The sequence below is a fragment of the Novosphingobium sp. KN65.2 genome, from assembly GCF_001368935.1.
Classification (GTDB): Bacteria; Pseudomonadota; Alphaproteobacteria; order Sphingomonadales; family Sphingomonadaceae; genus Novosphingobium; species Novosphingobium mathurense.
The window spans coordinates 1-57,671 of sequence record NZ_CCBH010000153.1 but is presented as its reverse complement, the minus strand read 5'-3'; the positions used below and the strand labels follow the sequence as shown (position 1 = coordinate 57,671).

The 57,671-nt window shown below is 60.8% G+C and carries 41 protein-coding genes and 1 pseudogene (1 of these 42 running past the window's edge); 20 read left to right on the top strand and 22 right to left on the bottom strand.

Translation table 11 applies throughout. From position 1 onward, the window contains the following. A protein-coding gene (locus SPHV1_RS12420; RefSeq protein ID WP_054946354.1) for a sugar MFS transporter crosses the window boundary here: on the bottom strand, window positions 1-989 show its 5' portion. Its footprint begins 334 nt before the window's first position; the window shows 989 of its 1,323 coding nt (coding positions 1-989); its start codon is at window positions 987-989; its stop codon lies beyond the left edge, outside the window. A 182-nt stretch (window positions 990-1,171) separates the two neighbouring features. Between SPHV1_RS12420 and SPHV1_RS12415 the strand changes: the two genes are divergently transcribed. After that, window positions 1,172-2,275 carry an aldose epimerase family protein gene (locus SPHV1_RS12415; protein WP_369817906.1) on the top strand — a complete coding sequence of 368 codons (1,104 nt, stop codon included), beginning with the start codon at window positions 1,172-1,174 and terminating at the stop codon, window positions 2,273-2,275. A 15-nt stretch (window positions 2,276-2,290) separates the two neighbouring features. Further along, the gene (locus tag SPHV1_RS12410; protein WP_054946352.1) at window positions 2,291-4,102 is read left to right on the top strand and encodes an IlvD/Edd family dehydratase; all 1,812 of its coding nucleotides are present in this window, start codon (window positions 2,291-2,293) and stop codon (window positions 4,100-4,102) included. Window positions 4,103-4,258: 156 nt separating this feature from the next. Here SPHV1_RS12410 and SPHV1_RS12405 read toward each other — a convergent pair whose 3' ends face one another. Continuing rightward, window positions 4,259-5,347, bottom strand: coding sequence for a glycoside hydrolase family 43 protein (locus tag SPHV1_RS12405; RefSeq protein ID WP_054946351.1), 1,089 nt, complete (start codon window positions 5,345-5,347; stop codon window positions 4,259-4,261). Between the two features lie 187 nt (window positions 5,348-5,534). On the opposite strand from SPHV1_RS12405, the gene SPHV1_RS12400 reads away from it, so the two are divergent. The 6 genes from SPHV1_RS12400 (at window position 5,535) to SPHV1_RS12375 (ending at window position 14,216) form a co-directional block, all read left to right on the top strand. Beyond that, a complete protein-coding gene (locus SPHV1_RS12400) occupies window positions 5,535-7,625 on the top strand; it encodes an alpha-glucuronidase family glycosyl hydrolase (protein WP_054946350.1) in 2,091 nt (696 codons plus the stop codon). A 31-nt stretch (window positions 7,626-7,656) separates the two neighbouring features. Continuing rightward, window positions 7,657-9,321 (top strand): glycoside hydrolase family 43 protein, encoded by a 1,665-nt coding sequence (locus tag SPHV1_RS12395; RefSeq protein ID WP_231634657.1) that lies wholly within the window; start codon window positions 7,657-7,659, stop codon window positions 9,319-9,321. 92 nt (window positions 9,322-9,413) lie between these two features. After that, a complete protein-coding gene (locus SPHV1_RS12390) occupies window positions 9,414-10,538 on the top strand; it encodes a fumarylacetoacetate hydrolase family protein (RefSeq protein WP_054946349.1) in 1,125 nt (374 codons plus the stop codon). A 128-nt stretch (window positions 10,539-10,666) separates the two neighbouring features. After that, window positions 10,667-11,449: an SDR family NAD(P)-dependent oxidoreductase gene (locus tag SPHV1_RS12385; protein WP_054946348.1), complete on the top strand. Its 783-nt coding sequence runs from the start codon at window positions 10,667-10,669 to the stop codon at window positions 11,447-11,449. Then, window positions 11,440-12,327 (top strand): SMP-30/gluconolactonase/LRE family protein, encoded by an 888-nt coding sequence (locus tag SPHV1_RS12380; RefSeq protein ID WP_054946347.1) that lies wholly within the window; start codon window positions 11,440-11,442, stop codon window positions 12,325-12,327. Before SPHV1_RS12385 ends, SPHV1_RS12380 begins: the two co-directional genes overlap by 10 nt. Beyond that, complete coding sequence (locus SPHV1_RS12375) at window positions 12,324-14,216, top strand: sialate O-acetylesterase (protein ID WP_054946346.1); 1,893 nt, start codon at window positions 12,324-12,326, stop codon at window positions 14,214-14,216. The genes SPHV1_RS12380 and SPHV1_RS12375 overlap by 4 nt, the downstream gene beginning before the upstream one ends. A 21-nt stretch (window positions 14,217-14,237) precedes the next feature. On the opposite strand, the gene SPHV1_RS12370 is transcribed toward SPHV1_RS12375, so the two are convergent. Both SPHV1_RS12370 and SPHV1_RS12365 read right to left on the bottom strand, forming a co-directional pair. Further along, window positions 14,238-15,347 (bottom strand): LacI family DNA-binding transcriptional regulator, encoded by a 1,110-nt coding sequence (locus tag SPHV1_RS12370; RefSeq protein ID WP_082430990.1) that lies wholly within the window; start codon window positions 15,345-15,347, stop codon window positions 14,238-14,240. Window positions 15,348-15,623: 276 nt separating this feature from the next. Continuing rightward, the gene (locus SPHV1_RS12365) at window positions 15,624-17,039 is read right to left on the bottom strand and encodes a sugar porter family MFS transporter (RefSeq protein WP_054946344.1); all 1,416 of its coding nucleotides are present in this window, start codon (window positions 17,037-17,039) and stop codon (window positions 15,624-15,626) included. A 227-nt stretch (window positions 17,040-17,266) separates the two neighbouring features. Between SPHV1_RS12365 and SPHV1_RS12360 the strand changes: the two genes are divergently transcribed. After that, window positions 17,267-18,859, top strand: coding sequence for an alpha-N-arabinofuranosidase (locus tag SPHV1_RS12360; protein ID WP_231634656.1), 1,593 nt, complete (start codon window positions 17,267-17,269; stop codon window positions 18,857-18,859). A 50-nt stretch (window positions 18,860-18,909) separates the two neighbouring features. Here SPHV1_RS12360 and SPHV1_RS12355 read toward each other — a convergent pair whose 3' ends face one another. The 3 genes from SPHV1_RS12355 to SPHV1_RS12345 are packed head-to-tail and all read right to left on the bottom strand — an operon-like array spanning window position 18,910 to window position 23,432. Then, complete coding sequence (locus tag SPHV1_RS12355; RefSeq protein ID WP_054946342.1) at window positions 18,910-20,802, bottom strand: NPCBM/NEW2 domain-containing protein; 1,893 nt, start codon at window positions 20,800-20,802, stop codon at window positions 18,910-18,912. Further along, on the bottom strand, window positions 20,799-22,364 hold the full coding sequence (locus tag SPHV1_RS12350; protein WP_054946341.1) for a glycoside hydrolase 43 family protein: 1,566 nt from the start codon (window positions 22,362-22,364) through the stop codon (window positions 20,799-20,801). The genes SPHV1_RS12355 and SPHV1_RS12350 overlap by 4 nt, the downstream gene beginning before the upstream one ends. 27 nt (window positions 22,365-22,391) lie before the next feature. Next, the gene (locus SPHV1_RS12345) at window positions 22,392-23,432 is read right to left on the bottom strand and encodes an alpha/beta hydrolase family protein (RefSeq protein WP_082430994.1); all 1,041 of its coding nucleotides are present in this window, start codon (window positions 23,430-23,432) and stop codon (window positions 22,392-22,394) included. 373 nt (window positions 23,433-23,805) lie between these two features. Here SPHV1_RS12345 and SPHV1_RS12340 point away from each other — a divergent pair, with 373 nt between their 5' ends. After that, window positions 23,806-25,896, top strand: a complete 2,091-nt coding sequence (locus tag SPHV1_RS12340; RefSeq protein ID WP_054946340.1) for an alpha-L-arabinofuranosidase C-terminal domain-containing protein — start codon at window positions 23,806-23,808, stop codon at window positions 25,894-25,896. Window positions 25,897-25,973: 77 nt separating this feature from the next. Here the strand turns inward: SPHV1_RS12340 and SPHV1_RS12335 are convergent, their stop codons facing one another. Together SPHV1_RS12335 and SPHV1_RS12330 are read right to left on the bottom strand one after the other, a co-directional pair. Further along, the gene (locus tag SPHV1_RS12335) at window positions 25,974-26,993 is read right to left on the bottom strand and encodes a cupin-like domain-containing protein (protein ID WP_054946389.1); all 1,020 of its coding nucleotides are present in this window, start codon (window positions 26,991-26,993) and stop codon (window positions 25,974-25,976) included. A 5-nt stretch (window positions 26,994-26,998) separates the two neighbouring features. Then, entirely contained in the window at window positions 26,999-27,691 is a 693-nt protein-coding gene (locus SPHV1_RS12330; protein ID WP_082430989.1) for a SapC family protein, read from the bottom strand. A 334-nt stretch (window positions 27,692-28,025) separates the two neighbouring features. On the opposite strand from SPHV1_RS12330, the gene SPHV1_RS12325 reads away from it, so the two are divergent. The 3 genes from SPHV1_RS12325 to SPHV1_RS12315 all read left to right on the top strand — a co-directional run bounded on the left by SPHV1_RS12325 (window position 28,026) and on the right by SPHV1_RS12315 (window position 35,317). Then, on the top strand, window positions 28,026-30,950 hold the full coding sequence (locus tag SPHV1_RS12325) for a TonB-dependent receptor (protein ID WP_054946387.1): 2,925 nt from the start codon (window positions 28,026-28,028) through the stop codon (window positions 30,948-30,950). Window positions 30,951-31,013: 63 nt separating this feature from the next. Then, complete coding sequence (locus tag SPHV1_RS12320; RefSeq protein WP_054946339.1) at window positions 31,014-32,555, top strand: tryptophan halogenase family protein; 1,542 nt, start codon at window positions 31,014-31,016, stop codon at window positions 32,553-32,555. Between the two features lie 92 nt (window positions 32,556-32,647). Further along, window positions 32,648-35,317 carry a glycoside hydrolase family 3 C-terminal domain-containing protein gene (locus SPHV1_RS12315; RefSeq protein ID WP_054946386.1) on the top strand — a complete coding sequence of 890 codons (2,670 nt, stop codon included), beginning with the start codon at window positions 32,648-32,650 and terminating at the stop codon, window positions 35,315-35,317. On the opposite strand, the gene SPHV1_RS12310 is transcribed toward SPHV1_RS12315, so the two are convergent. The 7 genes from SPHV1_RS12310 to SPHV1_RS12280 all read right to left on the bottom strand — a co-directional run bounded on the left by SPHV1_RS12310 (window position 35,301) and on the right by SPHV1_RS12280 (window position 44,923). After that, on the bottom strand, window positions 35,301-37,745 hold the full coding sequence (locus tag SPHV1_RS12310; RefSeq protein ID WP_082430988.1) for a glycoside hydrolase N-terminal domain-containing protein: 2,445 nt from the start codon (window positions 37,743-37,745) through the stop codon (window positions 35,301-35,303). The genes SPHV1_RS12315 and SPHV1_RS12310 overlap by 17 nt on opposite strands. A 168-nt stretch (window positions 37,746-37,913) precedes the next feature. Continuing rightward, window positions 37,914-39,701, bottom strand: coding sequence for a methyl-accepting chemotaxis protein (locus SPHV1_RS12305; RefSeq protein WP_197277718.1), 1,788 nt, complete (start codon window positions 39,699-39,701; stop codon window positions 37,914-37,916). 52 nt (window positions 39,702-39,753) lie between these two features. Next, entirely contained in the window at window positions 39,754-40,626 is an 873-nt protein-coding gene (locus tag SPHV1_RS12300) for a protein-glutamate O-methyltransferase CheR (RefSeq protein ID WP_082430987.1), read from the bottom strand. Further along, the gene (gene cheB / locus SPHV1_RS12295; protein WP_054946336.1) at window positions 40,617-41,639 is read right to left on the bottom strand and encodes a chemotaxis-specific protein-glutamate methyltransferase CheB; all 1,023 of its coding nucleotides are present in this window, start codon (window positions 41,637-41,639) and stop codon (window positions 40,617-40,619) included. The genes SPHV1_RS12300 and cheB overlap by 10 nt, the downstream gene beginning before the upstream one ends. 74 nt (window positions 41,640-41,713) lie before the next feature. After that, window positions 41,714-42,079 carry a PleD family two-component system response regulator gene (locus SPHV1_RS12290; RefSeq protein ID WP_054946335.1) on the bottom strand — a complete coding sequence of 122 codons (366 nt, stop codon included), beginning with the start codon at window positions 42,077-42,079 and terminating at the stop codon, window positions 41,714-41,716. 58 nt (window positions 42,080-42,137) lie between these two features. After that, window positions 42,138-42,578, bottom strand: coding sequence for a chemotaxis protein CheW (locus tag SPHV1_RS25470; RefSeq protein WP_054946334.1), 441 nt, complete (start codon window positions 42,576-42,578; stop codon window positions 42,138-42,140). Beyond that, window positions 42,575-44,923, bottom strand: a complete 2,349-nt coding sequence (locus SPHV1_RS12280) for a chemotaxis protein CheA (RefSeq protein WP_054946333.1) — start codon at window positions 44,921-44,923, stop codon at window positions 42,575-42,577. Before SPHV1_RS12280 ends, SPHV1_RS25470 begins: the two co-directional genes overlap by 4 nt. 176 nt (window positions 44,924-45,099) lie before the next feature. Here SPHV1_RS12280 and SPHV1_RS25790 point away from each other — a divergent pair, with 176 nt between their 5' ends. Then, the gene (locus SPHV1_RS25790) at window positions 45,100-45,417 is read left to right on the top strand and encodes a hypothetical protein (protein WP_231634655.1); all 318 of its coding nucleotides are present in this window, start codon (window positions 45,100-45,102) and stop codon (window positions 45,415-45,417) included. Window positions 45,418-45,498: 81 nt separating this feature from the next. Then, window positions 45,499-45,882: a response regulator gene (locus SPHV1_RS12270; protein WP_054946385.1), complete on the top strand. Its 384-nt coding sequence runs from the start codon at window positions 45,499-45,501 to the stop codon at window positions 45,880-45,882. Between the two features lie 10 nt (window positions 45,883-45,892). Here the strand turns inward: SPHV1_RS12270 and SPHV1_RS12265 are convergent, their stop codons facing one another. After that, window positions 45,893-47,065, bottom strand: a complete 1,173-nt coding sequence (locus SPHV1_RS12265; protein ID WP_231634660.1) for an MFS transporter — start codon at window positions 47,063-47,065, stop codon at window positions 45,893-45,895. Between the two features lie 185 nt (window positions 47,066-47,250). On the opposite strand from SPHV1_RS12265, the gene SPHV1_RS12260 reads away from it, so the two are divergent. Next, a complete protein-coding gene (locus SPHV1_RS12260; RefSeq protein WP_054946331.1) occupies window positions 47,251-47,844 on the top strand; it encodes a TetR/AcrR family transcriptional regulator in 594 nt (197 codons plus the stop codon). Window positions 47,845-47,871: 27 nt separating this feature from the next. Here the strand turns inward: SPHV1_RS12260 and SPHV1_RS12255 are convergent, their stop codons facing one another. The 3 genes from SPHV1_RS12255 to SPHV1_RS12245 form a co-directional block, all read right to left on the bottom strand. Next, the gene (locus SPHV1_RS12255) at window positions 47,872-49,443 is read right to left on the bottom strand and encodes a PLP-dependent aminotransferase family protein (protein ID WP_231634654.1); all 1,572 of its coding nucleotides are present in this window, start codon (window positions 49,441-49,443) and stop codon (window positions 47,872-47,874) included. Between the two features lie 67 nt (window positions 49,444-49,510). Beyond that, window positions 49,511-49,828: a hypothetical protein gene (locus SPHV1_RS12250; protein WP_054946329.1), complete on the bottom strand. Its 318-nt coding sequence runs from the start codon at window positions 49,826-49,828 to the stop codon at window positions 49,511-49,513. After that, window positions 49,815-50,276 (bottom strand): DUF983 domain-containing protein, encoded by a 462-nt coding sequence (locus SPHV1_RS12245; protein ID WP_054946328.1) that lies wholly within the window; start codon window positions 50,274-50,276, stop codon window positions 49,815-49,817. The genes SPHV1_RS12250 and SPHV1_RS12245 overlap by 14 nt, the downstream gene beginning before the upstream one ends. Window positions 50,277-50,447: 171 nt before the next feature. Here SPHV1_RS12245 and SPHV1_RS24455 point away from each other — a divergent pair. Then, window positions 50,448-50,660: pseudogene (locus SPHV1_RS24455) on the top strand (amidohydrolase family protein); the annotation flags it as partial. Window positions 50,661-50,828: 168 nt separating this feature from the next. On the opposite strand, the gene SPHV1_RS12240 reads toward SPHV1_RS24455, so the two are convergent. Continuing rightward, the gene (locus SPHV1_RS12240) at window positions 50,829-51,746 is read right to left on the bottom strand and encodes a LysR family transcriptional regulator (RefSeq protein WP_054946327.1); all 918 of its coding nucleotides are present in this window, start codon (window positions 51,744-51,746) and stop codon (window positions 50,829-50,831) included. Window positions 51,747-51,871: 125 nt separating this feature from the next. Here SPHV1_RS12240 and SPHV1_RS12235 point away from each other — a divergent pair, with 125 nt between their 5' ends. The 3 genes from SPHV1_RS12235 (at window position 51,872) to SPHV1_RS25465 (ending at window position 55,680) form a co-directional block, all read left to right on the top strand. Beyond that, window positions 51,872-54,271 carry a TonB-dependent receptor gene (locus SPHV1_RS12235; RefSeq protein WP_054946326.1) on the top strand — a complete coding sequence of 800 codons (2,400 nt, stop codon included), beginning with the start codon at window positions 51,872-51,874 and terminating at the stop codon, window positions 54,269-54,271. 1 nt (window position 54,272) lies between these two features. After that, the gene (locus SPHV1_RS12230) at window positions 54,273-55,271 is read left to right on the top strand and encodes an MBL fold metallo-hydrolase (protein WP_054946325.1); all 999 of its coding nucleotides are present in this window, start codon (window positions 54,273-54,275) and stop codon (window positions 55,269-55,271) included. Between the two features lie 265 nt (window positions 55,272-55,536). After that, complete coding sequence (locus SPHV1_RS25465) at window positions 55,537-55,680, top strand: hypothetical protein (protein ID WP_176168069.1); 144 nt, start codon at window positions 55,537-55,539, stop codon at window positions 55,678-55,680. Window positions 55,681-55,683: 3 nt separating this feature from the next. On the opposite strand, the gene SPHV1_RS12225 is transcribed toward SPHV1_RS25465, so the two are convergent. Further along, window positions 55,684-57,246, bottom strand: a complete 1,563-nt coding sequence (locus SPHV1_RS12225; RefSeq protein ID WP_079730977.1) for an ISL3 family transposase — start codon at window positions 57,244-57,246, stop codon at window positions 55,684-55,686. Window positions 57,247-57,671 lie beyond the last annotated feature (425 nt).

Below are 57,671 nucleotides of genomic sequence, written 5' to 3'. Positions count from 1 at the left end.
ACCACGAAAGCGCCGATGGAAAATGCGGCCAGCACCCGCGCGGGATCGAAACGCTGCATGATCGCGGAGCCGGCGAAGCGGCCGACCATCATGCCGCCCCACAGGAAAGTGAGGTAGCGTCCGGCCTGCTCATGGGTCAGGTTGGCGATATCGGGCTGGCTGACGAAATTCACGAAGAGGTTCGCTACGCCGATTTCCGCGATCAGGTAGATGAAGATCGCCGGGATCCCGAAGACCAGGTTGCGGTGGCTCCACAAGGACAGGTGCTTGCGTTCCTCCTTCGCCACGCGGGCATTCGAAGTTCCCATGGTGGGCAGCGGGAAGCGCGCGATCACGATGGCCAGAACGACCAGCACCACCGCCACCAAGCCATAAGGCAGGATCACCGACTGGGCGTCGGCCATGCGTTCCGCTTCGCTGAGCACCGTACCGACTGCCGAAGTGCCGCTCTTGGAGCGGCCCAGGATCAGGTACGCGCCGAAAAGCGGTGCCAGCATGGTCCCGGCCGAATTCAGCGCCTGCACGAGGTTCAGCCGCGAGGAGGCCGTCTCCGGCTTGCCGACAATGGCGACATAGGGATTGGCGGCGACCTGAAGGAGAGTGATCCCGCTGGCGATCACGAACAGCATTGTCAGGGTGACGCCGTAGGATGGAATGCTGGCCGCCAGCATCATGCCCAACGCGCCGACTGCCATGATCAGTAACCCGACAACCAGGGACATCTTGTAACCGATCCGCTCGATCAGTTTTGCCGAAGGAATCGAGGCGACGAAGTAGGCGATGAACCAGACCGACTCGATCAGCGTTGTCTGCGTGTAATTGAGCTCGAACACGCTGCGCAGGTGCGGCAGCAGCGTGTTGTTGATGACGGTGATGAAGCCCCACATGAAGAAGAGGCTCGCAAGCAAGGTAAGCGCCGGGCCATAGCGAATTGCGGTTTCCTGCGCGGTTTCGGCGGAAGTGCCGGACGACGAGACAACTGTAGGCATGTCTATCCTCTCGAACGGGGTCCGCACGACTTCATTTGCGAACCGGCTTGCGCTTTTTCTATTTGTCGGACTATATCCCGGGGCAAGCTCCGTCAATGGGGCGCGAAATTTCCACGCTGGGTCTGGAGCAATCGGGAATGAGGAATCTGAAAAAGGCACTGGCCGGCGCGGCGGTCGCAGTCATGGCGGCAGCGCTGTGCTCGGGCGCACAGGCAGCCGAGGCGAAGCGCGAGATCGCCGGCACTCTTGCCGATGGAAGCGAAATAAGTTCTATCACCCTGAAGGCCGACAACGGCATTTCAGCAACGATCCTTTCCTATGGCGCGACCTTGCAGAGGCTGCTTGCGCCGGATAGCCAGGGCAATATCGCCGACGTCATCCTCGGCTACGACAAATTGTCGGACTATGTCGAACATCCCAATTATTTTGGCGTGACGGTTGGCCGCTATGCCAATCGCATTGCCGGTGGCCGCTTCACGCTCGACGGAAAAACCTTCCAGCTTCCCCTCAACGACGACCGGAACAGCCTCCACGGTGGCGATCGTGGCTTCGACAAGGTGGCCTGGCAGGTCGTCTCCGTGAAATCCGGCCCGACAGCCAGTGTCGTGTTGAGCCATATCAGCCCAGACGGCGACTCAGGCTATCCGGGCAAGGTTGACGCCACGGTCACCTACACCCTGGACGAAGCCGGAAATCTCGGCATCGCCTTCGAAGCCAAGACCGACAAGCCGACGGTCATCAACATGACCAATCACGCGATCTTCGACATGAGCGGTGAAGGATCGAGCAACGGAGCGATGGGCCAGATGCTGACGATTCCGGCCAGCACGTTTACGCCCGTCAATGCCAACCTGATCCCTACCGGTGAACTGCGCCCGGTCGCGGGCACCGTGTTCGACTTTCGCCAGTCGCGCCGCGTTGCGGACGGACTGCGTGATGGCACCGACCGGCAGATCGTTTTCGGTCGGGGCTATGACCACAACTTCGCGCTCGACAAGGGCGTGACGGCCAAGCCGGAGCTTGCGGCACGGCTCGAGGACCCGGCTTCCGGTCGCGTACTCGAAGTGCTCACCACCGAGCCGGGCGTGCAATTTTACTCCGGCAATTTTCTCGACGGAACTTTGGTTGGCAAAAAGGGACACCTCTATCGGATGGGCGACGGCATCGCGCTCGAACCGCAGAAGTTTCCCGATGCGCCCAATCATCCTGACTTCGTCTCCGCCCGTGTCGATCCCGGCAAGCCCTACCGGCATGTCATGATCTATCGCCTTTCCACTTCGCGCTGATCGAAACGAACCGCCATGACAAACCAGAATTCGTCCAAAACGCCATCCACGAAGCTGAGATCGCGCGCCTGGTTCGATAATCCCGACAATATCGACATGACCTCGCTCTACCTTGAGCGATACCTGAACTTCGGCCTCAGCCTCGAGGAGCTGCGTTCGGGCAAGCCGATCATCGGCATCGCCCAGACCGGCAGCGACCTGTCGCCCTGCAACCGGCACCACATCGTGCTGGCCGAACGCATCCGCGAAGGCATCCGCGAAGCCGGTGGTATCGCCATCGAGTTCCCGGTTCATCCGATCCAGGAGACCGGCAAGCGCCCGACTGCAGGTCTCGATCGCAACCTGACCTATCTCGGTCTCGTAGAAGCGCTCTACGGCTATCCCATCGACGGCGTGGTTCTGACCACCGGGTGCGACAAGACGACCCCGGCACTGCTCATGGCGGCGGCAACGGTGGACATCCCGGCGATCGCGCTTTCTGTCGGCCCGATGCTCAATGGCTGGCACAAGGGCGAGCGGACCGGTTCGGGCACCATTGTCTGGAAGGGTCGCCAGATGCTTGCTGCCGGAGAACTGGACGATGAGGGCTTCATCAAGCTCGTCGCCTCGTCTGCGCCTTCGACCGGTTACTGCAACACGATGGGCACGGCCACGACGATGAACTCGCTGGCCGAGGCATTGGGAATGATGCTGCCGGGATCGGCGGCGATCCCCGCGCCGTATCGCGACCGTCAGGAATGCGCCTATCACACCGGCAAGCGTGTGGTCGAAATGGTGCATGAGGATCTCAAGCCCTCCGACATCATGACGCTCGAGGCGTTCCACAACGCCATCGCCGTCAACGCCGCCATCGGCGGATCGACGAATGCCCCGATCCATCTTGCCGCCATTGCCCGCCATATTGGTGTGGACCTGCCGCTCAAGGACTGGGAACGCGTCGGCCACAAGATCCCGCTGCTGGTCAACCTCCAGCCTGCCGGTGAATACCTTGGCGAGGACTACTACCGCGCCGGTGGCGTTCCCGCCGTGGTCGCCCAGCTCATCAAGCAGGGCCTGATCAATGAAGGGGCCATGACCGTCAACGGCAGGACCATGGGCGATAACTGCCGCGATGCCACCATCGAGGACGAGCGCGTCATCAAGACCTTCGACCAGCCTCTGGTGGAGGAAGCCGGCTTCCTGGTCCTGACGGGTAACCTGTTCGACGCCGCAATCATGAAGACCAGCGTGATCTCCAGGGAGTTCCGCGATCGCTACCTTTCCAACCCGACAGACCCGGATGCCTTCGAAGGCCCCGCCGTGGTGTTCGACGGACCGGAAGACTATCACCACCGCATCGACGATCCGGCGACCGGCATTACGTCCGATACCCTGATGTTCATGCGTGGCGCGGGTCCGATCGGTTATCCCGGCGCGGCAGAAGTCGTGAACATGCGCCCACCGGCATACCTCATCACAGAGGGCATCTCGGCCCTCCCGTGCATCGGTGACGGTCGCCAGTCAGGCACGAGCGGCAGCCCCTCGATCCTCAACGCCAGCCCTGAAGCAGCGGCAATGGGCGGGCTCGCCCTCCTGCGCACTGGCGACCGCGTGCGGATCGATCTGCGCAAGGGCACCGTCAACGTGCTGATATCCGGAGAGGAACTGGCAGAACGGCGTGCCGCGCTGGAAGCCGAAGGCGGCTATCCCTATCCGGCCTCGCAAACACCGTGGCAGGAAATCCAGCGCAGTGTCGTCGGCCAGTTGAATACGGGTGCGATCCTCGAAGGATCGGAGAAGTACCAACGCATTGCCCAGACCATGGGGCTGCCCCGCGACAACCACTGAGGGTAGGATAGACGAGGACGGGGTTCCTGCTGGACCCCGTCCGCCGAATGGCACGGCTGCTTGATCCGGCAAGTGAATATCGGATCCGATACCAGGATGCGAAAGGCCCGGTTCCAGCCCAAAGAGGGCAGGAACCGGGCCTTGTTGCATGGAGCATCAGTGCTTGAATGGATCGATCGTTTGGATCGTACCATCGGCATTGAAATGCAGTTCGGTCATCTTGACGTTGCGCAAATGGTTCTTCCCGCTCAGCTGCGTATCGTGGAAGAGAAGCCAGGTCTTGCCGTCCCAGTCGACGATCGAATGATGCGAAGTCCAGCCCTGCACGGGCAACAGGATGTGCCCCGTATAGGTGAACGGTCCATAAGGATTGTCGCCGATCGCGTAGTTGAGAAAATGCGTGTCACCGGTCGAGTAGGTGAAGTAATATTTGCCACCGCGCCTGTACATCCACGAGGCTTCGAAGAAACGTTTGTCGTGGTCACCGCCGAGCACGGGTTTGCCGTTCGTATCGAGTATCATGGCATCGCGCGGCGCTTCTGCGAATTCCTTCATGTCCGGCGCCATTTTCGCGACCTTAGGCATCAGCGCCGGCTTGTCGTCCTGCTTCAGGTCGACATCGCCGATCGAGGGATCGTATTTCCCGCTTGCCCATTTCTGGAGCTGGCCACCCCAGATGCCGCCGAAATACATGTAGCTGGTCCCATCGTCGTCGGTGAATACCGCCGGATCCATCGAGAAGCTGGACTTGATCGGCTCCGGTTCCGCCTTGAACGGTCCCATCGGCTTGTCGCTGGTCGCGACCCCGATACGGAAGATCCCGTCCTTGTCCTTGGCCGGGAAGTAGAGGAAATAGGTGCCGTCCTTGTAGGCTGCATCCGGCGCCCACATGCTCTTGCTGGCCCAGGGGACATCGTCCACGTCCAGCGCAACCGGCCCGATGGCGACTTTCCCGCCAGGCTTGTCCAACTCCAACACACGGTAGTCGCGCATGGCATATTGGTTGCCCAGGTCGTCATCGGGAATGCCGGTGTCGATGTCGTGGCTGGGATAGATGTAGAGCTTTCCGTCGAAAACGTGGGCTGAAGGGTCGGCCGTAAAGATCTCGGTAACCAGAGGCTGCGCGATGTACTTGTCGGTTTCCTGTGCCTTGGGCGCTTCCTCCGGCTTCGAACAACCGGCAATCGTTGCCACAGCCACCGCGAGAATCGCGGTTCTTACAAGCAAAACATTGGATTTGCGCATCTATTCCTCTCCGCGATGTGGGGTCATTTCCCACCTCATTACGCGATAGATAGCGCTACCATACGCACATTGGCAAGCTGAACTATCAAGGCTTGACTGTGCGCGCTCGTATGATAGCGCTACCAACATGATTGGGAGAGGTCTTGCTTCAGGCGCCGGACAGGTGCCGGTCGTTGCACGCATTTGCATGGTGCTGATCGCATCGCTGTGCGCGATCTGTGCAGGGGACGCTCGCGCCGAGGACGGCCATGCGCTGTGGCTGCGTTACGCCCCCTTGGATGAGGCTACTGCAATCGCGGTGAACGCCCGCCTCGGACCGCCCGAACTCTTCGGCAATTCTTCCCCGATGACGCAGGCTGCGCAATCGGAGCTGTCGCGCGGTTTCGACGCCATGCTCGGTCAGTCGGGGAGGGGGGTAATCCTCGCTCGGGCCGGTCAGCTTCCCGGTGGAGATAGCGGCCTGGCAGAGCCGCTGGCAGGACTGCCAAGCGGGGCCTATCGCATCGCACAGCGCCATGATGGCCGTGTCGCCGTCGTCGCCAATGACGATATCGGTCTCCTCTACGGCAGCTTTGCGCTGCTGCGTCATGTGGCAAGCGGTGCGAATCTGGACGCTATCGATGTGACGTCAGCTCCTGCCCTTCCGCTGCGCATGCTGGACCACTGGGATAACCCTGATGGTTTCGTGGAACGCGGTTATGCCGGGCGTTCGATCTTCAACTGGTGGCTGCTTCCCGATCATCTCGATCCGCGCCTTATCGATTACGCCCGGGCCAATGCATCGATCGGTATCAATGCGGTCGTTGTGAACAACGTCAACGCGTCTGCCTTGATGCTGACCCCCCGCTACATCGAGAAACTTGCGCGACTGGCGGACGCCTGGCGTCCCTTCGGCATCCGCGTTTGGCTGTCTGCGCGCTTTTCCGCCCCGCGTGACTTGGGTGGATTGAGCACGGCCGACCCGCTCGATCCGCAGGTTCGACGCTGGTGGACGGACAAGGCCGACGAAATCTACAGGGCCATTCCCGACTTCGGCGGCTTCCTGGTCAAGGCCAATTCGGAAGGCCAGCCGGGCCCGCAGGACTATGGCCGTACCCACGCCGATGGCGCGAACATGCTGGCGCAGGCGCTGGGGGGTCGGGGCACGGTGATCTGGCGCGCCTTCGTTTATGCCAGCGGTTCGGAGACCGACCGCGTCAAGCTCGCCTATGAGGAATTCACGCCTCTCGATGGGAAATTCGCCAGCAACGTGATCCTTCAGGTCAAGAATGGCCCGCTGGATTTCCAGCCGCGCGAACCGTTCCACCCGCTGTTCGGCGCCATGCCGCATACCCGATTGATGTTGGAAGCGCAGATCACCAAGGAATATCTGGGCTTTGCCACCCATCTGGCTTTCCTTGCGCCACTTTGGGCCGAAGCGCTGGGGGCAGATACCGGGCATGGCGAGGCTGGCCGCGCCCTTACCGTAGCGCAGACCCTTGCTCAGGGCGGCATGGCTGGCGTCGCCAATACGGGATCGGACCGGAACTGGACCGGTGGACATTTCGATCAGGCCAATTGGTATGCATTTGGCCGGCTCGCCTGGAACCCGGATCTGTCTGCCGATGAGATCGCCCGCGAATGGGCAGCGCAGACATTCAGTCGCGATCCCGCCTTTACCGTGCCCGTAGCGAAGACGATGGTCGGCAGCCGGCAGGCCGTGGTCGACTACATGACCCCGCTCGGCCTCGCTCACCAGATGGGGACCGGCCACCATTATGGACCGGCGCCGTGGGTATCCGATCTATCGAGACCGGAATGGAACCCAACCTATTACAACCGCGCAGACAAATCCGGCATCGGCTTTGACCGCACAGTGACGGGAAGCGATGCCTTGGCCCAATATGCGCCGAGTGTCGCGGCGCACTGGGCAGATGCCGCGACTATGGATGAGGATTACCTGTTGTGGTTCCATCATCTGCCATGGGACTTTCAGACACAGTCCGGACAAACCTTGTGGCGCGAATTGGTGGCACGGTACGATCGCGGCGTTGCCGGCGTGGACGCAATGGCTGCGCAGTGGTCCGATCTGGCGCCATACGTCGATGCGCGGCGACATCGCGATGTTGCGGACTTCCTGGCAATCCAGAAGCGTGAAGCGCATTGGTGGCGCGATGCATCGATCGCCTATTTCGGTGCGGTCTGCGGCTGCGATCTGCCGCCGGGGACCCGGACGCCTGCGCATAGCCTCGACTGGTACGAAGCCCAGCGCTTCCCCGACGCCCCGGGCAATCCGTGATTTTGGCGAACAGGACAAGAAGGAGAGCAACGTGATCCGCAGCAGGTATCTGATCCTTGCCATGGCCGCAGCCAGTTTGCCGGCAGCCATTGCCGCACAGCCTGTCGCGCATGTCGCCGAGGTGGAATATCAGGCAGGTCCCCAACCTGAGACGGCGCCGGGGGCCTCCCGTAACCCGGTCCTGCCGGGTTTCCAGCCCGACCCTTCTCTGGTGAAGGTCGGGAAGGACTTCTACCTCGTCAATTCGACCTTCGCCTGGTTCCCGGGTATCCCGGTCTACCACAGCCGAGACCTCGTGAACTGGCGGCAGATCGGAAACGCCATAGACCGACCCGGCATGTTCTCCTTCAAGGGCATGCGCACGAACGATGCGATATTCGCCCCGGCAATCAGCCATTACGGTGGCAAGTTCCGCATTCTCGACACATGCGTTCGGTGTGGCGGGAACTTCATGCTCGTGGCAGATCGCCCCGAGGGCCCCTGGTCGGACCCGGTCTGGCTCGACTTCGAAGGCATTGACCCTTCGCTTTTCGTCGATGAAGACGGCAGTGCATGGGTGCTCAACAATGGCGCGCCCGAAGGCGAGCCGCGCTATGAAGGCCATCGCGCCATCTGGATTCAGCGCATCGATCTTGCCACGGGCAAGATGTTCGGCCCGCGCAAGGTGTTGATCGATGGCGGCGTGCGTCCTGAAGACAAGCCCATCTGGGCCGAGGGGCCGCATATCTTCAAGCATGATGGCTGGTATTACCTGACAGCCGCCGAGGGCGGTACCGCAGAGGACCATTCGCAGACCATCTATCGGTCCCGCCGCCCCGATGGCCCTTATGAAGCCGGGCCGGTCAATCCGATCCTGACCCAGCGCGATCTGCCGCCGGATCGTCCCTCGCGGGTCGAAGCGACCGGCCACGCGGACTTTGTGCAATTGGACGATGGCAGCTGGTGGGCGGTGTTCCTTGCCACAGTGCCTTTTGCCGGGCAGTCGACGCTTCTGGGGCGAGAGACATTCCTGCTCCCGGTGACCTGGAAGGACGGTTGGCCATCGATCCTGCCAAAAGGCGCTCCGGTTCCCCTGACAGTGAAACGCCCGCCATTACCAAGTGACGAGAGGGTGGACTGGACGCATTGGCGGGACACCTTCAACCTTCCCAAACTGGCGCCGCAGTGGCTGCACTTGCGGGATCCCGCGATCACTTCGTGGTACCGGATCGGCAATGGTCTTGACCTGACGGCTCGCCCGGTTGCGCCAGGCAGTCTGAATGGACAGCCTGCCTTTCTCGGTCGCCGCCTGCGCCAGCAGACCGCTCGTATCACTGCACGGATTGCCTTCACCCCCGAACGAGACGAAGACTTTGCAGGCTTGATGGCCTTCATGAACGAAGACCATTTCACCAGCATCGGGATTACCAGGATCGACGGAAAGCAAAGGATCGCCTTGCGCGAAAGGCGCCGTGCCGATCAGTCTCAAAGCGGCGTCACCGTCGCCAGCGCGCCGTTATCCGGCTCCGGCCCCGTCGAACTCGCCATCGAGATCGATCGAGGCACTGCCGATTTTGCATGGCGCCCTGCAGGACAGAAGGATTGGCAGTATCTCGCTCGCGGCCAGGACGTCGAACACATGGCCTCGGTTCACGGCGGCCTGTTCACCGGAACTGTAATCGGTCCCTTCGCGCAGCAGGCTACCGCACCCCAATAGGCGAATACCTGCATTTCTTGGTCCTACGGGACTTGCCGAAATACCGCGAGCGATTTATGATAGCGCTATCAAACGGAGGGGATTCGGGGCCAATGCCCGAAAGCTTAATAGATATCCTGCCCGCGGATTTCCGCGATGGCCTGTTTGCCGGACGCGCAGAAAGCGAGGCCGGGCCCCATGTTATCGCAATCCGCAGTGGCGAATTGTTCGACATTACCGATGACGCCGCGACAATGTCGGGCGCCGTGGCACGGCGCGCCTTTTCAGGCGGACGACACATGGGCCCGGTGGAAGAAGGCTTACCCGAAGGCTGGCGCCTGATTTCACCGGTCGACCTGCAATGCATCAAGGCCTGCGGCGTCACCTTCGCACTCTCTGCCATCGAGAGAGTCATCGAGGAACGGGCGCGCGGCGATGCAGCAAAGGCCGCCGAAATTCGCGACTTGCTCGAAGAACGTGTCGGCAGCGGCATCCGTTCCGTGGTACCCGGTAGCGACGAAGCCATGGCGCTCAAGACGGTACTGATCGATCAGGGTATGTGGTCGCAATATCTTGAAGTCGCGATCGGACCCGATGCCGAAGTTTTCTCCAAGTCTCCGGTTCTTTCAACGGTCGGCCATGGCGCGCTGATCGGTGTGCGTTCGGATTCGAGTTGGAACAATCCCGAACCCGAAGTGGTGCTGGTCGCCGATGCGTCAGGCACCGTTGTCGGCGCAACCTTGGGCAACGACGTCAATCTGCGCGATTTCGAGGGGCGCTCCGCACTTCTGCTATCCAAGGCGAAGGACAATACCGCATCCTGCTCGATCGGCCCCTTCATCCGTCTTTTCGACGAAGGTTTTACGGTTGAAGACGTGCGCGCCGCCAATGTCGACCTGCTGATTGAGGGAACCGACGGGTATCGGCTCGAAGGCACGAACCGAATGAGCGAAATTAGCCGGGATCCGCTCGATCTGGTCGATCAGACCTTGAGCGAGCACCACTATCCTGATGGGTTCGTGCTCTTCTGCGGCACGCTTTTCGCGCCCACGCAGGATCGCGACACGCCCGGCGGAGGGTTCACGCACAAGCTGGGTGACAAGGTCACAATTCGTTCGGAAAAGCTCGGAAGCCTCTCGAACATAGTCACGACGTCCCGCGATGCTCCGCCCTGGACGATGGGTATTGCGGCCCTGATGCGAAATCTCGCCGCGCGCGGCCTGATCGAAAAGGTCTGAAAAGCGCGGCACCACAACACCCTTCCGAGCGTACTTGAGCGGTCGCCAATAAGATGTGCCGGAAGCGTCGAAAAGGAATGAACCAAGATGGAAATGGCAAACACGGCTGCGACAGGTCGATACAGGTGATGGCTGGCGAAACCAAGGTTGAGGGGCAGCGAGCGATCTATCCCAGCCTTTCGGGCAAGCGGGTAATTGTGACCGGTGGCGCTTCCGGCATCGGCGAAGGCATGGTCGAGGCGTTTGCCCGCCAGGGTGCGCGGGTCACTTTTCTTGATGTCCAGAAGGATGCGTCGCTGGCTCTGGTCAAGCGACTTGCAGATGCGCCGTTCAAGCCGATATTCGAACTTTGCGACATTACCGATATCGATGCCTTCGGTAAGGCGCTTGAAAAGATTCTCACTTCGCTGGGCGGATGCGATGTCTTGGTCAACAATGCGGGAAACGACGATCGTCACGCGATCGAAGACATCACGCCGGAATATTGGGACGAACGCATGGCGGTAAACCTGCGGCATCAGTTCTTCGCCGCGAAAGCCGTGATCCCGGCAATGAAGGAAACGGGAGGGGGGAGCATCATCAATCTCGGTTCGATCAGTTGGCATCTCGGCCTGAAAGACCTCGTCATCTACCAAACCGCAAAGGCGGCCATCGAAGGGCTTACACGCAGCCTTGCACGGGAACTGGGACGTTGCGGAATCCGGGTGAATTCGGTGATCCCGGGCAATGTGCAAACGCCGCGACAGATGCAGTGGTATTCACCCGAAGGCGAGGCAGAAATCGTCTCCGCGCAATGTCTCGATGGTCGTATTCAGCCGCAGGATATAGCCGCCATGGCGCTGTTTCTTGCATCCGATGACGGGCGTTTCTGCACCTCGCACAATTACTGGGTAGATGCCGGATGGCGGTAAGTGGCCCGGTTTCGCTCGCCCTCGATGCCCGCGCGATGCTGGGCGAAGGGCCTGTTTGGGACACGGCGCGCCAGTGCCTGTGGTTCGTCGATATCAAGAGCCATGCGGTGTGGTGCCTCGATCCGCAAAGCGGCACTTCGCAGTGGATCGAAGCGCCGGATCAGGTTGGATGGGTCCTTCCGACCAGTACCGGTCGCTTGCTGGCAGGATTGAAAAGCGGTCTTCATCTGCTCGATCCGGTTACGCGGCAGTTTGAGAAGACAGCGACAATCCCCGGCGAACCGGCGCACAATCGCCTCAACGACGCCTGTACCGACCGGGCAGGGCGCGTGTGGTTCGGATCGATGGACGACAACGAAGAGGCGAAGACGGGGCGCTTCTATCGCTACGAACGCGGCACCATCGTCGCGGCCGGTCCTGCGGGAGTCACCATTACCAACGGCCCGGCGGTGAACGGTCGTGCAGACCTCGTCTATTTCAGCGATACCCTCGGCAGGAGGATATTTGTCGCTGAACTCGGAGAAGACGGCTTGCCGGGCGAACCGCGCCTCTTTGTCGATATCGCGCAGGACTTCGCCGGCGCCTATCCGGACGGTCCCGTGGTCGATGCTGAAGGGTGCGTCTGGACCGGCCTCTGGAATGGCTGGGCAGTGGCGCGATATTCGCCCGAGGGGCGACTGATGGAAACCGTGTCCTTGCCGGTCGCAAACGTCACAAAACTTGCGTTCGGAGGAGCGGATCTGATGACCGCCTTCGTCACGACTGCGCGAAAGGGCCTCGATGAGGCCGCGTTGGAAGCCCAGCCCCAGGCCGGCGGGGTCTTTACCTTCCGCAGCGGGGTGGCCGGACTGGCCACAACACCGGTGGAGATGACATGACCTATCGCTTCCCCCTTGCACTTGCCCTTCTCAGCGCTTCAATGCCGGCACTCGCAGCTCCTGCGCTCTCGCCGTACTGGACCGATCATGCCGTGATCCAGCGCGGAAAGCCGGTCGTAGTGGAAGGTCGCGCTGAGCCCGGCGAGCGCATAAGCGGCATGCTTGGCGATGAAAGCAGCAAGGCCGTGGCAGGCAGCGACGGGCATTTCGTCCTGCAATTCAAGCCCCGCGAAGCAAGTGGCACTCCGCTGACCCTTGCGGTCGGTGATCGCCAGATCCACGATCTGCTGGTGGGCGATGTCTGGCTGTGCTCTGGGCAGTCCAACATGGCCTTCATGGTGCAGCAGGGTCTTAACTCCGCGACGGAAATCGCGTCGTCCGCAGACGATGGACTGCGCTTGCTGCACGTGCCGGATGGTTCGGCAGTCAGTCCGCAAGCGCGCTTCAGCACGCCTGGCCAGTGGAATGCAGCCGCTCCCGATACAGTCCGCGATTTTTCCGCAGCCTGCTATTTCATGGCGCGCGAACTGCGAGGCACCCTTGGCGTGCCGGTTGGCGTGATCAATTCCAGTTACGGCGGCTCGCAAATTCGGGTCTGGCTCACTCCCGAAAGCGGCACGGCCCTCTACGGAGCCGGGCAGATGGACATGCTGCGCTCGTTCGGGACCGATGAACTGGGAACTGTCGCGCGTTTCGCTCCAACCTGGGAAGATTGGTATCGCCAGCACTCCGGCGGCACCATGCCTTGGGCAAAGCCGGACAGCCTGCAATGGCAGCCGGTGCCGCAGATCAGTGTATGGAACGACTGGAAGGGCTCCCCACTGGTCGACAGCCCCATCGGAACCGTCTGGCTGCGCAGGGAAATCGAACTGACCCCGGCGCAGGTGAAAAGTGGAGCAAGGCTGACGCTTGGCGTCATCGATGAAATCGACATGACCTGGGTCAACGGCCATCCGGTCGGCAATACATTCGGTTGGGATGTCGAACGCAATTATGATGTCCCCGCTCGCTTCCTCAAGCCGGGCAAGAACGAAATCATCGTTGCGGCTACCAATACCTGGAGCACGGGCGGTTTCACCTCGCCTCCGGAGACGCTGAAGTTCACACCATCTGGTGGGGCCGCAATCCCGCTGGCGGAGGGTTGGCGCTACAGCAAGGCGCCGATGCCTGAACTTCCCCCGCGCAGTCCCTGGGATACCAATGCCGGTATCGGCGTACGTCACAATGCCATGGTCGCGCCGCTCGGTCACGTCGCACTGAAGGGTGCTGCATGGTATCAGGGGGAAAGCGATGTCGACCTGCCCGACTATCGCGATCGCATGCGCGAACTCTTTGCCGGTTGGCGCAAGCAGTTTTCGCCCGACATGCGCATGCTTGTGGTTCAGCTGGCCAATTACGGACCGGTGCAATTGGCTCCCGCCAAGTCCGGTTGGGCGGATTTACGCGAAGAGCAGCGCCAATCCGTCTTGGCCGACAAGAATGCCGAGTTGGTGACTGCCATCGACATTGGCGAGCGCACCGATATCCATCCGGCCAACAAACAGGTTCTCGGCCATCGGCTTGCGCTTGCAGCACAGGGCATCGCCTTGCCTGAACCGGTGGAGGCTGTGCGCGACGGCGACGATGTTCGGATCCGCTTCGCTGGCGTCGATGGAAAACTCATCGCATGGAGCGGGAACGGTCCGCTTGCCTTCGAACTGTGCGGCGATACTCAGCCGAGTTGCCGTTATGCCATGGCGCGAATGAACGGCACCAGCGTGTTGCTGGCTGGCGACAGGAAGCCTGCGACCCGTGTTCGCTACGCCTGGGCCGATAGCCCTGTCGTCAACGCATACGATGACAGGGCAATGCCGTTGCCGGGTTTCGAACTCCCGATCGGCTCGCGTTGAACAAGGGCAGGGTAGGCGACGTTAGCCTTCCTGCCTGCTGGCTCCCCAGACCTTGCGGGCGAGTCCCGGTGCGCTGTCAGACTGGCGGCGCACTATTGAGTAATCGAGTTTGAGATGCACGGGATCGCTGGGCTTGCCACTGCGCTCAGCCCTCAATTCAGTGGCCAGCATTTCCAGGGCCTTGCTTGCCATTTCATGGATAGGCTGGCGGATGGTCGTCAGTTCAGGCCAGATGGTGCTGGCAATCGGCGTATCGTCGAACCCGCAGACCGTCAGGTCTAGCGGCACGTCGAGGTGACGACGCTGAGCGACTGCGACGGCAGCTGCGGCCATGTCGTCGTTCGAGGCGAAGATGGCGGTCGGCGGATCGGACTGGTCGAGCAAGTACATGGCTGCATCGATGCCGGAGCGATACGTGAACAGCCCCTGACGCACGAGGCCTTCGGGCACATCGAGTCCGGCTGCCGCCATCGCGTCGAGGTAACCGGTCAGGCGCTGTCCGCTCGCGGTCTGGTGTGGGTTGCCGATGACGAAGCCGATGCGCTTGTGACCGAGCGCGATAATGTGGTTCGTCATGTCGTAGGCGGCTTGATACTCGTCGATCATCACCGCCCAGTCTTCCGCATCCGCCGTACCGGGTCCGACCAGTACGGCGCGACTGTCCAACTGACGAAGCAGTTCCAGCAGCGGCTTTTCGTCGCATAGCGGTGGGGGCAGAAGAAATCCGTCGATACCGCTGTTTGTCAGGCGCCGGATGACTTCTTCTTCGTCTTCGCCGAATGCGCAGCGTTCGACCACGAGGTGAACATCGCTGTGGCTCGCTTCCTCCAGGCAGCCCATCAGGAATTCGCTGAGATAGGAAGCAGACGGGTTGGTGTAGAGCAGTGCAATGCGCAGTTGCGACGCGCCAGCCAGGCTCCGCGCGGCGCGGTTGGGCGAGTAGTTAAGCTGTTCGATCGCAGCCTGCACAACCTTGCGTGTGTCTTCGCGCACGCTCGCTTCATGGTTGATTACGCGGCTGACCGTCATCGGCGAGCAGCCTGCCAGGCGCGCTACGTCTGCAATCGTCGGCCGACCTAATTGCTTGCGGTTGCCCCTCTTTTTTCGGCCTGTTGCATCATCCTTTGCCATGTTGCGATCTAGAACCGGTTTCCATGGTACCGCAAGCAAATGATGTGCGCGGATCGGCCGTTATCCGCAATGTTTGGGCCGTTTACCCGGTCGATGGCGTCAATTCGCCTCTCTGACAGCGGCCTGGGCGTACTTTGCAATCGATCCATCGCCACCACGAAGCCTCCGTTACGGTATCCTGAAAATGGAAGGGCGCGGCCTTTTCCGCACTGCAAGACCGCGCCCTTCTTTGTGCCGGGGAGGAGGAGAAAGTTCCCCGGCGTCGGGGGGAAAGTGTCAGCGCTCGTCCCAGCCCTCCATTTCCTCGAGTTCCTTGCCCCGCGTTTCGTTGATGAACGAGCGTACGAGGAAGAAGCTGATGGCCGCGCAGATGGTGTAGAAGGCGTAAGTTAGTCCCAGGCCCAAGCCGCTGGCCATGCCCGGGAAGGACTGGACCACCGCGTAGTTCGCCGCCCATTGGGCAAGGCCGCACACGGCGAGGGCAGAGCCGCGCAATTGGTTGGGGAACATCTCGCCCAGCATGACCCACATGACCGGCCCCCAGCTCACATTGAAGAAAATGACGTAGAGATTGGCGGCGACCAGCGCGACCAGGCCGATCGACTGATCCAGCACGAGATTGCCCGCAGCGTCGAGCGTTCCGCTGGTAAAGACCCAGGTCATCGTTCCGAGGGTCACTGTCATGCCTGCCGAGCCGATCAGCAGGAGCGGCTTGCGTCCGATCCGGTCGACGAGGCCCATGGCCACGAAGCACGCCGCAATGGAGACGATTCCGGAGACGATGTTGCGTTGAAGGGCCGTTTCCTCGGATGCACCGGCCAGCTTCCAGAGGGTTTCGCCGTAGTAGAAAATCACGTTGATGCCCACGAGCTGCTGGAAAACGGCCAGAACGAGCCCGGCCCAAACGATCGGCCGCAGGATCGTGCCGGGCGCCATGACGTCACGCAGGCGAGGGCGGTGATCGTGCGAGAAGCTCGCGCGGATCTCCTTGACCTTGGCGGCGGCGGAGAAGGCGCCGAACAAACGCGCAAGAATGGCTTCGGCTTCGGCATCGCGCTTGCGGCTGACAAGGTAGCGCGGGCTTTCGGGGATGGTGAAAAGCGCGATCAGGTAGACGGCCGCAGGCACCGATTGCGCAAGATACATCCAGCGCCAGGCAGGGTGCCCGCCGATCATGCCAAGCGAATCGCCCGCTGCCTTGGCCAGGAAGTAGTTCACCACGAAGGCCAGGGTCAGGCCGGTAATGATCATGACCTGCTGAACCGATGTCAGGCGACCGCGCATGTGGGCGGGCGCGACTTCGGAAATATAGGCCGGAGAAAGGACGCTGGCTGCACCAACGGCCATGCCGCCGGCAAAGCGCGCGATAACGAAGATCGTGTGATCGGGCGTCAGTCCCTGAACAAGGGCGCCGATCAGGAAGATGACAGCCGAAATCATCATGACGCGCTTGCGCCCCATGGCGTCTGCCAGTCGTCCGGCGAGGAAAGCGCCGGCAGCGCAGCCGATCAGCAGTGAGCCGACCGTGAATCCGAGTCCGGCATCATCAAGCGCGAAAGCGTCGCGAAGCCCAGCCTGGGTCCCGTTAACTGCGCCGCTGTCATAGCCGAATAGCAATCCGCCAATAGTCGCAACCGCGACGATGGCGCCGACCAGCGACATCCTGACATTGTCTTGTCCGCTATCGTTCATCAGTTTTCCTCTCACCAGCCCAACATGCGGACTTGCCATTTTGTTAGCGCTACCTAAAACAGATTCCAGCAGCTGCGCAAGAGGTCTGTGCGAGCAGATCGATTAATTCAACCATGGGACAGGCAAAGTCCCGGTATCCGTGAATGCAGGGTGCGAAAATGCATGAATCAATTCGATAGAGGCTTCGATGTGTCGCCAGGCATGTCACATTGTGCGGAGAGGAAATAATGTACCGAACAGGATGGCGGTTTGCCGCGACCTTGGGACTGATGTCGCTTACACAGGCGGCAACGGCAGCCAGCGATGACGATGTAATCCCGATCGAGGTCGAGGCCGACAAAACCGGTGCGACGATCGACCGGAATGTCTTCGGCCAATTTGCAGAGCACCTTGGCTACGGCATTTACGGCGGTGTCTGGGTCGGCAAGGATTCGAAAATCCCCAACGTGCGGGGCATCCGCAAGGACGTTGTCAGTGCACTCAAGGCAATAAAGGTGCCCAATGTCCGGTGGCCGGGCGGTTGCTTTGCCGACGAGTATCACTGGCGCGACGGGATCGGACCGCAAAGCGCACGGCGTGCGACGGTCAACGCGAACTGGGGCGACTCTGGCGAACCGAATACATTCGGAACGGACGAATTCATGGATTTCGTCAGCCAGATCGACAGTGAGGCCTACGTTTCGGTGAATGTCGGTTCCGGCACCGTGCAGGAAGCGGCAGACTGGCTCGCATACATGACCGCGCCAGCCACCAGCGCGGCGGGCAAGGAGCGCGCTGCCAACGGCCATCCGGAACCCTACAAGGTTCGCTATCTCGGTCTCGGCAACGAAAGCTGGTCGTGCGGCGGCGCCATGCGGCCCGAATACTACACGGACCTGATGAAACGCTACGCCCGCTTTGTGCGCAACTACCGGCCCGAGCAGATGGAAAAGGGGGCCGAGCCCATGCAGCGCATTGCTGTGGGGCCGAACGGGCCGGATACCGCCTATACGGAGCAGGTCATGAAGACCTGGACGGAGCATGACTGGGCCTGGAATATCGAAGGTCTTTCGCTGCACTCCTACACGACCGGCGGTTGGCCACCGTCGATGTCCAGCACCGACTTCGACCGGAATGCCTACGCATCACTCATCAAGGAAACGCTGGGCATGGATGGGATGATCGCCAGCCATTCAGCCATCATGGACAAGTACGATCCGGACAAGAAGGTCCCGCTCGTCGTCGATGAGTGGGGCGTCTGGCTGGAACCCGCACCGGGCACCAATCCCGGCTTCCTGATCCAGCAGAACTCACTGCGTGATGCGATCATCGCCGCTTTGAACCTCAACATCTTCGCCCGCCATGCCGATCGCGTGCGCATGACGAACATCGCCCAGATGGTGAACGTCCTTCAGGCCATGATCCTGACCCAGGACGAGAAGATGCTGCTGACGCCTACCTATTACATCTACAAGATGTATGTGCCGTTTCAGGATGCCCGCTTCGTACCCGTGAATTTCGACGCGGGCACCTATCGCGAAGGGAACGTCGAACTGCCGCGAGTCGATGCGATTGCCGCGCGCGGGAAGGACGGCAAGCTCTGGCTGGCGGTGACCAACCTGGACCCTTCGCGCAAAGCGACGATTTCCGCCAGTTTCGATGGATTGGCGATCAAGGCCGTCTCAGGCGAAGTCCTGACCGGGCCCAAGGTCAATTCGATCAACACCTTCGACAATCCCAATATGGTCGTGCCGAAGCCGATCTCGGGGACGGTGCGCAAGAACAGTGTTACCGTTGATCTTCCGGCCAAGTCCGTCGCGGTCTTCCGGCTAGACGAATAAGGCAATGGCGGCGGCCCACCCGACTGGGTGGGCCGCCAGGCCGCGCAAGATCAACGGGTCAGGGCGGCATTGCCCCAGGTTACGGGATCGGGAAAGCGCATCGGCGTCGCGGACCGGGCGACTATTTCCACCAGCTTCACACCCGCAACATCGGCCTCGATTTTTGCGGGAGCCTCGCCGAAACGCATGGGGTCGGACCGGGCCAGCAACTTGCCGTCGCCGTAGACGGAGAAGGTCACAGGTTCGCTTCTGTCCCGCGCACTGTCGTCGACACCCACTTCAGCGGAAAAGTGCCTGTAACCGGCGTTACGGATTTCGAGGCGCGAGTTGGCAAGAACCCCGATCCCGCTTGCAAAACGGCGACCGGAAACAGCCAGTTCCTCGCCATAAGGCGTCGCATCCGCCTGGGCACCGCCCCAACCGCCGTAGCGCGGATGTTCGCCGTTGCCGTGGGTGGACTGCCAGGGCAGGATCGCACGATGGGTCATCGGTTCTGCCTGCGGAACGGTAACGCCATCGACGGCCGGGTTCACGCTGCCCGGCATTTCCGACAGATAGTAGCCATCGGCCAGCATGCGCTTGCCCTTCGCCTTGAATACCAGCGTCTCGCGCGGTGCCAGCGTGAACTTCTGCTCGCCCTTGAACCGCGTGGTATTGCCGGTCCACAGATCGGTAAGTTCGACATCGGCGCCGGCAAGGAACTTGAGGTGTTCGGCCGTGAGCACGACATCCAGAGGAGCGGAGGTCCGATTGAGGATCGCCACGCCCTTCGTGCCATCGGCCAGGGTCTTGGCATAGATCTGCACGTCGTCGGAATCGTAGGCGAGTACCGCCTGATTTCCGGCCGGATCCTGATCGAGAGCGATGATCCGTTCATTGCCAAGGATCGCCATCAGTTCGGGCGCGGCCTTGCGCAGGTCGTAGCCGATGATCAGGGGGGCATTGAGCATTGCCCACATGGAGAAATGGGTGCGTGCCTCGGTCAGGTGATCGGCGTCGAAATCTCCGTTGCCGATATAGAGCATGTCCGGATCGTTCCATGATCCGGGCTGCGCATAGAGCGCCCGCCTTGAGGTGCTGTCCATGTTGAACAGCATGCGCCCCCAGATCGGGAAGATATCCTCGCTCGTACGGGAGAGGTTCCCGACGTTCTTCGCCCACGAGCGCACGTCGGCCGATCCCCAGATGCAAAGCGAGAACACGAAGTCGTTGTCGGGATTGTAGCGTTCCAGTGCATCGGCCACTTTGCCGAAGAGAGCGCGCACGGCAGGAATGTCGGTCCGCCCCAAGGAATCGGAATCGATCAGGGGCGCAAAGGCGCGAAATTCCCCGGCTGCCACGCGCGGGTTGCTCTCCGGCAAGCCCCTGATGCCACAACCATCCACCTTGATCAGGTCAAAGCCCCATTCCGCGAAATAGAGGCCAATGTCCTGATCGACGTGATCGTAAAGCCCGACTTCACGCTCGGCCACGGTGCCGCTGGGCAAGCTGGCTTTTTCTTCGCTGTAGATCTGCCCGCAAGAGTTGCGCCCGATCTCCGAGTAGATGCCGGCTTTCAGGCCCATTGCATGCAGCTTGTCCGTCAGCGGGCGGAAGCTGGTCGTCCCGTCGCTGCGGATCGCCGAAGGGAAACGGTCGGTGCGGATGACGAGACGGCCGTCGCCCCCCCGCCGCGCCCACCAACCTTCGTCCAGATCGATGTAGCGATACCCCTTCGCCGCCAGCCCCGAAGTGACTATCGTTTCGGCAGAGCCGATGACCTTGGCTTCATCGATTTCGAGCGCAAACGCATTCCAACTGTTCCACCCCATCGGGGGCAGGGCGGCATTGCCCTTGTCGTAGGCGCTCCATGCGCCTTTCGGATCGAGTTCGTCGACATGGGCGGCTGTGGCGGTCAAAGCCATGATGGCAACCGCGCCAAGGAGGCGAAAACCTCGTTTCATTCGGGATCTCCCGGTTGGAGGATGAAGCTGTCAATGTCGAGGAAACCACCCTCGCTTTGCGTGTTGAAGCAGGAGAGCGCGAACTGCTCGCCCTGGAATGTGCCGGTCTGCCAAGCGAAGGCGAGCGGAAACGTGCCTCCCAGCGGCACCCAGTCCTTACCGTCGACGCTGTAGGACAGGCTGCCCTTGTCGGTCGTGAAATCGGCATTTGCGGCAAGCCACAAATCCGAACCCGAGATGGTCACTTCGGCGATCCTCACGTCCTCGCGCGGGCCGCTCACTGTGCTTTCCAGAACGCTCATGCGCAGGAACGGGTGCCCCTTGGGATCGCGGCTTGCCGCGATGGTAGCACTGTATTGCCCGAAAGTTCCGAACCCGCACCGATCGCCTGCACGCAAACCTGCAATGTCCAGCTTGACCACCGCACGACTGCGCGGTCCCTGGGCTTTCTGCACCAGGGTGTTACGCGCCGACCAGAGGTTGTCGGCACGCTTCGCATGAAGCCGTAGCCATCCCGGGCGTTCATTGAGCGACCAGGCGCTATCGTCCGGGTTGTGATTCCATTGCCACTGCATCCCGAGGCTAGCTTGCGTAAATCCGTCTGAAGAAGCGAGCTGCGAGGGCGGGACCCCGTCGATCGGTTTGCGGGCCCGTTCCGGCACTCTTCCGGGAGCCTCTGGGGTGCCCCAGATCGGCCAGTCATCCTCCCAGAACACCGAACTGAGGTTGGTCATTCGTCCGATCGATCCGGCGTCGACCATCACAAAACCGAACCAGCGGCCATCTGGCAGGTCGACAAGCGCACCCTGGTGACCGCCAGCCCTGTCGTCTAGCTGCTCTCGGGTCTCCCAGGGCCCGAAAAGGCTGCGCGAGCGTGATACCGTCAGCGCCATGCGCGGCGGCACAGCGTTGAATATGTAATACCACCCATTGCGCTTGACGATCTTGGATCCCTCGCCGCCCGGTACGAAATGGACCTTGCGGGAAGCCGCGACCCTGTCGAAATCACGATCGAGCGTCAGCAGCGTGATCGTGCCGTCGGAATTGACGGCCGTGGCAATATAGCCTGTCCCGTCGTCATCGATGAACAGGCCGGGATCGAAAGCCTCGCGGTCGAGTTCGTGATATTGCCAGGGACCGCGCGGATCCGGAGCATAGTAAATACGGGTGTGGAGCCCGACCGGCGTCACCGCAAGATAGAACATGCCCCGGTAGTGACGCAGGCTCGTCGCATAAAGTCCGCGCCGATAGCCGTTGCCGCCTTCAAGATCATAGGCCGCAGAGCCATCGATGCGTTGGACTACATGACTGTAGAACTCCCAGTTCACCAGATCCTTTGAATGCAGGATCGTGATGCCGGGGGTGTTCACGAAAGTCGTGGTGGCGAAATAGAAATCCTCACCCACGCGAATGATGTCGGGATCGGGATAGTCGGCATAGAGCACCGGATTGCGGAATGTACCATCGCCCTGATCGGCCTGCCAGACTTGAGCGGCGGCAGGGGCTTGGGCGAACGTGCAGGCACCCAGGGCAGCTGCCGTGGCGAGCAATGTCAGGCGCATATCGGAAAAGTCCCCGCAGCTGCGCGATCAATGCGCCAGGTAGGCGCTGAAAAAAGGCATGACGTGATTCTGGAATCGATCGGCCACGGCGCTGGTATGGGTGCCCGGATAGACCTCAAAGCTGTTGACGATACCGTAACTGTCGATCAGGTCATGCAACTTCCCGGCATCGACCTTCAGACCATCCTGATCTCCGACATCGATGGCAATCGCTGCATATTTGCGCAGGTTGGCGACATACTGATCGGCGAAGGCAAGCGGGGAATTGGCCATCCACTTGGCTATGATGTCTGGTCGGACCTTTCCATCCTTTACCGGCAGATCGAGATACAGCGGCGGATTAAGGGGATCGGGAGACCAGGCCGATGCCATGGCCAAAGTCCCGCGCGGACCGAAAGACAAGTCCTCCGAATCGACAGGTGTCTTGAGCCTGGCCACTTTCGCTTCCAGATCGGGCTCAAAGCTCTGCGGATCACGCACCGATAGACAGCACGGGCTCATCAGATAGAGCGCGCCGAATACATCTGCATGTTTGAAGCCTATGCGCGTTGCGCCGTATCCACCCATGGAATGCCCGACCAGCCCGCGGCTGCGTCTATCGGGAAGGGTGCGGTAATGGCTGTCGATATAGGCCACGAGATCACGTGAGACGAAAGTTTCGAAATCGCCGGTCGTCTGGGAGCTGGAATACATCGATCCGTTATATGCGGTCTTGCTGTCCGGCAGGACCACGATCATTTCCGTTGCACCTTGCGCGAAGGCTCCTTCGACCGTCCGGGGGACGTGGATCTCTTTCATCCATTGTTCGGCTCCGATGGAGTAACCGTGGAGCGCGTAGACGACCGGATAGCGCCTTTGCGGATCCTTGCCATAGCTGGGCGGAAGAACGACCACGACGTCGCGATCCGCGGCTTCGCCTTCGAGGTTGCCTTCGATGGCGATGGAATGGACCTTGATCCGCTCAATCGCGGTTGGTCTCGCTCCCGATACGGGGGCGGGAACCGGAGTTTGCACTTGGGCATGCCCGGGCAGGACTGTCGAAGCGAGTGCCAGCGCTGTTGATGCCATGATTATTCGCGATGGCCCCGACCGGTGCATCGCCTTGCTGCTGATCCCCTCAATGGCAAAAGACATCATATCGCGGATTTGCGCCATCTCATCCTGTCCCTTTGCGGATTGGTGCCGGATTTGTCTTTCGCAACGTATCGGCCCTGAAGCGCATATTTTGTCTGCGTAAATCTTCAGGGTGTCAATCTCGGATTGTACCGATTTCTTATCGCGACGGTGATTGGATATACTTTCTGGCAGATTTTAAGATCGTAAATACAGTCATGTAGGATCAATTCTCGTTGCAGATCACCAACAGGCGCAAAGAAGGTAGCGCTATCATTGAATCGCTGATAGGTTATTAACTCAGAGTCAAAGATAGGGAGAGATGGCCATGCGGATGCCGCTGAAAGGCGCAGGCACCGGGCTGGCGCTGGCACTGAGCGCATCGATAGCGCTGCCTGCGGCAATCGGGGCGCAGACACCCGATACTGTTCGTGCGACGATCGATGCCGCGAGCCGATCCGATGCGGTGACCCGTCATGCTTATGGCATGTTCATCGAGCCGATAGGTGGCCTTGTCGCACGCAGTCTCTGGGCAGAGATGCTCGATGACCGCAAGTTCTACTACCCGGTTGTGACTGCGGCGAAAGATGTTCCGCCGCCACCGAACCCGGAAGGAAGACCGGGAGTGATCTACCGCAAATGGCGTCCGATCGGAAGTGACGATGCCGTGGAAATGGACACATCCGATCCGTTCGTCGGCAATCAGTCTCCGAAAGTCACGGTCTCCAGCAAGGAAATTCGTGGCTTCGGCCAATCGGGCATCGGCATCGCAGCAGGTAAACGCTATGTTGGCCACTTGTGGTTGTCAGGCGATCCCGGGGTCCATGTTCAAGTTGCCCTGGCCTGGGGCAAAGGCCGCTCGGATCGCCAGATTGTAAGCCTCGATACGCCCCGGCCCGGTTGGCAGAAAGTCGAATTCGCCTTTTCACCCAAAACCGGCACCAGCGATGCGCGGTTGGAAATCACCGGAACGGGAACCGGCGCATTCAGGGTCGATGCGATTTCCTTGATGCCCGATGACAATATCGATGGCTGGCGCGCGGACACTACGGCGATTGCCCGTTCTCTGAATTCGGGAATGTGGCGGCTGCCGGGTGGGAACTTTCTGTCCGATTGGGACTGGCACGGTGCGCTGGGACCGCGCGACAAGCGCGCTCCCATGTTCGACCATGCCTGGAGCGCCATGCAGCCCAACGATCTCGGCATGGACGAATGGATGAAACTGACGCAGATCCTCGGCGTCGATCCATACGTCACGGTCAATGCCGGGCTTGGCGATGCCCATTCTGCCGCCGAGGAAGTGGAATATCTCAACGGTCCGGCCACCAGCGAATGGGGTGCCAAGCGGGCGGCAAACGGCCATCCGGAGCCTTATGCGGTCAAGTACTGGAACATCGGCAACGAGCCCTATGGTTGGTGGCAGATTGGCCGGACGACGCTCGACTATTTCATGATCAAGCATAACCGCTTTGCAGAAGCCATGCGCGCGGTGGATCCGTCGATCGTTCTGATCGGCTCGGGGGCCATGCCCGATCAGCTCAAGCCACGAGATGCCAAGGAAAATCCGTCCCTGGACAGCATCCGGCACAAGTTTGGCACCGTGGAAGACTGGACGGGCGGGCTGTTTGCCAAGGCATGGGGGAATTTCGACGGCGTAAGCGAGCACTGGTACGATGCTGCGGAAAGGCGTCCAGACGCACCTGCCGATGCGGAACTCATGGAGTATGCGCGCTCTCCTTCGAACCAGGTGCGCATGAAGGCTGAAATCTGGGATGTCTATCGGCAACGTTTCCCCAGGATCGACAAGGACAATATCTTCCTGTCGATTGACGAATATGCCTATTTCGGCGGTGCCAACCTGAAGTCTGCGCTGGCCTATGCGATGGTCATGCAGGAGATGTTGCGCCACACTGATTTTCTGAAGATGAGTGCCTTTACCACCGGGGCATCGACGATGGACATTACGCCCGCGGCCTCGGTTCTCAACAGCACCGGCCTCGTTTTCAAGCTCTATGGCGAACACTTCGGCGAAGGTACGGTCCCGTTGACGGTCACCGGAAATTCGCCGCAGCCCGAGCCTCGCTATCCGGTCGGCTACGATCACCCGCAAGTTCGCGCAGGCAGTCCGACTTATCCTCTGGACATCATCGCTGCGCTAGGGCCTGACGGCAAGTCCCTGCGCATCGGTTTGGTCAATGCCACCTTCCAGAAGCAGTCGGCAGATCTCACTTTCGAAGGGCTTTCAGTCGCGGGAGCGGGCAAGCGCTGGGTGTTAACCGGAAAGTCGGTGGACGCTGCAAACAAGGTCGGCGCGCCGGCTCAAGTCACGATCACCGGCAGCGAAGCTATGCCTCAGGAAGGCGCACTGTCAGTCCCGCCGATCTCGATAGTGGTCTATGAATTTCCCCTGGCAAGTTAGTCCGGACGCCTGACGGGTGAACAGGGCGGAATCGCCGACGCGGTTCCGCCCGTTTTTCGTTCCTTCGCGGATTGGGCTCAGTTGCCCCGCAGCAGTTGCATGACCATCGCGCGAATTCTGCCATAGTTACCCTGATCGAGTGGTCCAAGGATGCCATGTTGCTCTTCCGGCAGATGGGCGAGGGGATGACCTTCCGGGCGGAAAACATAGTGATCGAAAAAGGAACGCCAGGCGGCCCGCTCGGGCTCAGGGCGTTCAGCAATCGCAATCATGGCCAACATCATGGCCGTGAAGGGTGCGTCGGGTCCCGAAGCGAATGCGTCCCACCAGTAATTGACGAGCAAATTGAGATCGCCCTTTGCCTCTACCTGATGCCACCACAACTTGGGCAGGTAGAGCGCATCGCCCGGATCCAGTTCGACGACCAGTGCTCGTTCTCTAATGACGTCGAAGCGCGGATAGCGGGGATCTCCGGGTTCTGATCCGGCTGCCAAGCTTACCGGTTGGCCCGCCATCGTATGATCAATCGGACCGACGTAAAGATCGCTGATGGCGCTGGGCGGATAAAGCGTAAATGTTCGCTGGCCAGCTACGACACAAGCAAGGTTGTCGAATGTGTCGTAGTGGCAAGCGACTGCGGACGCATTGCCGATCCACAGCCGCGGCCTGGCGCTGCGTGGCACGAATGGCAGGCAATTGGCCTCAGCGAAGCCAGGCATGTGGCTCTCGGCCGGAAGCGATCCCATGTAGACAGTGCCCAGTGATGGATTCTCGGCGCACCGCTCGATCCGCTTCAACGCTTCTGCGATTCCCATGATTTCACGCTTGAAGTTGAAGCCGTCAGGGCCTGCCCCGTAATGATACCGGGCTGAGATCGATTCATCGCCAACGAAGCCTTGTGCCCGCTGCCCATTGTCAAACGCACAAAGGTATTCCCGCAAGTGCCGGACAGACTGCCTTGCCGCGATATGTGCGGGCCAATTGGCACAGGCTGCGCGAATGATGGCCGGGCGGCACGGCTCGATTACCTCTTTGCGGAATGCCCCCGGATCGGAAATCGCCGTGAGAGGAAACTCGGCAACTGTGTCTCCCGGCATCGGCTTCATGCAGCGCGGCTGAGCCGGCGATTGCGAATATTGGCCAGCGTGCCGATATGCTTGAGCGAACCGACCATGGTATAGATCAGTTGCAGGTAACCCTTGCGGAACAAGTCGAGCACCGCAGCATCATCGAGTTCGTGCAGTGTATCAAGGCTTACCGTATAGAGTCCTTGCAGAACCAGCTTCTCTCCATCATCGAAATTGAGCGAAATATCGATCGGCTCAATCAATTTGAGAGTCAACAGGGTCGCGGTAAATGCCTCCGTTTCCTTCTTGCCGTGAACCAACTGGGTCAGGACACGTTGTATATGCCGCAAGGGGGTGGCGGGTTGTCCATCCAGATCGAACAAGAGATCACCTTCATATTCGCTGAACCTTGGGCAACCCTCGTCGATAGCGATTTCATCTTCTGATACGTAGAACCCTTCGCGTTGCTGATCGAGTGTCCGATAGGGCGGTACCGAGCCTCCCATCTTGTCTGAAAGCAGGTTCTCATCTGGCTTGAAGCCGAACATCGCGCCAGCGTAGAAGGCACCGGTTTCGGGATTCTTTGCCAGGAGAATCGGACAGCCTGCAGCCGCGGAGCCAAATTCACTCAGCATGACTTCGGTGAAATGAGACGCTTCGGCATGACCGGGTTTCAACCGGAGATTCCGATGCTCCTGTGGATTTAGCGCTACCAATTGTATTGACATTCTAATCTCTCCCAAGCGCTCGCCGCAGATCCAAAGCCGCACAAATCGGCCCTTTTTATGGCCGATTTGTGCGCTAGATACCGCAAATTTCAGCCTGCGCCAAGCACTGCAGAACTTTAATCAATACACCTACAAAAGACTATTGATAGCGCTACCTTGCAGTGCTACGAATTGCTCAGAAGAAAGGAATCGGGAGAGGATCAGAGCGGCACGCCGATTACAGGCAGGCGACGCCCGGCACTCTCGACACGCAAATTTCTATCTGTCGCGCAAGCGATGTCTGATCGAACCGGATGAACACGGTCGATAAATAAAAGGGCATGGAGGGGATATGATGATTTCCAATCATACTGGCCGAACATTAAGCAGTCGCCTGAGGCATGGCTTGTTCACGGCAAGTGCAACGGGCGTGCTGGCCCTTGCGTTGACGGCTCCCGCATATGCGCAGGAAGCGGAAAGTGAAGGCAGCAATACTGCGCCTCAAGCCCGGGAAGGCGATCAGGGCGTCATTATTGTAACCGGTATTCGCGGTTCGCTTCAGCGCAACCTGGATGCCAAGCGTGAGGCCCCTGGCGTCGTCGACGTCATCTCCTCAGAAGAAATCGGCAAGTTTCCGGATTCCAATGTTGCAGCATCGCTGCAGCGTCTTCCGGGTGTCTCGATCCAGCGTGACGGGCCGCGCGGCGAAGCCAACGGCGTAACCATCCGCGGCTTCGGAGGCGACTTCAACGAAACACTCGTCGATGGCCGGCGTCTTTCGACCGCCACTGGCGGCCGTTCAATCGATTTCAGCACCGTCGGCTCCGACTTCATCGGATCTTTGGCGGTTTACAAGACGCCGGACGTAGCGGTCGGTTCGAACTCGATCGGCGCCACCATCGACATTGCTTATCCCAAGCCGCTCGACAGGCCGGGCTTCCATATGGCTGCCAGCGCTTCCGGGTCTGTCCAGAACTATGCCAAGAAAGTCGTCCCCTCGGTCGGGTTGCTGATCAGCGACACCTTTGCGGACAACACCTTCGGCATCCTCGCCGACGTTATCTATACCCGCCACGATACGCGTACGAACAACGTCTACGTGCATGGGTTCCCGGGCGGCCTCTATGCGCCGTGTCAGCTCCAGGGCAGCACTGCCACTGTCTGCAATCCGACTAGCGATACGACGGCCGATCCCAGCCAGGTCAAGTCGATCGTGGGTTTCTTCGAACAGCAATATGGTGCCCAGCAGACCTACACCAAGGATGAACGTATCGACGGGCGGATCGCGTTGCAGTGGCAACCATCCGATGACATCCTACTCACCCTTGACGACAACTACACTGAACAGCGCATCAACTCGAGTACGTTCGGATTTGGCATCTGGTTCAACCAGGGTTCGCTGCGCAACGTCGTTCTGGACGACAATGGTGTGCCTCTGGACTTCACGCAGGCGGGCTCGCAGACCGACTTCACGGCTGAGCGTGCCAGCAACCTGCGTCGAACCAACCAGACCGGCCTCAACGTCAAGTGGAACGTCAGCAGCAACTTCGAAGTCGAGGCTGACGGCAGTTTCTCGAAGAGCTGGCTCAATCCGGACGGCCGTATCAGTTCACGCGGTGCGGACATCGGCTACGGTTTCGGCATCGGCCCGACTCTCGGCATTGCCATCGACGGCAACAGCAGCGGTGCATTCCCTTCGCTCCATGACTACGGGGCGGAAGGCGACCCCAGCCGTTGGGCCGACACTTCGGTCATCGGCTCGCACGTCACCGTCAATATCGCCAACAAGAATACGGACACGATCAAGCAGGCTCGCCTGTCGGGCAAGTGGACCCAGGACGACCTGACCTTGACTTTCGGGGGGACATACCTCGACGACACGTTCAAGTTCCGCAGTGCCAATACATTCGGAAATAACTTCTGGCAGGCGTACTCGGGCTATGGCCCGGCGTCGGGAACCAGTGGAGGCGTCGCAATTCCGTTGGATCTCTACAACGGTATGGTGGGAACCGGCGGTTTCATCCCCGGCTTCGACGGAATGCTGCCGCCCACGCTCATCAATTTCAACGCGATCGACTATCAGAACTTCCTGACGTCACTGGGCAATCCGCAGGCCGGAAATATCCCCGGCTACAACTACGGATGCTGCAACGGGGACTTCACCGGTACATTCGACGTCGCGAACGATGTTGGAAGCTATCGCAACATCAACGAGAAGACGTGGTCACTCTTCCTCAAGGCTCGCTTCGAAACCGAACTGGCAGGAATGCCCTTCACCTTCACGGCAGGCATGCGTCAGGAAACGACGCATCTGAGCTCAAGCGGTATCGGTCGCCTTCCGCTGTCGATTACACCGAGCACGACTGACCCCACGCTGCTTACGGTCAATTTCGGTCCGGTGCAGCCAGTGACAACGAAGAGCAATTACAGCTACTTCCTGCCGGCTGTTGACGTGAAGCTTGAAGTCATGCCGGATCTCGTCCTGCGCTTCGATGCATCGCGAACCTTGACCCGTCCGACGCTCAACCTGCTGACCCCGGTTTTGAACATCGGCACCGGCCAGCGTATCGGCGCGCTTACGGCCGATGGCGGCAACCCGAACCTCAAGCCCTTCCTTTCGGACAATTTCGACCTTGCGGCGGAATGGTACTACCAGCGAAATTCCTATCTCGCAGTCAACCTCTTCCTCAAGAACGTCTCGAACTTCATCGTTCAGGGTACGCAGCGTCAGACGATCAACGACGTAGTCGATCCGTCAACGGGGCAGCCGGCGCAGTTCACGGTTTCGCAGCGCCTCAACGGGCCTGATGCTACCGTTCGCGGCATCGAGCTTGCCCTGCAACATACCTTCGGCGACTCCGGCTTCGGCTTCGTCGCCAACGCGACGTTCGTCGATACCAACAAGCCTTACGACCGAAGCGATATCAGCCAGAGCGGCTTTGCCGTGACGGGTCTTGCCAACTCGGCAAACTTCGTCGGCTTCTTCGACAAGTATGGGTTCGAGTTCCGTGCAGCGCTCAACTGGCGTGACGAGTACCTCCTCCAATTCGGACAAGTCCAGAACACGGGCGCCTTCGGTGCCGAGCCGACCTTCGTGAATGCCAGCACGCAGATCGACCTCAGCACCAGCTATCAGATCACCGAGGGCTTGAACGTCTTCGGCGAGATCCTGAACCTGACCAACGAGACGCAAAGCACGCACGGTCGCTACAAGAACCAGTTGCTTGACGTTTACGGTTACGGCCGCCGCTTCACTGCGGGTGTCCGTTACCGCTTCTAACTCCTCCCTGGCCGGAGGTGTCAAAGGATTGACACCTCCGGCAAACTGGTTTTGCCTCGGCTCATGCAACGACCCACCAAAAAGATCGTTATTGTCGGCGGCGGCACGGCCGGATGGCTCACAGCCGGAGTGATCGCCGCGAAGCATCGCAGCCGGATGCCAGGAGGTTTTTCGGTTACCCTGGTCGAATCCCCGAACACGCCGATCATTGGCGTCGGGGAGGGGACCTGGCCGACATTGCGCACCACTCTGGCCAGGATTGGCGTCTCGGAAACCGACTTCTTCCGGGAATGCGATGCGGCCTTCAAGCAGGGAGCCAAGTTCGCCCGCTGGACCACCGGTGCTCCCGATGACGCTTATTACCACCCGCTGATGCTGCCGCAGTCATTCGCGCAGCTCAACCTCGCCCCGCACTGGCTGGCGAATGGAGAGAGCAGCTTTTGCGATGCCGTCTGCCCGCAAGGTCGTATCTGCGACGACGGGCTGGCCCCCAAGACTATCGCAACACCCGAATTCGAAGCGCTGGCGAACTACGCCTATCACCTCGACGCCGGCAAGTTCGCGCCCTTCCTGCAACGTCACTGCACGCAGAAGCTTGGCGTTCGCCACGTCCTGGCGGACGTCCAGAGGGTCGAGATGACGGACGATGGCGATATCAAAAGCGTCGTCACCGAGCAGGCCGGTGAAATTGAGGGCGATCTCTTCGTCGATTGCACCGGTTTCAAGGCGCTGTTGATCGGCGAGGCACTGGGCGTACCGTTCAAGGATTGCAGCGACGTACTGTTCTGCGACACGGCGCTTGCGGTTCAATTGCCCTACGAAAGTGAGACGAGCGCGATTGCCTCGCACACGATATCCACCGCTCAATCCGCAGGATGGATCTGGGACATCGGCCTGCCGACCCGGCGGGGAATCGGCTATGTCTATTCCAGCGATCACACGAGCGGCGATGAGGCCGAGCAAGAATTGCGCGCTTATCTGGGCGCGGCGGGCAAGGATCTACCCTTGCGCAAGATCCCGATCCGCTCCGGCCACCGTGAGACCTTCTGGAAGCGCAACTGCGTCGCGGTCGGTCTGGCTGCCGGGTTCCTCGAACCGTTGGAAGCATCCGCCATCGTGCTGATCGAGCTGTCGGCCAAGCTGATTGCCGAACAGATGCCCGCGTGCCGGGAGGTCATGGATGCCATCGCGCGCCGGTTCAACGCCACGACGGATTATCGCTGGGGCCGGATCATCGATTTTCTGAAGCTGCACTACGTGCTCACGCAGCGCACAGACAGTGCATTCTGGCTGGACAACCTGCGACCGGAAACCATTCCCGAAAGGTTGCAGGAACTGCTGTTGCTCTGGAAATACCAGGGGCCATGGTTCCACGATGAATTCGACCGGGTCGAAGAAGTATTTCCTCCGGCGAGCTATCAGTACGTTCTTTACGGAATGGGTTTTCGCACCGAAGTGGAACCCGAAGCGCTGGCAGGAGATGCCAGCCTTGCCGCCAGAGCCATGCGTGAAAACGCGGCGCAGACGCAGCGGCTGCGGGCAGGTCTGCCCCGTCACCGCGATCTGATCCGCAAGATCGTCGATCATGGTTTGCAGCCGGTCTGAACGCGATCCATTCCAGCAAACGACGAGGATTACGCATGACCCACCCCCCATCGCGCCGTCACCGGCTGACGTCCTTCCTCCTCGCCGGTGCCATGCTGGTTCCCGCCGGACTCTCGATAGATTCCGTATCGGCGCAAGAGGCCGCGCCAGCGGCAGCAGTCTCGCCGGTGCGCGCAAAGGCAAAGGCCCTGGCAGCGGATCTCGTGGCGAAGATGACGCTGGACGAGAAGCTGGGTCAGTTGCTGAATACCGCTCCGGCCATTCCGCGTCTCAACATTCCGGCCTACAACTGGTGGACGGAATCGCTTCATGGTGCGCTGGGATCCCTGCCGACAACCAATTTTCCCGAGCCCATCGGCCTTGCCGCCACCTTCGATGCGCCGCTCGTGCGGGATGTGGCCGGAACGATCAGTTCCGAAGTGCGCGGACTTCACGCCCTGGCGCGCAAGACCGGGCGTATGGGGCGCATCGGTACCGGCCTCGACACATGGTCTCCGAATATCAATATCTTCCGTGATCCGCGATGGGGAAGGGGGCAGGAGACCTATGGCGAGGACCCCTATCTCACGGCGCGCATGGGCGTTTCCTTCGTGGAAGGGATGCAGGGCCCGGATCCCGACCTTCCGGACGTGATCGCCACGCCAAAGCACTTCGCCGTCCATAACGGCCCGGAATCGACGCGCCATCATGCCAATGTCTTCGTCTCGCGCCACGATCTGGAAGATACGTATCTGCCCGCTTTCCGCGCGGCGATCGTGGAGGGCAAGGCCGGTTCCGTCATGTGCGCCTACAATCGCGTTGACGGACAACCGGCCTGCGCCAGCCAGGAACTTCTGCAAGAGCACCTTGTCGATGCCTGGGGCTTCCAGGGCTACGTCGTATCCGATTGCGATGCGGTGAAAGACATCAGCGACAATCACAAGTACGCGCCCGATGGCGCTGCCGCCGTCGCCGCCGCCATGCGCATGGGCGTGGACAGCGAATGCCACACATGGACCCTGTCCGATACCGACGGGTTGACCGATCGCTATCGCGAGGCGCTGGAGCGCGGGCTCATCACCGTCAACGATGTCGACAGGACACTCATCCGTCTCTTCTCAGCCCGCCTGCGCAATGGCGACTTGCCCGGGGTGCGCAAGCTGAGCACCGATACGTCCTCCGCCGCCGATGTCGGAACATCGGCCCACGGCGCGCTTGCGCTCAAGGCTGCGGAAGAGAGCCTGGTTCTTCTCAAGAACAACGGAATTCTGCCATTCCAGACTGCCGGGATGAAAGTGGCCGTGATCGGCCCCTTCGGCGATGCCACCCGTGTGCTGCGCGGCAATTATTCCTCGACCATTTCGGCCCCGCCGATCTCGGTAGTCGAAGGATTGCGACAGGCCATGCCGAAGGCATCCGTTTCCTATGTTCCTTTCGGAGAGACGGTGACCGATGGCGATCCGGTGCCGGAAACCGCCCTTGTCAGCGAGGATGGGAAGCCGGGTCTCACGGCGCGCTACTACAATGTGGTGGGCACGCCGCCCAAGCTCTTTGCCCCGGGCAAGCTGGACGAATATCTGAAGACGGTGAAATTCTCGGAAAAGCCGGTCGTGACCCGGCGAGAGCGCAGCGTCGATGGGCGGAGCCTGGACCTGGCGCAAGTATCCGATCATCACCGGGTAGTCTGGACCGGCTACCTCGTTCCGCCGGAGAGCGGCACTTACCGTCTCGGGCTTTCCGGCTTCCAGAGCGGCCGAATGGACTTCGACGGAAAACCATTCGTCGACCTCAAGGACGCAAAATGGGGCAGCTTGCCCACCATGAAGACGGTCACCCTTGAGAAAGGGCATCGCTATCCGGTCAGGATCATCGGCGAGGCGCATACGGGAACTGCCGGGATAGGCTTTGCCTGGAAGCGGATTTCGACTGATCCCGCCGGTGACATGCGAAGCGCCGCACAGGCTGCCGATGTGCTTGTCGCCGTCGTCGGACTGACGTCCGATCTTGAAGCTGAAGAATCGCCGATCGAGATTCCCGGGTTCAAGGGCGGCGACAAGACCACGCTCGATATTCCTGCGGACCAGCAAAAGCTGCTGGAACAGGCCAAGGCAACCGGCAAGCCGCTGATCGTCGTGGCCATGAACGGCAGTCCGATCAACCTCAGCTGGGCCAAGGACAACGCCGATGCCATCCTAGAGGCATGGTATCCGGGCCAGTCTGGCGGCCTTGCCATTGCCAATGTGCTGACCGGCAAGGTCAATCCGACCGGCCGACTGCCCCTGACTTTCTATCGTAGCGTCGAAGATCTGCCGCCCTTCGACGATTACGATATGAAAGGACGAACCTATCGCTACTTCACCGGGAAAGCTGTCTACCCCTTCGGATACGGTCTCAGCTACACGACTTTCGGCTATGGCCCGGTGGCGGTTGAGCCTGCTGGAGGCGGGGCACACAATGGCCTTCGTGTGACCACGCAGGTCAGCAACACCGGCCAGCGCGCCGGCGGCGATGCAGTGCAGCTCTATCTCGATTTCCCCGATGCACCGGGCACACCCAACATTGCCCTGCGCGGTTTTCAGAAGGTGTCGTTGCAGCCGGGAGAAACGCGCAAGGTTACCTTCGACCTGTCACCGCGCGATCTCAGTTCGGTAACCCCGGATGGCGTTCGCAAAGTGCTGGAAGGCCAATACAAGGTGACGGTGGGTGGCGGTCAGCCCGGCTTCGATAATCCGACGCAATCGGCCGATTTCTCGGTCGACAAGGCGGTCACTCTGCCGAAGTAACCAGTGGTGATGTCCTCAGCGACGGCCCGTTCAGCGTGACGGGCCGCCCGGGGATCAATTCCACTTCGGCGCTGCGGTCGTTCAGACGGACGATCCGCTTTCCCGCTGTGCGACCGACCAGTTTTGCAGAGATCAGTTCGCCACCACGCCATCCCAGACTGACCTCGCAGGCGCCGCGTGTGCGCAAGCCCCGAGCGGAGCCCTGCGGCCACGCGCGGGGGAGGGCCGGCAGCAGGCGGATCTCGTCGTCCCGGCTTTGGACAAGCATTTCGGCGATGGCCGCCGCGCCACCGAAATTACCATCGATCTGGAACGGTGGGTGAGCGTCGAACATATTGGGATAGGTCCGCTCAGGACCGAGCAGGTAACGCAGGATACGGTGCGCATGATCGCCCTCGCGCAAGCGAGCCCAGAGGTTTGCGCGCCATGCCGTGGCCCAGCCAGTGGATTCGTCGCCCCGTAATTCCAGCGACTTGCGCGCAGCCATGGCTAGTGCGGGCGTCTCATCAAGGTTGATCTGGTGGCTGGGATAAAGCCCGTAGAGATGGGAAACATGGCGGTGATGCGGTTCGGGCGCGTCGGCATCCCAATCCTCCAGCCATTCCTGCAATTGGCCTTGCGACCCAATCCTGTCGGGTGCGAGCCGACTGAGGGCGTCGAGCATCTGTGCAGATAATTCACGATCCACGCCAAGGATGGTCGCAGCCTTTGCCGTCTGAGCGAGCAGGTCGCGCAGGATCTGCCGATCGACGGCAGGCCCGGCGCATACCGACGCGCCGCCGGGATGCTCGTTTTCCGGTGAGATCGACGGATTGGTGACAAGAAACCCGGTGGCCGGATCGCGCTGTAAGGTATCGAGGAAAAACAGCGCGGCTCCGCGCATCAGGGGATAGATGGAGCGCAGGAACTCCGTGTCACGGTGATAGTCGAAATGGTCCCAAAGGTGCGTGCATAGCCAGGCTCCGCCCATCGGCCACAGGCCCCATGCGGCTCCATCGATCGGTGCGGTGGCACGCCACAAGTCCGTGTTGTGATGCGCGACCCACCCCCTTGCGCCATACATCTCCCGAGCGGTGCGGGCACCGGTCTGCGCAAGATCGCGCACCAGTGACACGAGGGGGGCCACGCATTCGCCAAGCCCGCTCGGTTCGGCAGGCCAGTAGTTCATCTCGGTATTGATATTGATCGTGTACTTGGATCCCCACGGCGGATCGTCGCTGTCGTTCCAGATGCCCTGCAGGTTGGCTGGCTGGCTGCCGGGCCGTGAAGAGCAGATCAGCAGGTAACGTCCGTACTGGAAGTAGAGTGCGGCCAGGGCGCTGTCATCGGAAGTCTGGCTGGTGCGAATACGCTCGTCAGTGGGGCGGTGCGCCTCGGGCGTTTCGCCCAGATCGAGAGCAACTCGGCGATAGAGTTTCCGATGCGATGCGGCGGTGTCGGCAGCGATGCGCGCAAATGAATAGCGACTGGCCGCTTCGATCTGACCGCGCGTGATCTGCGATGGGTCACCGCTGACATCGTCGAACCCACGATAGCTGGTCGCCATGGCGATCAGGATCGTGACGGTGTCGGCGCCTTCCACAGCTAGCTTGCCATCGCTGACCGAATGCCCTCCGCCCTGATGCAAAATGCGTGCCCGAGCCTCGAAGCGCAGGGCACCCTCCACGCCATGAGCGCCGTTGTTCCGTCCGCTGAGGATCAGTGTGTCGCCATCTATCGTGAGTGCACTGTCGTGGGGTGCCTCCAGACCGACTAGGCAGTAGATCATGCCTGGCTGATCGGCCCACAAGCGGACGGCAATGACCTGATGGTCTGGCGATGCGACGACTTCGCGGGACCACGACACGCCATCGGCCTGGAAGGTTGTCGTCGCCAGCGCTGCATCGAGATCCAGTTCCCGCAGGTAGCTTCCCTGCTCGACGGCACCGAGGCTCGGCATCGCAATCGTCAGGTTCCCGAAGGTCTGATAGGCCATCTGGCTCAAGGGGCGAGCCATGAGCCTTTCATTCGCCAAGGCCTGCGCCTGCGTGAAGCGCCCTTGTTCGATCAATTGGCGGACCTGGGGAAGGACTGTGTGCGCCTCAGGATTGACCGGATTGTAGGGTCCACCAGTCCACAGCGTATCCTCATTGAGCTGCAGACGTTCCAGTCCCGAGCCACCGAAGACCATGGCCCCGATCCGACCGTTACCCACCGGCAACGCCTCGATCCACTCGTGCGCAGGCTGACGGTACCACAGGCGATCCCGGGAAAGCGGCATCGGCGCCGCTCCGGCTGTCGAAGACGAGCCGAATTCGCCCAAAGCCACGGCAGCGCTCATCGTGGCGGTACCCGTCAACAGCTTGCGCCGGCTCAAAGCGAAGTGATCTCTAGCCGAACCGGAAGGGTGGCCCAATGGGTTGGCTGGGTTGTCGACTGGAACGGTCATCGCCTTCTTGCTATCCTCTCCGCATGGACGAAAAGCGCTCAGCTCTTCGTCAGCAGCTATCTTGTCGGAGTAATGATAGCGCTATCCAATGTCGGACGGCAAGTGCGATCGTAGACCCTTGTGCCGGACCTTTCCCTGCTTTCAAACAAGCCCGGTATGACGGGCCGATCAGCTGGCGATAGCGAGTTCCGGTACTTCCTCAGAACCGGGAACTGGCTGGCGCGATCGTTGCGCATTCTCATCCGGCGTGCGGACATGCTGCAGGAACTGATCAACCTGCATCTTGAGCATGATCGCCTGCTGTTCCAGCTCGGTCGAGGATGTGAGCACCTGCGATGCAGCTGCACCCGTCGAAAGCGAAGTTTCGCGTACTTGCGCGATATTCGAGGTCACCTCGTCTGCGCTGCGGGCGGCAAGGTCAATGCTGCGCGCGAGATCCTGACCTGCCAGGGATTGCTGGTCCACGGCGGCTGCAATCGAGACCGAAGTCGCTTCCAGCTCCTCGATGTCCTTGCCGATGGCCCGCAGTGCCGCCACGCTGCATTCCGTCGATTCCTGGATTACGCGGATCTGCAGCGAAACTTCCTCCGCCGCCTTGCTGGTGCGGTCGGCCAGTTCCTTTACCTCCGACGCCACAACCGCGAAACCGCGACCCGCTTCGCCTCCGCGTGCAGCCTCGATCGAGGCGTTGAGCGCAAGCAGGTTGGTGCGGTGCGCGATGGTCGAAATGAGCTTCACGATCTCGCTTGCCTGTTCGGCCGAGACCGCCAGGGCGACGATTGTCTCGTCCGCATCCGATGCGGTAAGCGTGGCCTTGCGCGCGAGATCCGCCGAACTTGCGGCCTGACGGCTGATCTCGTTGATCGACATGGCGAATTCGTCACTGGCCGCCGCTGCTGCCGTAACCCCGGCCGAGGCTTCGTTCATTGCGGAAGAGACGTCACCCGTCTGCATGGCGGACTGTTCGGCCGCGGAGGCCATCGCCGTTGCCGTGACCTGTAGCTGGCTCGACGCAGCCGCAACGCCGCTGACGATCTCGCCGACGGTCTGTTCGAACTTGTTGGCCAGTTCGACCAGCACTCTTTTCTGCCTCGCGCGCATTTCCTCACGCTCGCGGCGAGCCTGCTTTTCGCGTTCGATTTCCGCCTGTGCCGCCTCGGCAGCTTCGGCACGCAGGCGTTCGATGCGAAGATAGCCGCGTCGGAATACCTCGATGGAACGCGCCATATCGCCGATCTCGTGCGGCGCATCGGTGTCGGGCACTTCGATGTTGTTGTCGCCATCGGCAAGCTTGCGCATCGCTTCGGTGATCTTGTGCAAAGGACCGGTTATGTCGCGCCGGGTCAGGCCGAGTGCCAAGGCTCCGTTGAGCGCTGCGATCAGGGCGAATGCGACCATCGCCCACTCGCTCCAGGCGATGAATGTATTGCCACGATCCTGTCCGACCATGGCGCGGGTCATCAACGCCTCGCCAAGGGCAATGGCCTTGGCCGACAGGTCCGCGCCCTCCCGGGAGTAGCCAGAGGCCCGATCCGCGACCTGCAGTTTGGCCGCAAGATCCGTCAGCCTCCTGTCGAGCTGGTCGAATGTCAAGGCGATTTCAGGATCGACCTCGCCCAGCTGCAGCCGAGCATTCGTCAGTTTGTCGTCCGCGGCCCCGAGCAGTGCCTGAGCAGCACTTATCCGCCTGGCATCGGCATCGGCATCCGCGCTGCGCGTATCGACTTGCGTGACGGCTTGGGAGATGTCGGCTCCCGCTTCAGACAGGAGCCTAGCCGATGCGCTCAAGCGAGCGTAATGTTGCGTGCCGCTCTGGATGGTCGAAAGTGCGAACCAGCAGGATAACGCGATGAAAAGCGAAAGACCCAGAAAGACGCAGATCACCACGCGCATTTTCGTCTCGATCGACTGGCGACCGAACCAGTTGCGCTTCTGTGCCCCTGTTACATCCGACATCATAGAGCTCCCCGAACCTTTTGGGAGCTTATGCAGCCCCACTTAAGAATACTTAAATGCGGCCGGCCGCATTTCGGGCAGGACCTGTCTGCCGCCGGGGGTCCTCGAAGGACGTATGTCGATAAAAACCGCGCAATACCCTGTCCGGGGTGATGCGTTCCGTGTGCCCGATGCTGGTTTCCCCGGCGCCGAGCATGAGCCAGCCGTCAGGCGCCAGTGTCGAGGCTAGGCGATCGAAGGCCTGGCGGCGGGTCACGTCGTCGAAATAGAGCAGGACATTTCGGCACAGCACAACGTCGAAACTGGTCGGCCGGGGCAGGGCATCGAGCAGGTTGTGCTGCTCAAAGCGTACCATCTTGCGCAACCTTTCCTGCGCCCGCCAGCCGCGTGGCGTTTCATCGAACCATTTGATCATCTGTCCCACGGCAAGCCCGCGCTGGATCTGGAACGGGGTGTAGCAGGCGTTGCGTGCCGCTTCGATCATGCCGGCCGAGACATCGGTGCCCAGAATGCTGATCGTCCAGCCCTCCCAGCGCGGTGCCTGTTCGGCAAAGAGCAAGGCAAGCGAGAGCGACTCCTGCCCCGTGGAACAGCCTGCGGACCAGATATTGAGCGTCCTGCTCGTGGCTCGAGCCTCTGCGAGGCGGGGCAGGACCTGCTTTGCCAACAGCTCGAACATGGCCCGATCGCGAAAGAAATAGGTCTCGTTGTTGAGCAGGGCTTCGACCAGTGTCTGCGCCAGCGGGGATCGGCGCGAAGTCGAGAGCGTGGCGATCAGCCGGTCCAGGTCGGCAATGCCATGTTCTCGGCTGAGGCCGGAGAGAGCCGTGCCGATCCGCCACTGGCGGCTGTCGTGAAAGGACTGGCCGGTTTCCGACTTGAGCAGGTCGGCAAGAATGCGCCGCGAGGTTTCGCTTATCTGCATGGAGCCACCCCCACGCTGTCCGCGATATGCCGCGCGATGGCCACGGGTGGAAGAATGGCGCTGGCGAGACCGGCCTCGACGATGGCGCGGGGCATTCCCCAGACGGCGGAGCTCGCTTCGTCCTGAGCGATGATCGTACCACCCGCCGCAACCAGACTGGCAGCGCCCGATACGCCATCACGCCCCATGCCGGTGAGGACGACACCGCAGGCATCGTTGCCGACTTCCTTCGCGAGAGAACCGAACATCCAGTCCACGGAGGGCATGCACCCGCTTTCGGATCGGCTGCGATCAAGGTGCACCGAAAGCTGACCCGATTGGCTTTGGACCGTGAGGTGGGCATCGCCGGGGGCAACCACGATCCGGTCGGGCGGGAGTGGCATCCCTTCCTGCGCAAGAACCGTCTCGTAGCCTGACGCACTCGCAAGCTGGCGTGCGAAGGCAGGCATGAAAGTCGACGGCAAGTGCTGCGTCACCAGAATCGGAATGCCCAGGCGGCGCGGCATCGCTTCGAACAGGCATGTCAGCGCATGTATGCCACCGGTGGAGGCGCCGATGGCCAGGAGGCCCGGGCGCTTTCGGAGAATGGGCCGCATGGCGTGCGTCGACCTCGGCTTGGGCGCGATTTCCGCATCGGCCGATCCAAGTTCGCGAATTTTCGCCAACAATGTCTGCCGATAAGCCTCGCGCGAACTGCGGACATCGGGCTTTGGCAATGTATCGGCAGCGCCGAGTGACAGGGCAGCAAGGGTCTGTTCTGCCCCGTCGACGGTAAATGAGGAGACCACCAGGATCCTGGCCCCGTTCGCCCGCGCGACGATTTCGGGCAGGGCTGCAAGACCACCCATGCCGGGCATGTCGAGATCGAGCAGGATGACGTCGACCGTGCACCGGCGCAGGACATCGAGGGCACTTTCGGCCGTGCTCGCACCCGCAACGACTTCGAGGTCGTCCGAGCTGCCCACCATGCGTCCGAGCGCGGTGCGAGCCACCAGTGAATCATCCACGATCATGAGCCTGACGGGCCGGCGCCAAGGGGCATGTGCGGAGCTTGGCCCGGTCCCAGCCATTACCATCGACGTGACACTCAGGCAGCGCCGACGAGTTGCAGCTTCATGTGCAGAGTTTCGCGATCGAAGGGTTTCATGACGTATTCGTCGGCACCTGCTTCAAGCGCGATGCGAATATGCGCGATATCGCTTTCGGTGGTGCAGAAGACGACCTTGGGTTGTGGAGCCTCTGCGCCGTCGCGCAACAGTCGGATGAATTCGAGGCCGTCCATCACCGGCATGTGCCAGTCGAGCAGAATGAGGTCGGGCATGGACTCCTCACAGCGGATTACGGCCTCGCGCCCGTTCACTGCCTCGCGCACCTCGAAGCCCAGCGCCTGCAAGGAACTGCGCAGATAATTGCGGATCATGCGCGAGTCATCGACGATCAGGCAGGTCTTCATCGCTCGGTCCTTCGTTCGCTCACGAACCGAGGCTAGGCCGCCAGACGTAACCAAGCCCTTAAGCGGCACGCGCTTCAGGCGGTCCTGCAATCAGGGCCGCAACCTCGAGCAACAGTAGCGGGCCATCGTCGGTCTCGACCATGCCCTGCGCCATGTCTGCCCAGTTGCTCTGCAACCGCCCACTAGGCGGGAACGGATCGGATCGAGCCTCCGCAACGCCGTGAATGGTGTCGAGCAGCAGGGCGTAGGCATGGCCGTCATGTACCGCGATTGCCGCACTCGCGCCGGCTTCGCGGTTCGGCGAAATTCCGAGACCAAGGGCGCAGCGACAGTCGACAACGGTCAGGACGCGGCTGCGCAAGGTGGACAGACCGGCGATATGCGAAGGGCTGCGCGGAACCGGGACCAGAAGCTCCAGTTCATTGACCGATTCAATGTGATCGACGGGCAGGGCGACTTTCTCGCCAGCAATCGCAACAGTCAGCAACAACGCGCTCACAGTCGTATCCTTCCGCCGGACTGGCGCAAGGCCGAGAGCAATCCGGCGTGGTCGTAGCGGTAGATGCTGTCCGGATCGTCCGGCGCTTCCATCGCGCTTGAGCGCAGGCGAATGACTTGCCGTGCACCGGCAGGTCCGGACTCTCCGGGTTGCGCAATGATCGCAAGGTCCAATTCGGCTTCCGCGGCTTCGACGACACGGTAACCGGCCGCTTCCACCATCGGTCGCACGAAATTCTGCAGCCAGGTATCTCCTGGAGGCAAGTGGCATAGGGGAGGCTCGTCGCGGACCGGCACAGCCGCATGGCGAGCGAACAGCTTGTAAGGGGAGATCAGGGTCGCCGCTTCGCCGTCGATCAGCAGAACGCCTTCGGCCTCCCCGCCAGCCTCAGCGGCCAGGAGCTCCGCGTCGATCTGGCGCACGCCAAGCGCGTCGCGTATGGCGTAGCCGATTTCCCGCATGCCGTCGGTCAGGCGAAAAAGCCGCAGCGAAACTTCCGGAAGTTCCTCCAGGTGGGCACCGGCGAGGGGGAGAATCCGATCGCCGACAACCACCAGCATACGTTCGCCTTCGGTCTCGACCGCGTCGATCTCGACTTCGTCGAGGCGGTCGACGACAGCCATCGGGATTGCCTTGCGCCTGCCATCAAGTCCGATGAACAGAAGGACGGGCGTGGTTCGCACAGCCCCGCTGGCTTCGTGCGCGTCATGACGGGTGCTGCGTTCGAGCGCATCGAGTTGCAGACCGGCAACCTTCGCCAGCCCATTGACCTCCAGCAGAAGCATGGGAAGGCCGTCTTCGGTAAGCGTGGTGCCGGCGTAGAGACCAGTTGCAATGATCGCGGGAGCCGCCGGCTTGACCACCAGTTCCTCGTGCGTATGCAAGCAGTCGACGGCGAGGACGAAAAGCTCTCCTCCGCCCAATCGCAGCACTATCAGCGTGCGATCATCATCTGCAGCATCGGTTTCGCAGCCGAGCAGTTCGGCAAGGACAACGCAGGGCAGGCGACTATCGCGTATCTTGACGAGCATCGTGCCGCCGTGGCGCGTAATCTCGGTGCGACCGGTTTCGACTTGAACGATCTCCTCGATAGCGGATCGCGGAATGGCAAATTTCTGCCCAGCGATGCTCACGGTGAGGGCGGGGATAATCGTCAGTGTCAGAGGAACGCGCAGGGTGAGACGGGTGCCCTGTCCCGGGGTGCTGTCCACTTCGATGGATCCGCCGACACGCTCGATACTTGCCCGTACGACATCCATGCCGACGCCGCGTCCGGATATGGCGGTGACCGTCTCTGCGGTCGAAAGGCCGGGCTCGAAGATCAGGGAGAGGCGGTCCTGCGCCGACATGCGACCGATCGTCACGGGATCAACGATCCCGGCTGCAAGCGCCTTGTCGACAAGCCTTGCCTCGTTGATCCCACAGCCATCGTCGACGATGTCGATAAGGATTTGGTTGCCGGACTGACGCGCGCCAACGCAAAGGCGTCCCACTGGCCGTTTGCCTGTCGACAGGCGCGCGGCGGGCGCTTCAATCCCGTGGTCGATAGCATTTCGGATCAGGTGTGTCAGCGGATTGCGGATGACTTCGATCATCTCGCGATCGAGTTCGACGTCGGCGCCGTCAATCTCGATCTGGACTTGCTTGTCCAGTTCCGCGGACAAATCGCGCACCAGACGGGGAAAGGAAGAGAACAGTCCCTCCAGACACTGCATGCGGGTTCGCGTCATGGCGTCGCGGACATCGGCTATGATCGAAGATAGCCGGTCGAATGGTTCGTGCACACTGGCCTCGAGCGAAGTCTCGCGCAGGCGTCGGGCCAATTCGTTGCGGGCCAGGACCATGTCTGAAACGCCGCTCATCACCCTGTCGAGCAGTTCGACGGGAAGGCGGATCGTGCGCCGGCCTGCTGGCACCTTCGATTGCGCCAGTTCATCGTTCAGGGCTGCCAACCGCAGCGGGTCGTTCGAACCATCGCCTTGCGGTGCCAGCGCGGCAATCAGCGCTTGGTCGCCCCCCTCCGGAAATTCACTTCCGCCTTCGATGGTGTCGACCATGTCTCCAATGCGATCGATGATCCCGAGGACGGCGCTCACCAACATGGAATCGGGTTTGCGACGGTCGGCGCGAACGTCGGCCAACACGTCTTCGACCGCATGGCTCAGTGCTTCGAGGCGCGGAAAATCGAAGAAACCGCAATTGCCTTTAACGGTGTGAAAGAAGCGGAAGATGGCATCCAGGCGTACGCGGTCGCCCGGATCGTCCTCCCAGGCGATCAGCTCCCCGCCCAATGCCTCGAGCATTTCGCGCGTTTCAGCCAGAAAATCGGCAAACAGATCGTCCATTCACGCCCCCCGGTGGAGGAAGTTATGACGCGCAAAACTTTAACCAAGCGTTAGAATTCTTGCGAGATCGTAACTGGCTACTGTCGGAAGCGAAAACCGGGTTTGGCTGGCCACGTTTCCATTTCGGCAACGATTTCAACCTAGCATCCGGTTCGTGCGGTAGGGGGCGTTTCAAATTGATCGAAGTCGAAGTCCAGAACGAGACGCATCAGACCCAGCAGTGCCTCAGGTTTTCTGCGCTTCCACGCATCGGGGAAGGGATCAGGCTGCTTGAGCCGGACGGGTTCTGGACCTCATACGACATCATCGACCTGTGGTACCAGAAAGCCGAGTTCGGCGACATCTGGGTACCCTTTATCCATGTCCGCATGACGCCCACGGAGAGAGCCGCGAGGTCCGAGGCCGAACCCACGGTGCCGGTGGACGATCACCAGCAAGTGATCGATCAGGCCAAGACGATCGCACATATCTTGAGCGACCAGGACAATTCCTGAGACAGGGGAGTGGCAGCCATTCTTGAGGGTCTGATCAAGCGTTCCCGGCCGCACCGGCAGCCCGAGACCAACGCAGCCAAAATGCCGGAACCTGTCACGAAGCGGCGCTGCCTGCTGATCGATGACTCGCGTGTCATCCGAAAGGTCGCCCGGCGCATCCTGGAGGGGCTCGCATACGAGGTCAGCGAAGCGGAGAACGGCGAGGAAGCGCTCGTCAAATGCCGCTCGGCGATGCCCGATCTCATCATCGTGGACTGGAACATGCCGGTCATGAGCGGCCTGGAATTCGTGACCTTCCTGCGCAGCATGCAGGGCGAGCGCAGGCCCAAGGTCATGTTCTGCACCACCAATTCCAACACGGACGATATCCGCAAGGGAATCGAGGCCGGGGCCGACGAATACGTGATCAAGCCTTTCGACCAGCAATCCCTGCAGGCCAAACTCCAGCGTATCGGCGCCGCATGATTACCTTGCGCTACTCGGCCGCGATCGGGCGGGTTTCGGGAGCAGGCGAGGGAAGTGGCGCAACGTGGTACAGCCGGAATGCGACGGCGAGCGCAATCAGTACGAGAGCGCAGGTGAAGAGTCCGACCCCATTCCAGCCCACCCAGGTCCAGGCATAGCCACCGGCAGAGCCAAGAACGCTCGAGCCCATGTAGTAGAAGAACAGATAGCACGCCGTCGCCTGTCCGCGGTCCCTGCGTGCGCGTCTTCCAACCCAGGCCGAAGCGATCGCGTGCGCGGCGAAAAAGGCCATCGTAACGATCCCGATACCGGCGATAATCAGCGGCAAGGCGCTCGCCGCGGTAAGGGCGATGCCCAGGACGAAGAGAGCAAGTGGCAACCACAGGCATTTACGGGGTCCGAACTCCCCGGAGAAATGGCCTGCGACTGCGGAACTGAGCGAACCGAGCAGGTATAACAGGAAGATCAGACCGACTTGTGCCTGCGACAGGGAGTATGGCGGGGCTAGCAGGCGATAACCGGCATAATTGTAGATGCTGATGAAGGCACCCATGATCAGGAACGCCTCGAGAAACAGCCAGGGGAGGGCCTTGTCGGCGAAGAGGTGCCGAAAGCCGGCGATATAGCCACCCCAGGAGTGATGGCGTGGACTGAACTGTCGGGAAGGGGGCAGGATCTTCCAGAAGAGAGCGGCAATGATCAGTCCAGCCATCCCCGTCATGCCCAGCGCATCACGCCAGCCGAAATATTCGGTCAACACGCTGACCAGCAGTCGTCCGCTCATGCCCCCGATTGCCGAGCCGGCGATGTAAAGGCCCATCGCCCGGCCGACGGCACCGTCCTCGACCTCTTCGCTAATATAGGCCATCGCGACGGCCGGAACGCCGGCCAGGGCCAGTCCGCACAGGAACCGGGCCGCGAGAAGACTGTGCCAGTCGGACAGCAAGCCTAACAGGGTGGTCAACGCCGCTGCCGCCAGCAGCGAGGCAATCATCAAAGGTCGACGCCCCAGCTTGTCGGAAACCTTGCCTGCGACCAGCAGCACGAAGGCCATCGGCCCGGTTGCCAGTGAAACCGCAAGACTGGCTTCTTCCGCTGCCACGCCGTAAGCCCTGCTGAAGAATGGCATCAGGGGCTGAGTGCAATAGAGCAACGCGAACGTCGACAGTCCGGCAAGCAGCATGGCAATGCACAAAAGCCGATATGCGGCAGTTCCGGGCGTTATTTTCTCGGCTTCCATTCGCCTCGCTATGGGGGGCCTCCCAACAGCCTTCAATGCATGAAATGACGCCCCAACGCGCAAGACGGATAGTTGTGCGTTGGTGACGGTCCCCTTAAGTCGAACGATGTCCAGCAAGTAGTGGGTTCATGCCGAAGATTGTCGATCACCAGGCCCGGCGGCGGGCCGTTGCCGAAATCGCCGCGAAGCTCATCGCCCGCGACGGCCTCGAGGGGACCAAGGTCCGTGAGATCGCCCGGCTCGCGGGGTATAGCACCTCGATCGTCTCGCACTACTTCAAGAGCAAGCACGAACTGCTCATGTCAGCCTATCGCATGCGCATGGAAAGGACCGTAGCGCACGTCGAGACAGTATCGCGCGAGGGAAACGAACTTCTCTATTGCCTGGGAGCCGTTCTTCCACTGGACGAGGAACGGGTCGAAAGCTGGCGCATCTGGCTGGCCTTCTGGGGGCTCGCAACGGCGGATGAAACCTTTCTTCTGGAACAGCGCCAGCGCAGCCGCGAGTCCGTTGAACTGTTCCACCGTACCATCGTCAACGCTGGCGCGATGCAGGAAGGCGAGCATTCCTGGCTCGTCGCCCAGGCCCTGCTGAGCAGCGTTGCCGGGATCGCAACCCAGGCGATCTACGACCCGGAAAGCTGGCCACCGGAAAGGCAACTCGCGATCCTGAAACTCCAGATTGACAACAACATCTCCGGTTCGATGCCTCGAAGCGCTTGATCGGGATGGGTTGCGCTTCGAACAAGTCTAGACCAACGGGCTCAAGCGACCTTCACGATGGTTCAGCAGGGCATCGAGGAGATTGAGGCCCCGTTCGAGCGTCTCTTGGTCAAGGCTGCCTCCGATCGACAGTCGAATGGACCGCGAAGCAGTTTCACCAATTGCAGAAAAGCTCTCGCTCGTAACGAGTGAAACGCCAAGCGGTTGAAGCACGGAGACAAATTCAAGCGGGTTGGCCGTCGGTCCAAGGGGAATCCAGAGATGATATCCCTCAGGTGCTGCATGGTAGGTGCCGGTCGGCAGAATGCGCCTGACCATCTCCTGGCGTGCCAAGCATTCGTTGCGAACCTGGTCGACAAGTTTGCGCCAGGTCCGATTTCTCAACCACTGCGTGCAAACCGCCATGTTGAGTGGGGGAGCCATGATTGTGGTCTCGTGCACATCGGCTGCAAGGCGCAGGGCATCTCGGACATGCGGTGCGCGCAGATAAGCGATGCGCAGCGATGGCGAGATGATCTTCGAAAAACCGGCGACATGCCAGGTCCGCTCAGGTGCCAGGCTGGCAAGGGAAGGAATTTCGGCGGTATCAAGGCGGCTGTAAGGATCATCCTCGATCAAGGCCACGTCATGCCGGCGCGCAATCGAGACGATCTCCTCGCGGCGCGCCAGTGGAAGCGTCGCCGTAGTCGGATTCTCGTTCACAGGCACCAGATAGATCGCCCTGATTGCATCCCCGGTGCAGGCACGAGCGAAAGATTCAGGCGTAATGCCCTCAGCATCGCCTTCGAGAGGCACAATGCGCAGGCCGCGATTGCGGCAGATCGAAAGCCATCCGGGATAAACGAAAGGTCCCGTACAAACGGCATCGCCTGGCTTGAGTACCGAATTTGCGATCGCGTGCAGCGCTGTCTGCGCGCCGCTAGTTACTAGGACGTTGTCCTCGCTGGCCGCAATGCCCCGTTCGGCGAGCCAATCTGCGCCCGCCTGTCGGTCGACGGGTGCGCCGCCGGCCGGTTGATATTGCATCCGATTGGCAGCCGTTGAGCCTCTCAGCACTTCCCTGACCGTGTCCGCGAAATCCTCTGCAAACGAACTGTTCGCAGGGATCGGTGGAAGGTTCATGCCCAGATCGAACGGCGCAACCGAGGTCTGGATCGAAGTGACGGAAGTCTGGCCTCTTTCAAGCACGAAACTGCCCCGGCGCCCCTCAGCTTCGATAAGGCCCTTGTGACGGGCTTCGGTATAAGCGCGCGTAACCGTGCCGAGATCGACCCCCAGCGCATCGGCAAGCTCACGTTGGGGCGGCAGGCGATCTCCCGGTCTCAGGCGACCGGTTGCTATGTCCCTGGCAAGTGCGGCACTTATTGCCAGATACATCGGCCCTGCGTCGGCCCCGATCTCCGGCAACCACCTTTGGGACGATTTTTGTATTGATGCTGTATGCATGCAAACTCGTTTAGCACTTTCAGGACTGCCGCAAAACGCGAACTTGAACCTTTGGATCTTGATCTTCGGGATCGACGACCCGGGGCCTTCAACGGTCGGACTTGTGTCGCAAGTCCCGTCGGATTGACAGGCTCCATGCAGATTGACTGGCATTTATCGGACTCGGTGCAGTCACGGGCCAATCGTGCAGCCGTTTTTCGGCTCAGGTCGGAACCTAGGTCTAGTCCCGGTGAAAGAACGCAGCCCTGCCGGCAAGAACGTTGCGCGCCATTTCGCCGCCATCGTGCAAGGCAAGCGGACCGCCGGGCATCGTCTCATCCCAGAAATCTCGGTCAGCGTATTGCCTGAGCGCACCTTCGTAACGGGACAGCCTTTCTTCCTCAGCCTTCAACAGGCTCGCCGCCACCTGCACTTCGCTCAGGTCGTCGCCACCGCCGCCGAGCGCAAGGCGAGACAGGTCCGAACGGTCCAGACCATCGAAATATCGGGCGGCAGCCTCTCTCGCGCGAACGAGGAGGTCAACTCTACCGTCGGTCATGTTCATTCTTGCGATCAAGCGCGGCCTTCGCATTGAGCTGGGCCCAGAGCGATCCGGTGCCGGCCTCCTGGGCCTTGTTGACGTACTGGGAGGCGACCAGCCATCCCTTGATGTATTGCAGGGGCCAGACGCAGCCTATGGCGAGAAGCGGAAATGAGGTCAGCAGATGGACCCAGAATGGCGGCTCATAGGCAACCTGCAGCCAGACGGCGAAGAAGGTGAGCGGAAAGGCCACGATGCAAAGCGAAAAGAAGGCAGGCCCGTCGTCGGGAGCTGCAAAGCTATAGTCCAGTCCGCAGGCAGGACATTGATCGTGCAGCTTGAGCCATTTTCGAAACATGCTGGCTTCGCCGCAGCGAGGGCACAACCCCTTCACGCCGCATCGGAAGATCCAGCGAGCCTTGTCTTGACGATCGGTTTCCTGGCTGTCGGGGGCGTCGGTTTCCATAATGCAGGCTCAAACCTTCAAACATTGGCTTTGCGATTCGTCTTGTCGCATTATATGCTCGTTGTATGCATACAATGTCAATGCATAACTACCGGGGAAGCCGGCAACCTTGATCGCTGCGGATGCGGGAGCAATCAAGGTTGCCGTTGATCAAGCGCGCGCACGGACCAATCCATCTCCTTTGCCGACGCGCTGCAGATAGCGACCGGTAACGGAGCGAAGGTGACTGGATCGGGCGAGGTTGCCGGCTCCATCGAAGTCGGCAAGATGGCTGACATGATCGTACTTGACCGCAACCTGTTCGATGCATCCCCCGAAGAAGTGGGCCAGATCCGCGTCCTGCTCACGATCTTCGAAGGACGTGAGATCTACAAGATGCAGTAGCACGCGATTCCAATGCCCGGGGGCCGCGGACAATAAGCCAGGCGTTGCCGGTTCCAGCAAAAGGAGCCAACGCTGCTACCCTGACCTCCTATCAGCATTATGTTCTGAACGTTATCTCACCAACCATTGATGAGCCCAGGGTCGATCAATTCCTCGGACAACGAGCATTCACACGGATGGTTTGACCGATCCGGCGGCAGCCAATTCCGCCAGCTTGCCGCGCAGCCATGACAGACCTTCGTCATTGGTGCGGGTGGCATGGAACTGGATCATCTGGCGCATCGAAGGCAGGGCGATTGGCGACTCAGCGATGACAAGTGACAGGCGCGGCGCCATCAACTGGGCAAGCCGTTCGTGCATGAGTGCCAGGTGCTGCGTCCCGGGCAGTAGCCAGGGGGCCTGGATGAAGGAAGGTACTCGCACCTCCACCCGGCGCTCGATCCCCAGTTTCTGCATGGCTGTTTCGATGAACGCACCGCTTCCGGAAATCTGGACGGCGACATGACGACTTTCCAGCAAGGTTTCCATCGAAAGTGGCTTCTGCATTACCGGATTTTCCGACCAGCCGACTACGACGTAGCGTTCGACGAACAGCAGTTCACGGGGATGGTCCGGGTTGAGGAATGGCTCCGGCGCTATCATCAGGTCGATGTCGCCGTTGGCCAACCGCTCGCTCGCGTAGGAATCTGGCAGGACGATGTCGATTCTAAGACCAGGCGCCTCGTTCTCGAGCACTTCCAGCAAGGGCGCCATCAGGATCGTGGTTATGTAGTCGGATGCGGCTATAAGAAAGCGGCGTTGGCTCGTCGCAGGGTCAAATCCTGCGCCCGACGAAATTAGCACTCGCAGGTCGCGTATCGCAGCAGATACCTTCGGCCCGATCTCGAGAGCCTTAGGGGTCGCGATCATCTTCTTCCCATGCATGATGAAAAGTTCGTCATGAAATGCGTGGCGCAGCCGCTTGAGCGCAGCACTCATGGCCGACTGCGTGATGTTCAGCCGAGCCGCCGCCCGCGTGACGCTGCGCTCCTTGAGCAGAGCTTCCATGGCGATAAGCAGATTGAGATCGAAATTGTCCAGTCGCATGCAGGATCATTTACAAAATTTGTGAAAAATGACCAATTCAAAAAATTGGACTGATGGCAGGCCACGTGACAAATCCAATTTCGCAATCGGCTGGATAGAGAGCCGATGCACAGGAGGATACCCGCATGGCTCGACTACTATTATCCGCAAGCGCTCTCGCCCTGGCAGCAACCGGCCAGATGGCGTCAGCTCAGACAAATCAGTCGGCCACTTCCTCAGCGCAATCGTCTGACTCAGCAGTAGGCATCAGCGAGATTGTCGTTACGGCGCAACGGCGAGAGGAATCGGCCCAGCGGGCTGGCATACCGATCGACGTGGTCAGTGGCGACGAGTTGACCCGCCAGGGGGTAAACGAAGCTGAAGATCTGTCGAAGCTGGTGCCCGCGCTCAACGTGCAGTCCGCCGGCGGCGCCAACCTCACCTTTTTCCTCCGCGGCGTCGGCAATTTCACCGTCAACGGCTATTCCGATCCCGCGCTCGCGTTCAACTACGACGGGGTCTACCTGGCCCGCCCGACTTCTGCCTCCGGGGTGTTTTACGATCTGGCCCGTGTAGAAGTTCTCAAAGGCCCCCAGGGAACGCTTTACGGACGCAACGCGACTGCCGGTGCGATAAACGTCATTCCGCAAGCGCCAAAGCTCGGTGACCTGTCTGGCTACATGACCGCGAGTTACGGCAATTACGATGCGCTTACGCTGGAGGCGGCCCTCAATGCGCCCCTGAGCGAGAATGCAGCCGTGCGCGTGTCGGGCAATCTTGCGCAGCATGACGGCTACCTCTCGGACGGTACCTCTGACCAGCGTGGACGCGCGGCGCGCGTCCAACTGCTTGTCGAGCCAAGCGCCGATCTGCGAATTCGCGTGGCTGCCGACTATTCGCATGATGGCGGCAAAGGTACTGGCTCGAGTTACGCCGGACGCTACGCTTTCAATTATCAGGCCGGCCAATATGCATTCGTGCCGTCGGGGCTCGACCGCTCGGTAGGACTGTTCGATCCGGAGGCACAGGCATACCGGCAATCCCTGTTCCTCGGCGTTTCGGGACGCACGGCCGCCCCGCTCGACCAGAACGTCTATCTCGACAACGCGTTCTACGGAATCAATGCAGAGATCAGCTACGATACCGGAATCGGCACCCTTACCGTAATTCCGGCTTGGCGCCGATCCAAGCTGGATACGCGGTTCGGCAATCCCGCATTCATCGGCTGGAACCAGGAAACCGACAATCAGCACAGCATCGAGGCAAGGCTGACTGGCGATCGCGTCGGCATGTTCGATTATGTCGTCGGCGCCTATTATTTCGATGAAAGGGTGAAAGGCAACTACACCTTTGCGCAACAGGCACTCAACGCTTATCAGGACTTCGATTCCAAGACGCGATCGCTGGCCGCGTTCGGAAGGGTGACGGCCCATCTGACCGACAAGTTCCGCTTCATCGGTGGCCTGCGCTATACGGATGATCACAAGCGGTTCGACGGCCAGGCCGATGTTTTCGTCATAGTCTGCACTGCCCGAAATGCGTTCGGTGCGCCGGACTGCCCAACGGTGCCGCTGCTTCCTGTAACTGACAGCTTCACCGAACTGCAACCGCCCTACCTCATTCCCCCGGCCAATCAGGCACGGCCTATCGGCGCGACAGGGGCGATTCTGACCCATCCGGTAACGTCTGTGAACAGCGTCCTGAATTCGGGTCAGCTCACCTGGCGAGCGGGAATTGAGTACGATGTTGGACCGCAGTCGCTATTCTATGCTTCGGCCGAGCGTGGATACCGATCCGGCGGCTTCTCCCTGTCCGCGGGTTACGAAACCTATCGCCCGGAGTACCTGACCGCCTATACGATCGGCCTCAAGAACCGGCTCCTGAACAACCGCCTTCAGCTCAACATCGAAGGGTTCTGGTGGGACTACAAGGACCAGCAGATCGGCCGCGTTGGTGTCGATGCACGCGGAAACCAGGGGCAGTTCAGCCAGAACATCGGTCAGTCGCGCATCCGCGGCGCCGAAGTGGACGTGGCATTCCTCCCCGTTCGCAACACATTGCTTAGTGCGGACATCCAGTATCTCGACACCCGCTACAAGAGTTTCGTTTACCGTGAGCCGGTCGGACCATCGGGCCAGCCGCCGCTGACGGGATGCGCGACGAGCCTCGCTTCGGGTGAGTACACCATCGACTGTTCCGGATTTCCAGCTTTCAACGCACCGAAGTGGACCATCAATCTCGCGGCGCAGCAAACGATCGAGTTCGGCGATTACCGCGTAGTCGCCGGGGTCGACACACAATATCGCAGCTCGCGTTACGTGCAGGCCGATTTCCTCCCCCAGGAGCGCGCGCCCGGCAACTGGATGACCAATGCGCAGCTTTCGCTTAGCCCACAGACCGAAGCTTGGGAGATCGTCGCATTTGTTCGCAATATCGAGAACGATCGTATCCTGCTCAACACGCCAGTCTACAGCGCGGCGTCAAGCCTGCAGGAAATTACGTCCGCTCCGCGCACGTATGGTCTGCGCGCGGGCATCAAGTTCTGACATGCTGCGCACGTTTAACCGCAACTCGGCGCGAGCAGCTGCGACATGGATTGCTGCAGCACTTATCACCGTGCCGATAGCGGCCTCGGGGCAGGCGCAGGGGGGGGCGCCTGCCCAATTCATCACGCTTGGCACGATGGGCGGGCCGGTCCCGGACTCGTCACGATCGCAGCCAGCCAATGTCATCATCGCAGGACGCGATGCCTATCTCGTCGACGTAGGCGACGGGACGGCAGGGCAACTTGCGAAGGCTGGGATTGCGCTGCCTCGGGTTCGCGCAGTCTTCATTTCCCACCTGCATTTCGATCACACAGGCGGCCTTGGTGCGCTCTTGGGCCTGCGCTATCAGACCAACGCCCCGGGCAAGCTCACGATTTACGGGCCGCCCGGTACGAAGGAATTGGTCGCAGGGCTAGCGGCATCGATGGTCCCGGGCGCGACTGCGGGTTACGGCCTTCCGGGCGCCCCCTACGTCGATCCAGCCAATACCCTTGAAGTTATCGAACTGCGTGGGGACGACGATCTTATGCTAGGCCGCATACGTGTTCGGACCGTTGCCAACACGCACTATTCGTTCCCGGACGATAGCGACCTGGGTCGCCGGTTCCGTTCCCTCTCGATACGCTTCGACATGCCGGACCGCTCGATCCTCTACACCGGAGACACCGGGCCGAGCCGGGCAGTCGAGAGTTTGGCAAAGGGCGCGGACCTGCTGGTCGCAGAGATGATAGACGTCGACAGGACAATGGCCAAAGTGCGGGCCAATACGCCGAACGTGTCCGCTGATGCTGCCTCAGGCCTGATGCAACACCTTTCGAAACATCATCTGACACCGCTTGATGTCGGCAGGCTTGCGGCTGCAGCACAGGTCAAGTCGCTTGTCGTCACGCATCTCGCCGCACCGGGCGCTACTGGTACGGATGAACTGAAATACCTGCGCGACATTGCCGCCAACTTCAGTGGCCCGGCTGTCATCGCTCATGATCTGGACGCATTCTGATCTGCCCGTGCCTATGTCCATCAACTTCAGACGGTCCATCGGAGGACCGCCATTTCACGTAGTACGTCTCTGAGGCCGGGTAGCTCACGGGAGCTACCGGCCTTTCACCCCGCGACGACAATGCCGGGAAGCGCAAATCGTCCGGTAGATATTTGCCAGCTCAGGTGCAGGTCGCGACCTCGCCCGAGGTGTCAAAACGCACTGAGGTGGTACCGGAAATCTGGACAGGGTGCTAAGCTCATCCCGACGTGAGGAACGGGCGGGAATGAAGAAGACGAGAAAGCGCTACAGCGCGGAATTCAAGGCGAAGGTGGCGATGGAGGCGATCCGGGGCGAATTGACGCTGGCGGAGCTGGCAGCTGTGGAGCGGCGTGCAAAATTGGGTCTGACTCACATTCCGTGCAAATAGCGGTCATGCGTCGGCCATGATCCTTGCTTTGAGTAGGTCTATCTTGGCCCGGCCATACATCTGCCGCTTGATCGATTTGAGGCGGTTGACATTGCCTTCGACGTGACCGCTCGACCATGGACTGGAGATCGCAGCAGTTACGGCGTCTTTGTCCACTTCGACGCCAGCAGCGAAGGCGGCGAGCTTGGTGTTGGCGGCTTTGACAAGCCAAGGATCGAGGCGCGCCTCGTCCCTGGAGCGCATCATCGCATGAAACCTGTCCAGCACGTCACGTGCCACCACCAGCGCCGGTACTGCCGTTTCGATTACCGCGTTGATCATCGCTGTCTGTGCTGAGCCCGTCTCGCGTTCGGTCGTCAGGCTGCGGGCAATGGTACGAGCGCTGAGAGAAGAGCCCGCAGTATGCCCGAGCTTTTCGTCACGCCGCCGGCGGGTGGCCCACTCGCTAACTACGCGCAGTGAACCGGCAAACCCTGACGCCTTGAGACGCCGCCATAATTCGGCCCCGACGCGGCAGCCGGCGTTCCATTCGGCCTCAAGCGCGAGCGACCAGGCATCAAGTGAACTCCCGCGGCTGCGGAAGGTATCATGGCGCTGACCGCGTAAAACCTTGCGGATTGTCTGGCGCGAGACGCCCGTCATGCGCGCCATTCTCTTGATGGGCATGCCTTGCTCGGCAAGCTCGAGTATCTGCCGATTGAGCGCCTCACGGACCTGCGCACCATCCCACTGAAGGCGTTCGGCACGGGTCAGAGTCTCAGGATCGATTGGTCCCGATGGGGCCAAGGCCCGGCGCAGACAGGGCATTTCGGAGCGCACTGCAGCGAGGAAGGCGGCTGAGGCGTTTTCAAACAGATGCCAACGGTCGGCAACTTGCCGGGCCTGAGGCGCCGCTTCGGTCGCCGCAGCGATATAGCCCGCGCCGCGATCCCGGCAGATGACCTCGACTTGCTGGTTCTCTTGCAGCCATGCGATGACCGTCTCGCGCTGTCGGTCGGGTAGCAGGTCGATCACCTGACGGCGTTCCAGATCGACGATGATGCTGCCGTAGTCATGCCCGCGCCGCCATGCGAAGTCATCAATGCCGATCACTCGGGCTGGCGGTGGCGGTTCGGCCGTTGGGTCACCGCGACGCAGGACACGTAGCATTGTATCTCGCGACCAGGGCACCGCCAGTCGCGCCATCATCCGCGCGCCCGGTCTACCGCCCAACGCAACCGCCACCGCGCGAAGCAGCGCTTCGCAACGCTCGATCCGTCGGCCATATCGGCGACCAAACGCAGACGGCAACGGTTCGCTGAATGTCCTGCGTGAGCACGGCGCATGGCCGCAACGAAATCGACGCACTGACAACCGAAGCTCAACCCTGGCCCCGCTTATGGGCAAATCCGAAAGCGTTCGATCGTACCTGCTGTGGCAGGATCCTGAAGGCGTACCACAACTCGGGCAGATCCCGTGAGGAGCCGCCAGCCTGCCGAACATTTGGACTATGCCGTCCACGACCGCTCTGCGCTCCACGATCAAGCCGGGTAACGACAGCCTGCTATCCCATGCCTTCGCGACCATCGACCATTCTCCTTGCTGTGCGTCAGCAAGAATCCACCAGCTCGTGGCCGATCTTGTCAAATCTGCACGGAATGTGAGTCAGACCCAGTTTTGCGCGCCGGTTGACATCCTGGCGCGGGGCAAGAAGCGCCACTCACGCGGGGCTGGCGTTCTCATCTTGCAGGACATTATCAATGTCCGCTTGATCGCCAGGCGTGGCCATAGGTGGAGTGCTGGAAGCCCTTTAGCGATCAGCGATCTGGCGTGCCTGGCTTCACACCGCTCGTGCTCAAGGCCGACTTTCAGCCGGCAGGCCCCAATATCACGAGCCAGGTAGGTCTGAAAACAAGTGAATCTTGAGACTTCGAAGCGCTCGGATCAACCCTTCCAGGCTTTCGAGTTCGACAACGTTCGAGGCTGACAAGTGTCTGGTCGCCGCGCGTTCG

Bases quoted from the DNA above. Each gene is read 5' to 3' on its own strand.
- SPHV1_RS12415 (WP_369817906.1), top strand. From the start codon at position 1,172: ATGGCGGCAGCGCTGTGCTCGGGCGCACAGGCAGCCGAGGCGAAGCGC.
- SPHV1_RS12410 (WP_054946352.1), top strand. From the start codon at position 2,291: ATGACAAACCAGAATTCGTCCAAAACGCCATCCACGAAGCTGAGATCG.
- SPHV1_RS12405 (WP_054946351.1), bottom strand. From the start codon at position 5,347: ATGCGCAAATCCAATGTTTTGCTTGTAAGAACCGCGATTCTCGCGGTG.
- SPHV1_RS12400 (WP_054946350.1), top strand. From the start codon at position 5,535: ATGGTGCTGATCGCATCGCTGTGCGCGATCTGTGCAGGGGACGCTCGC.
- SPHV1_RS12390 (WP_054946349.1), top strand. From the start codon at position 9,414: ATGCCCGAAAGCTTAATAGATATCCTGCCCGCGGATTTCCGCGATGGC.
- SPHV1_RS12385 (WP_054946348.1), top strand. From the start codon at position 10,667: ATGGCTGGCGAAACCAAGGTTGAGGGGCAGCGAGCGATCTATCCCAGC.
- SPHV1_RS12380 (WP_054946347.1), top strand. From the start codon at position 11,440: ATGGCGGTAAGTGGCCCGGTTTCGCTCGCCCTCGATGCCCGCGCGATG.
- SPHV1_RS12375 (WP_054946346.1), top strand. From the start codon at position 12,324: ATGACCTATCGCTTCCCCCTTGCACTTGCCCTTCTCAGCGCTTCAATG.
- SPHV1_RS12370 (WP_082430990.1), bottom strand. From the start codon at position 15,347: ATGGCAAAGGATGATGCAACAGGCCGAAAAAAGAGGGGCAACCGCAAG.
- SPHV1_RS12365 (WP_054946344.1), bottom strand. From the start codon at position 17,039: ATGAACGATAGCGGACAAGACAATGTCAGGATGTCGCTGGTCGGCGCC.
- SPHV1_RS12360 (WP_231634656.1), top strand. From the start codon at position 17,267: ATGTACCGAACAGGATGGCGGTTTGCCGCGACCTTGGGACTGATGTCG.
- SPHV1_RS12355 (WP_054946342.1), bottom strand. From the start codon at position 20,802: ATGAAACGAGGTTTTCGCCTCCTTGGCGCGGTTGCCATCATGGCTTTG.
- SPHV1_RS12350 (WP_054946341.1), bottom strand. From the start codon at position 22,364: ATGCGCCTGACATTGCTCGCCACGGCAGCTGCCCTGGGTGCCTGCACG.
- SPHV1_RS12345 (WP_082430994.1), bottom strand. From the start codon at position 23,432: ATGGCATCAACAGCGCTGGCACTCGCTTCGACAGTCCTGCCCGGGCAT.
- SPHV1_RS12340 (WP_054946340.1), top strand. From the start codon at position 23,806: ATGCGGATGCCGCTGAAAGGCGCAGGCACCGGGCTGGCGCTGGCACTG.
- SPHV1_RS12335 (WP_054946389.1), bottom strand. From the start codon at position 26,993: ATGCCGGGAGACACAGTTGCCGAGTTTCCTCTCACGGCGATTTCCGAT.
- SPHV1_RS12330 (WP_082430989.1), bottom strand. From the start codon at position 27,691: ATGTCAATACAATTGGTAGCGCTAAATCCACAGGAGCATCGGAATCTC.
- SPHV1_RS12325 (WP_054946387.1), top strand. From the start codon at position 28,026: ATGATTTCCAATCATACTGGCCGAACATTAAGCAGTCGCCTGAGGCAT.
- SPHV1_RS12320 (WP_054946339.1), top strand. From the start codon at position 31,014: ATGCAACGACCCACCAAAAAGATCGTTATTGTCGGCGGCGGCACGGCC.
- SPHV1_RS12315 (WP_054946386.1), top strand. From the start codon at position 32,648: ATGCTGGTTCCCGCCGGACTCTCGATAGATTCCGTATCGGCGCAAGAG.
- SPHV1_RS12310 (WP_082430988.1), bottom strand. From the start codon at position 37,745: ATGACCGTTCCAGTCGACAACCCAGCCAACCCATTGGGCCACCCTTCC.
- SPHV1_RS12305 (WP_197277718.1), bottom strand. From the start codon at position 39,701: ATGTCGGATGTAACAGGGGCACAGAAGCGCAACTGGTTCGGTCGCCAG.
- SPHV1_RS12300 (WP_082430987.1), bottom strand. From the start codon at position 40,626: ATGCAGATAAGCGAAACCTCGCGGCGCATTCTTGCCGACCTGCTCAAG.
- cheB (WP_054946336.1), bottom strand. From the start codon at position 41,639: ATGATCGTGGATGATTCACTGGTGGCTCGCACCGCGCTCGGACGCATG.
- SPHV1_RS12290 (WP_054946335.1), bottom strand. From the start codon at position 42,079: ATGAAGACCTGCCTGATCGTCGATGACTCGCGCATGATCCGCAATTAT.
- SPHV1_RS12280 (WP_054946333.1), bottom strand. From the start codon at position 44,923: ATGGACGATCTGTTTGCCGATTTTCTGGCTGAAACGCGCGAAATGCTC.
- SPHV1_RS12270 (WP_054946385.1), top strand. From the start codon at position 45,499: ATGCCGGAACCTGTCACGAAGCGGCGCTGCCTGCTGATCGATGACTCG.
- SPHV1_RS12265 (WP_231634660.1), bottom strand. From the start codon at position 47,065: ATGCTGCTTGCCGGACTGTCGACGTTCGCGTTGCTCTATTGCACTCAG.
- SPHV1_RS12260 (WP_054946331.1), top strand. From the start codon at position 47,251: ATGCCGAAGATTGTCGATCACCAGGCCCGGCGGCGGGCCGTTGCCGAA.
- SPHV1_RS12255 (WP_231634654.1), bottom strand. From the start codon at position 49,443: ATGCCAGTCAATCTGCATGGAGCCTGTCAATCCGACGGGACTTGCGAC.
- SPHV1_RS12250 (WP_054946329.1), bottom strand. From the start codon at position 49,828: ATGACCGACGGTAGAGTTGACCTCCTCGTTCGCGCGAGAGAGGCTGCC.
- SPHV1_RS12245 (WP_054946328.1), bottom strand. From the start codon at position 50,276: ATGGAAACCGACGCCCCCGACAGCCAGGAAACCGATCGTCAAGACAAG.
- SPHV1_RS12240 (WP_054946327.1), bottom strand. From the start codon at position 51,746: ATGCGACTGGACAATTTCGATCTCAATCTGCTTATCGCCATGGAAGCT.
- SPHV1_RS12235 (WP_054946326.1), top strand. From the start codon at position 51,872: ATGGCTCGACTACTATTATCCGCAAGCGCTCTCGCCCTGGCAGCAACC.
- SPHV1_RS12230 (WP_054946325.1), top strand. From the start codon at position 54,273: ATGCTGCGCACGTTTAACCGCAACTCGGCGCGAGCAGCTGCGACATGG.
- SPHV1_RS25465 (WP_176168069.1), top strand. From the start codon at position 55,537: ATGAAGAAGACGAGAAAGCGCTACAGCGCGGAATTCAAGGCGAAGGTG.
- SPHV1_RS12225 (WP_079730977.1), bottom strand. From the start codon at position 57,246: ATGGTCGCGAAGGCATGGGATAGCAGGCTGTCGTTACCCGGCTTGATC.